Source organism: Scleromatobacter humisilvae, from assembly GCF_023231945.1.
GTDB lineage: Bacteria > Pseudomonadota > Gammaproteobacteria > Burkholderiales > Burkholderiaceae_C > Scleromatobacter > Scleromatobacter humisilvae.
This window is the reverse complement of sequence record NZ_JAJLJH010000003.1, coordinates 113,562-169,125: the sequence shown is the minus strand read 5'-3', so window position 1 is coordinate 169,125 and position 55,564 is coordinate 113,562. Positions and strand designations below refer to the sequence as shown.

53 protein-coding genes and 2 tRNA genes (1 of these 55 running past the window's edge) are annotated in these 55,564 nt (G+C 70.9%); 21 read left to right on the top strand and 34 right to left on the bottom strand.

Annotation, left to right across the window (positions count from 1 at the left end):
- The first annotated feature begins 151 nt into the window (after window positions 1-151).
- Window positions 152-928 carry a LuxR C-terminal-related transcriptional regulator gene (locus LPC04_RS13780; protein WP_275682820.1) on the top strand — a complete coding sequence of 259 codons (777 nt, stop codon included), beginning with the start codon at window positions 152-154 and terminating at the stop codon, window positions 926-928.
- A gap of 49 nt (window positions 929-977) precedes the next feature.
- Complete coding sequence (locus LPC04_RS13775) at window positions 978-3,224, top strand: sensor histidine kinase (RefSeq protein WP_275682819.1); 2,247 nt, start codon at window positions 978-980, stop codon at window positions 3,222-3,224.
- Here the strand turns inward: LPC04_RS13775 and LPC04_RS13770 are convergent.
- Window positions 3,148-4,725: a 3-hydroxyacyl-CoA dehydrogenase gene (locus LPC04_RS13770; protein WP_275682818.1), complete on the bottom strand. Its 1,578-nt coding sequence runs from the start codon at window positions 4,723-4,725 to the stop codon at window positions 3,148-3,150. The genes LPC04_RS13775 and LPC04_RS13770 overlap by 77 nt on opposite strands.
- 208 nt (window positions 4,726-4,933) lie before the next feature.
- On the opposite strand from LPC04_RS13770, the gene LPC04_RS13765 reads away from it, so the two are divergent.
- On the top strand, window positions 4,934-6,202 hold the full coding sequence (locus LPC04_RS13765; RefSeq protein ID WP_275682817.1) for a PGAP1-like alpha/beta domain-containing protein: 1,269 nt from the start codon (window positions 4,934-4,936) through the stop codon (window positions 6,200-6,202).
- On the opposite strand, the gene LPC04_RS13760 is transcribed toward LPC04_RS13765, so the two are convergent.
- Complete coding sequence (locus tag LPC04_RS13760; protein ID WP_275682816.1) at window positions 6,179-6,970, bottom strand: glutathione peroxidase; 792 nt, start codon at window positions 6,968-6,970, stop codon at window positions 6,179-6,181. The genes LPC04_RS13765 and LPC04_RS13760 overlap by 24 nt on opposite strands.
- Window positions 6,971-7,133: 163 nt before the next feature.
- Between LPC04_RS13760 and LPC04_RS13755 the strand changes: the two genes are divergently transcribed.
- Complete coding sequence (locus LPC04_RS13755; RefSeq protein WP_275682815.1) at window positions 7,134-8,372, top strand: MFS transporter; 1,239 nt, start codon at window positions 7,134-7,136, stop codon at window positions 8,370-8,372.
- Here LPC04_RS13755 and LPC04_RS13750 read toward each other — a convergent pair.
- The 3 genes from LPC04_RS13750 to LPC04_RS13740 are packed head-to-tail and all read right to left on the bottom strand — an operon-like array spanning window position 8,369 to window position 10,626.
- On the bottom strand, window positions 8,369-8,869 hold the full coding sequence (locus tag LPC04_RS13750; protein ID WP_275682814.1) for a hypothetical protein: 501 nt from the start codon (window positions 8,867-8,869) through the stop codon (window positions 8,369-8,371). The two genes, LPC04_RS13755 and LPC04_RS13750, sit on opposite strands and share 4 nt — an antisense overlap.
- Window positions 8,870-8,874: 5 nt before the next feature.
- The gene (locus tag LPC04_RS13745) at window positions 8,875-9,909 is read right to left on the bottom strand and encodes an SDR family oxidoreductase (protein ID WP_275682813.1); all 1,035 of its coding nucleotides are present in this window, start codon (window positions 9,907-9,909) and stop codon (window positions 8,875-8,877) included.
- 54 nt (window positions 9,910-9,963) lie between these two features.
- Window positions 9,964-10,626, bottom strand: a complete 663-nt coding sequence (locus tag LPC04_RS13740; RefSeq protein WP_275682812.1) for a CPBP family intramembrane glutamic endopeptidase — start codon at window positions 10,624-10,626, stop codon at window positions 9,964-9,966.
- A 208-nt stretch (window positions 10,627-10,834) separates the two neighbouring features.
- Between LPC04_RS13740 and LPC04_RS13735 the strand changes: the two genes are divergently transcribed.
- Complete coding sequence (locus LPC04_RS13735; protein ID WP_275682811.1) at window positions 10,835-13,618, top strand: polysaccharide deacetylase family protein; 2,784 nt, start codon at window positions 10,835-10,837, stop codon at window positions 13,616-13,618.
- A gap of 45 nt (window positions 13,619-13,663) precedes the next feature.
- Here LPC04_RS13735 and LPC04_RS13730 read toward each other — a convergent pair whose 3' ends face one another.
- The 8 genes from LPC04_RS13730 to phnF all read right to left on the bottom strand — a co-directional run bounded on the left by LPC04_RS13730 (window position 13,664) and on the right by phnF (window position 20,167).
- Window positions 13,664-14,155, bottom strand: coding sequence for an outer membrane beta-barrel protein (locus LPC04_RS13730; RefSeq protein WP_275682810.1), 492 nt, complete (start codon window positions 14,153-14,155; stop codon window positions 13,664-13,666).
- A gap of 129 nt (window positions 14,156-14,284) precedes the next feature.
- Window positions 14,285-14,674, bottom strand: coding sequence for a cytochrome o ubiquinol oxidase subunit IV (locus LPC04_RS13725; RefSeq protein ID WP_275682809.1), 390 nt, complete (start codon window positions 14,672-14,674; stop codon window positions 14,285-14,287).
- Complete coding sequence (locus LPC04_RS13720; protein WP_275682808.1) at window positions 14,674-15,291, bottom strand: cytochrome c oxidase subunit 3; 618 nt, start codon at window positions 15,289-15,291, stop codon at window positions 14,674-14,676. Before LPC04_RS13720 ends, LPC04_RS13725 begins: the two co-directional genes overlap by 1 nt.
- Window positions 15,288-17,243, bottom strand: a complete 1,956-nt coding sequence (gene cyoB / locus LPC04_RS13715) for a cytochrome o ubiquinol oxidase subunit I (protein ID WP_275682807.1) — start codon at window positions 17,241-17,243, stop codon at window positions 15,288-15,290. Before cyoB ends, LPC04_RS13720 begins: the two co-directional genes overlap by 4 nt.
- Before the next feature lies 1 nt (window position 17,244).
- A complete protein-coding gene (gene cyoA, locus LPC04_RS13710; protein ID WP_275682806.1) occupies window positions 17,245-18,060 on the bottom strand; it encodes a ubiquinol oxidase subunit II in 816 nt (271 codons plus the stop codon).
- Window positions 18,061-18,168: 108 nt separating this feature from the next.
- A complete protein-coding gene (locus tag LPC04_RS13705; protein WP_275682805.1) occupies window positions 18,169-18,735 on the bottom strand; it encodes a phosphonate metabolism protein/1,5-bisphosphokinase (PRPP-forming) PhnN in 567 nt (188 codons plus the stop codon).
- Window positions 18,732-19,409 (bottom strand): DUF1045 domain-containing protein, encoded by a 678-nt coding sequence (locus tag LPC04_RS13700; RefSeq protein WP_275682804.1) that lies wholly within the window; start codon window positions 19,407-19,409, stop codon window positions 18,732-18,734. Before LPC04_RS13700 ends, LPC04_RS13705 begins: the two co-directional genes overlap by 4 nt.
- Window positions 19,406-20,167 carry a phosphonate metabolism transcriptional regulator PhnF gene (gene phnF, locus LPC04_RS13695; protein ID WP_275682803.1) on the bottom strand — a complete coding sequence of 254 codons (762 nt, stop codon included), beginning with the start codon at window positions 20,165-20,167 and terminating at the stop codon, window positions 19,406-19,408. Before phnF ends, LPC04_RS13700 begins: the two co-directional genes overlap by 4 nt.
- A gap of 81 nt (window positions 20,168-20,248) precedes the next feature.
- On the opposite strand from phnF, the gene phnG reads away from it, so the two are divergent.
- From phnG to LPC04_RS13655, 8 genes are all read left to right on the top strand, one after another.
- Window positions 20,249-20,719, top strand: a complete 471-nt coding sequence (gene phnG, locus LPC04_RS13690; protein WP_275682802.1) for a phosphonate C-P lyase system protein PhnG — start codon at window positions 20,249-20,251, stop codon at window positions 20,717-20,719.
- The gene (phnH, locus tag LPC04_RS13685; protein WP_275682801.1) at window positions 20,716-21,360 is read left to right on the top strand and encodes a phosphonate C-P lyase system protein PhnH; all 645 of its coding nucleotides are present in this window, start codon (window positions 20,716-20,718) and stop codon (window positions 21,358-21,360) included. Before phnG ends, phnH begins: the two co-directional genes overlap by 4 nt.
- Window position 21,361: 1 nt before the next feature.
- Window positions 21,362-22,462, top strand: a complete 1,101-nt coding sequence (locus tag LPC04_RS13680) for a carbon-phosphorus lyase complex subunit (RefSeq protein WP_275682800.1) — start codon at window positions 21,362-21,364, stop codon at window positions 22,460-22,462.
- On the top strand, window positions 22,455-23,306 hold the full coding sequence (locus LPC04_RS13675) for an alpha-D-ribose 1-methylphosphonate 5-phosphate C-P-lyase PhnJ (RefSeq protein ID WP_275682799.1): 852 nt from the start codon (window positions 22,455-22,457) through the stop codon (window positions 23,304-23,306). The genes LPC04_RS13680 and LPC04_RS13675 overlap by 8 nt, the downstream gene beginning before the upstream one ends.
- Window positions 23,299-24,093, top strand: a complete 795-nt coding sequence (gene phnK / locus LPC04_RS13670; RefSeq protein ID WP_275682798.1) for a phosphonate C-P lyase system protein PhnK — start codon at window positions 23,299-23,301, stop codon at window positions 24,091-24,093. The genes LPC04_RS13675 and phnK overlap by 8 nt, the downstream gene beginning before the upstream one ends.
- On the top strand, window positions 24,090-24,824 hold the full coding sequence (gene phnL / locus LPC04_RS13665; protein WP_275682797.1) for a phosphonate C-P lyase system protein PhnL: 735 nt from the start codon (window positions 24,090-24,092) through the stop codon (window positions 24,822-24,824). Before phnK ends, phnL begins: the two co-directional genes overlap by 4 nt.
- Window positions 24,825-24,838: 14 nt before the next feature.
- Window positions 24,839-25,978: an alpha-D-ribose 1-methylphosphonate 5-triphosphate diphosphatase gene (locus tag LPC04_RS13660; protein WP_275682796.1), complete on the top strand. Its 1,140-nt coding sequence runs from the start codon at window positions 24,839-24,841 to the stop codon at window positions 25,976-25,978.
- An 81-nt stretch (window positions 25,979-26,059) separates the two neighbouring features.
- Entirely contained in the window at window positions 26,060-26,491 is a 432-nt protein-coding gene (locus LPC04_RS13655; RefSeq protein WP_275682795.1) for a hypothetical protein, read from the top strand.
- A gap of 12 nt (window positions 26,492-26,503) precedes the next feature.
- Here LPC04_RS13655 and LPC04_RS13650 read toward each other — a convergent pair whose 3' ends face one another.
- The 6 genes from LPC04_RS13650 to phnC form a co-directional block, all read right to left on the bottom strand.
- On the bottom strand, window positions 26,504-27,505 hold the full coding sequence (locus LPC04_RS13650; protein WP_275682794.1) for a GGDEF domain-containing response regulator: 1,002 nt from the start codon (window positions 27,503-27,505) through the stop codon (window positions 26,504-26,506).
- A gap of 147 nt (window positions 27,506-27,652) precedes the next feature.
- Complete coding sequence (locus LPC04_RS13645; protein WP_275682793.1) at window positions 27,653-28,090, bottom strand: RidA family protein; 438 nt, start codon at window positions 28,088-28,090, stop codon at window positions 27,653-27,655.
- 129 nt (window positions 28,091-28,219) lie between these two features.
- The gene (locus LPC04_RS13640) at window positions 28,220-28,798 is read right to left on the bottom strand and encodes an HD domain-containing protein (RefSeq protein WP_275682792.1); all 579 of its coding nucleotides are present in this window, start codon (window positions 28,796-28,798) and stop codon (window positions 28,220-28,222) included.
- Between the two features lie 7 nt (window positions 28,799-28,805).
- Window positions 28,806-29,534 carry a phosphonate ABC transporter, permease protein PhnE gene (phnE, locus tag LPC04_RS13635; RefSeq protein WP_275683198.1) on the bottom strand — a complete coding sequence of 243 codons (729 nt, stop codon included), beginning with the start codon at window positions 29,532-29,534 and terminating at the stop codon, window positions 28,806-28,808.
- An 86-nt stretch (window positions 29,535-29,620) separates the two neighbouring features.
- Window positions 29,621-30,595, bottom strand: a complete 975-nt coding sequence (phnD, locus tag LPC04_RS13630) for a phosphonate ABC transporter substrate-binding protein (RefSeq protein ID WP_275682791.1) — start codon at window positions 30,593-30,595, stop codon at window positions 29,621-29,623.
- Between the two features lie 34 nt (window positions 30,596-30,629).
- A complete protein-coding gene (phnC, locus tag LPC04_RS13625; RefSeq protein ID WP_275682790.1) occupies window positions 30,630-31,478 on the bottom strand; it encodes a phosphonate ABC transporter ATP-binding protein in 849 nt (282 codons plus the stop codon).
- 198 nt (window positions 31,479-31,676) lie between these two features.
- Here phnC and LPC04_RS13620 point away from each other — a divergent pair, with 198 nt between their 5' ends.
- The 3 genes from LPC04_RS13620 to LPC04_RS13610 all read left to right on the top strand — a co-directional run bounded on the left by LPC04_RS13620 (window position 31,677) and on the right by LPC04_RS13610 (window position 34,677).
- Window positions 31,677-32,153, top strand: coding sequence for a hypothetical protein (locus tag LPC04_RS13620; protein WP_275682789.1), 477 nt, complete (start codon window positions 31,677-31,679; stop codon window positions 32,151-32,153).
- 34 nt (window positions 32,154-32,187) lie between these two features.
- A complete protein-coding gene (locus LPC04_RS13615; protein WP_275682788.1) occupies window positions 32,188-33,537 on the top strand; it encodes a chloride channel protein in 1,350 nt (449 codons plus the stop codon).
- A gap of 228 nt (window positions 33,538-33,765) precedes the next feature.
- On the top strand, window positions 33,766-34,677 hold the full coding sequence (locus tag LPC04_RS13610; RefSeq protein ID WP_275682787.1) for a YXWGXW repeat-containing protein: 912 nt from the start codon (window positions 33,766-33,768) through the stop codon (window positions 34,675-34,677).
- A gap of 62 nt (window positions 34,678-34,739) precedes the next feature.
- Here LPC04_RS13610 and LPC04_RS13605 read toward each other — a convergent pair whose 3' ends face one another.
- Entirely contained in the window at window positions 34,740-35,981 is a 1,242-nt protein-coding gene (locus LPC04_RS13605; protein WP_275682786.1) for an acyl-CoA dehydrogenase family protein, read from the bottom strand.
- 221 nt (window positions 35,982-36,202) lie between these two features.
- Between LPC04_RS13605 and LPC04_RS13600 the strand changes: the two genes are divergently transcribed.
- Window positions 36,203-38,377, top strand: coding sequence for a WD40/YVTN/BNR-like repeat-containing protein (locus tag LPC04_RS13600; RefSeq protein ID WP_275682785.1), 2,175 nt, complete (start codon window positions 36,203-36,205; stop codon window positions 38,375-38,377).
- A gap of 53 nt (window positions 38,378-38,430) precedes the next feature.
- Here the strand turns inward: LPC04_RS13600 and LPC04_RS13595 are convergent, their stop codons facing one another.
- From LPC04_RS13595 to LPC04_RS13580, 4 genes are all read right to left on the bottom strand, one after another.
- Window positions 38,431-39,222, bottom strand: coding sequence for a LytR/AlgR family response regulator transcription factor (locus tag LPC04_RS13595; protein WP_275682784.1), 792 nt, complete (start codon window positions 39,220-39,222; stop codon window positions 38,431-38,433).
- Window positions 39,219-40,292: a sensor histidine kinase gene (locus LPC04_RS13590; RefSeq protein WP_275682783.1), complete on the bottom strand. Its 1,074-nt coding sequence runs from the start codon at window positions 40,290-40,292 to the stop codon at window positions 39,219-39,221. Before LPC04_RS13590 ends, LPC04_RS13595 begins: the two co-directional genes overlap by 4 nt.
- Before the next feature lie 19 nt (window positions 40,293-40,311).
- Window positions 40,312-41,166, bottom strand: coding sequence for a DUF2306 domain-containing protein (locus LPC04_RS13585; RefSeq protein ID WP_275682782.1), 855 nt, complete (start codon window positions 41,164-41,166; stop codon window positions 40,312-40,314).
- A 145-nt stretch (window positions 41,167-41,311) separates the two neighbouring features.
- Window positions 41,312-42,169: an oxidoreductase gene (locus tag LPC04_RS13580; protein ID WP_275682781.1), complete on the bottom strand. Its 858-nt coding sequence runs from the start codon at window positions 42,167-42,169 to the stop codon at window positions 41,312-41,314.
- A 142-nt stretch (window positions 42,170-42,311) separates the two neighbouring features.
- On the opposite strand from LPC04_RS13580, the gene LPC04_RS13575 reads away from it, so the two are divergent.
- Window positions 42,312-43,280, top strand: a complete 969-nt coding sequence (locus tag LPC04_RS13575; protein WP_275682780.1) for a LysR family transcriptional regulator — start codon at window positions 42,312-42,314, stop codon at window positions 43,278-43,280.
- Here LPC04_RS13575 and LPC04_RS13570 read toward each other — a convergent pair.
- Both LPC04_RS13570 and LPC04_RS13565 read right to left on the bottom strand, forming a co-directional pair.
- Window positions 43,277-45,277 carry a lipoxygenase family protein gene (locus LPC04_RS13570; RefSeq protein ID WP_275682779.1) on the bottom strand — a complete coding sequence of 667 codons (2,001 nt, stop codon included), beginning with the start codon at window positions 45,275-45,277 and terminating at the stop codon, window positions 43,277-43,279. The genes LPC04_RS13575 and LPC04_RS13570 overlap by 4 nt on opposite strands.
- A gap of 102 nt (window positions 45,278-45,379) precedes the next feature.
- Window positions 45,380-47,194, bottom strand: a complete 1,815-nt coding sequence (locus tag LPC04_RS13565) for a glycoside hydrolase family 15 protein (RefSeq protein WP_275682778.1) — start codon at window positions 47,192-47,194, stop codon at window positions 45,380-45,382.
- A 203-nt stretch (window positions 47,195-47,397) separates the two neighbouring features.
- On the opposite strand from LPC04_RS13565, the gene LPC04_RS13560 reads away from it, so the two are divergent.
- The 3 genes from LPC04_RS13560 to LPC04_RS13550 all read left to right on the top strand — a co-directional run bounded on the left by LPC04_RS13560 (window position 47,398) and on the right by LPC04_RS13550 (window position 49,929).
- On the top strand, window positions 47,398-48,330 hold the full coding sequence (locus LPC04_RS13560) for an alpha/beta hydrolase (protein ID WP_275682777.1): 933 nt from the start codon (window positions 47,398-47,400) through the stop codon (window positions 48,328-48,330).
- Between the two features lie 27 nt (window positions 48,331-48,357).
- Window positions 48,358-48,732, top strand: coding sequence for a DUF2946 domain-containing protein (locus LPC04_RS13555; RefSeq protein ID WP_275682776.1), 375 nt, complete (start codon window positions 48,358-48,360; stop codon window positions 48,730-48,732).
- Between the two features lie 141 nt (window positions 48,733-48,873).
- Window positions 48,874-49,929 (top strand): transporter, encoded by a 1,056-nt coding sequence (locus tag LPC04_RS13550; protein ID WP_275682775.1) that lies wholly within the window; start codon window positions 48,874-48,876, stop codon window positions 49,927-49,929.
- Here the strand turns inward: LPC04_RS13550 and LPC04_RS29075 are convergent.
- The 8 genes from LPC04_RS29075 to uvrC form a co-directional block, all read right to left on the bottom strand.
- Window positions 49,917-50,006 (bottom strand): PEP-CTERM sorting domain-containing protein, encoded by a 90-nt coding sequence (locus tag LPC04_RS29075; protein ID WP_420854728.1) that lies wholly within the window; start codon window positions 50,004-50,006, stop codon window positions 49,917-49,919. The genes LPC04_RS13550 and LPC04_RS29075 overlap by 13 nt on opposite strands.
- 142 nt (window positions 50,007-50,148) lie before the next feature.
- Window positions 50,149-50,224 (bottom strand) — tRNA-His (locus LPC04_RS13545).
- 30 nt (window positions 50,225-50,254) lie between these two features.
- The gene (locus tag LPC04_RS13540) at window positions 50,255-52,171 is read right to left on the bottom strand and encodes a SurA N-terminal domain-containing protein (RefSeq protein ID WP_275682774.1); all 1,917 of its coding nucleotides are present in this window, start codon (window positions 52,169-52,171) and stop codon (window positions 50,255-50,257) included.
- Between the two features lie 119 nt (window positions 52,172-52,290).
- Window positions 52,291-52,366: transfer RNA gene (locus LPC04_RS13535), tRNA-Val, on the bottom strand.
- A gap of 53 nt (window positions 52,367-52,419) precedes the next feature.
- A complete protein-coding gene (locus LPC04_RS13530) occupies window positions 52,420-52,692 on the bottom strand; it encodes an HU family DNA-binding protein (RefSeq protein WP_275682773.1) in 273 nt (90 codons plus the stop codon).
- Between the two features lie 316 nt (window positions 52,693-53,008).
- On the bottom strand, window positions 53,009-53,587 hold the full coding sequence (pgsA, locus tag LPC04_RS13525) for a CDP-diacylglycerol--glycerol-3-phosphate 3-phosphatidyltransferase (RefSeq protein ID WP_275682772.1): 579 nt from the start codon (window positions 53,585-53,587) through the stop codon (window positions 53,009-53,011).
- A 59-nt stretch (window positions 53,588-53,646) separates the two neighbouring features.
- Window positions 53,647-54,162 carry a hypothetical protein gene (locus tag LPC04_RS13520; protein WP_275682771.1) on the bottom strand — a complete coding sequence of 172 codons (516 nt, stop codon included), beginning with the start codon at window positions 54,160-54,162 and terminating at the stop codon, window positions 53,647-53,649.
- Window positions 54,149-55,564 carry the 3' portion of an excinuclease ABC subunit UvrC gene (uvrC, locus tag LPC04_RS13515; protein WP_420854727.1) on the bottom strand. The gene runs 612 nt beyond the window's last position, so 1,416 of the gene's 2,028 nt are visible here — the last part of the coding sequence; its start codon lies off the right edge, out of view; it ends in the stop codon at window positions 54,149-54,151. The genes LPC04_RS13520 and uvrC overlap by 14 nt, the downstream gene beginning before the upstream one ends.

The following is a 55,564-nucleotide window of genomic DNA, read 5'->3' as shown; positions in this document are numbered from 1 at the left end:
GTGCCCCAATAGGCAGTTCCCCCCATTCGGCTGCCCCGAAACGGGGGATGCGTCGAGCCCCTTGGCTCGTTAGCATTCCGGCATCGCATTTCCAAGGAGCGGAAGACCACTTCCGCCTGAAAGCGACCGAAGGCAGGCAAAGGGGAACGACATGGCAGTCAAGGTTTTGATCCTCGAGGACAACCCCGCAGCGCGGGAATTCCTCGGACGCGTGGTGCGCGAGAGCTTCAGCGACACCATCACCATCGTCGAGGCGGGCGATCTGGAGAGCGCGCGGCGCGCGGTGCGCATCGCGGGCGGTGCGCAGGGCTATCACGGCGTCGACCCGTTCAAGCTGGTCCTGGTCGATCTCGAACTGCCCGACGGCTCCGGCCTCGAGCTGCTCGAGGAGCTGCGCCAGTACCCGGCCACCAAGATCGTGACGACGCTGTATTCGGACGACGAGCACCTGTTCCCCGCGTTGCAGTGCGGCGCCGACGGCTACCTGCTGAAGGAGGACCGCTTCGAACTTCTGGTCGAGGAGCTGCAGAAGATCGTGCGCGGCGAGCCGCCGCTGTCGCCGGCCATCGCGCGCCGGCTGCTCGGACACTTCCGCACCAATACCCGTACCGGCATGAACCGGCGCATCGGCGACGAAGGCAACGGCGCCGCGATGCGCGCGCCCGCCGCGACGACGTTCACGCCGTCCGCGTTCGCGCCGCTCGCACCGGTGGAGATCGAGCCGCCGCTGGACCTGCCGGCGCTGACGCCGCGCGAGGTGGAGGTGCTCACCTTCCTCAGCAAGGGCTTCACGATCAAGGAGATCGCGGCGCTGATGTCGATCAAGTGGTTCACGGTCAACGACCACATCAAGTCGATCTACCGCAAGCTCAACGTGTCCAGCCGCGCCGAGGCCGCCGTGCTGGCGAGCAAGCAGGGGCTCGTGTAAGCGTGCGGCGTGCCGCTCGCCTGACACGCATTTCTCCCGGCGCCGCGCCGTGAGCCACGGGCGCGTCCGCCCGATGGGCTGGCGGCGGCTGCTGCTGCTGCCGATCGCGCTGCTGGCGTCGCTCGCCGTGGTGCTGCTCGCGCGCACGCTGGCGCAGACGCCCGACCTTGACGCCCGCTGGCGCCTCGACGCCACCGGCCACCTGCAGATGATCGCCACCGACCTGCCGTGGATGCGCCCGGCGCTCGGCCACTCGCTGGAGGTGATCGTCGCCCCGGGCATCGCGCCGCTGTTCGTCGATGGCCGCCGCGTCGTCAACTCCACGCGCTGGATCGCCAGCGACGAGGAGCGCGACGCCGCCAACCTGCAGCAGCGCCAGATGGCGCGCCTGCTGCAGCCGGGCGTGCCGGTCGTCCTCGGGTTCACCGATCGCATGAGCGCACGCGTCACGCCGCACGCGCGCGGGTACACGACGCTGGGCATCACGTTCTGGCTGCTGTGCGGCCTCGGCCTCGCGCTCGAGCTGGTCGGTGCCGTCGTGATCCTGGTGCGACAGGACGTGCGCACCTTCCTGTTCGCCGTGATGGCGCAATGCCAGGCGGCGCAACTGCTGCTGGCCGCCGTCGATGCGGTACCGGGTATCGGCAACGTCAGCCTGCTGGGCGGCCATGAGGCGGCGCTGCGCATGGCGCTCGACGTCATCACCTGCGCGGCGCTGCTGAACGCGACGCTGCTCTATCCGACGCCGCTGCCGCCGCGCCGGGCGCTCACGTGGCTGTCGTGGATGGCCGCGCTCGTCTTCAGCGGCGCCACGCTGATGTTCGACCTGCCGCAGGCGTGGTGGTGGTGCGAGGCGCTGGAGCTGAGCACCGGGTTGCTGGTGATGGGGTTGCTCGGCTGGTCCTATCGCATCACGCCTCACCCGTACGCCACCGTCGTGCGGCGGCTATCCATCGTCACGACGGGCAGCCTCGCGCTGGTCACCATCGTCGTCGCGCTGAACGACCGCATGCCCGGCGAGGTGCAGTCGCTGGTGAGCGCCGTGCCGGTGATCTGGACGGTGTTCTTCGCGTCGCTGCTGCTGATGTCGCCCTTCCTGGCGCGCTCGCAGCACATGATGCGCGAGTTCGCGATGCTCGCCGGCGTCAGCACGCTGGCGACCTCGGTCGACCTGCTGTTCGTCGCCGTCTTCTCGTTCAACCAGTTCGCGTCGATCACGACCTCGCTGTTCGTCGCCCTCGGCGTCTACGCGGCGTCGCGCCAGTGGCTGCTCGACCAGATGATCGGCGCCCGCGCGGTCACCACCGAGCGCCTGTTCGAGCACCTGCTGCGCATTGCGCGCAAGGTGGAGGAGCAGCCCGAGCGCGCGGCCGACTGGCAGCTGGAGCTGTTCCACGCGGTGTTCCAGCCGCTGGTCGCGCGCCACGAGCCGGGCTACACGAAGACGACGCGCTGGTACGAAGGCGGCGCCGGCCTGCTGGTGCCCCTGGCCGTCGAGCCGACGGTCGACCCCACGGCCTCGCAGTTCGACGACGGCGACCAGCCCGAGCCGCGCCTGATCGTGCTGCGCTTCGCCGAGCGCGGCAAGCGCCTGTTCACGGCCGAGGACGCGCGCCTGGCCGACCGCATCGTCGAACAGCTGCGCCGCGCCGTCGCGCACGACCGCGCGATCGAGCAGGGCCGCAGCGAGGAGCGCGGGCGCATCGCGCAGGACCTGCACGATGACATCGGCGCGCGCCTGCTGACGCTGATGTACAAGGCGCCCAACTCCGAGATGGAGGACTACGTCCGCCACACGCTGCAGGATCTGAAGACGCTCACGCGCGGCCTGGCCGCGACCACGCACTTCCTGTCGCACGCGTCCGGCGAATGGAAGGCCGACATCGCGCAGCGCCTCGCGCCCACCGGCTGCACGCTGGACTGGTCTTTCACGCAGGACGTCGACATCCAGTTGAACGTCGTGCAGTGGTCGGGCCTGACGCGCATCCTGCGCGAGCTGGTCAGCAACATCATCGCCCACGCCAAGGCCACGCACACGACGATCCACGCCGACCTGAAGGACGGGATGCTCAAGCTGACCGTCGCCGACAACGGCGTCGGCGGCACGCCCAAGGACTGGTCGACCGGCCTCGGCCTGGGCGGCATCCGCAAGCGCGTGCGCATGCTGGGCGGCACGATCGCCTGGCAGCAGAACACGCCCGACGGCGTGCGCTGCGATGTCAGCGTGCCGCTGGCGGTGCCGTCGACGCCGCCGTCGCAGACGTCGCAAACGTCGCCCGGCGCAGCCGCGGGCTGACGCGGTAGCGTTCGCCGCGATAGACCGCGTCGAGCGCGTCGAGCAGCGTGACGACCGTTGATTCGCCCCACAGCGCGAGCCACGCGAAGGGCCCGGCCGGGTAGTTGACGCCCAGCGTCATCGCCGCATCGGCGCCGGCCGCGTCGCACACGCCCTGCTCCACCGCGTCGCTGGCCTCGTTGACCAGCATCGCGATGGTGCGCGCGACGACGAGCCCCGGCACGTCCGCCAGGCGTTGCGGCAGCCAGCCGAGCGCGCGCAGCACCGCGGCGGCGCGCGTCGCGAATTCGGCCGAGGCTTGCGGCGCGAGGGCCCAGGCCAGCGCGACCACGGGCGTCGCCACCCCGGCCGCGGCCGGCCCCACCGGCCAGTCGAACAGCGCGAGGTCGTCGACGCCCGACGCGTGCGCGCGTTCGGCGGCGCAGCGGCCGTCGGTGAGCATCAGGCGGCCGTCGCCGATCTGCAGGCTGGTCTCGGCGCCGGCGCCTTCCGCCTCGCGTGTGAAGCCCAGTCCGGACGCGGACAGGCGTGCAGCGAGCAGGTCGGCGACCGGGCCCGCGCCGTGCAGCACCAACGGCACCGCGGGCAGCGGCGTCGCCTCGGCCTCGCCATCGTTCGTCTTGGCCGCGCCTTCGGGATAGCGGTAGAAGCCGCGCCCCGACTTGCGTCCCAGCAGCCCGCCGTCGACCATCTCGCGCTGCACCAGCGAGGGCTGGTAGCGCTTGTCGAAGAAATTGGCCTCGTAGACCGACTGCGTGACCGCGAAGTTGGTGTCGTGGCCGATCAGGTCCATCAGCTCGCACGGGCCCATGCGAAAGCCTGCCCCGCGCACGCAGGCGTCGAGCACCGCGGGCGTCGCGGCCTGCTCCTGCAGCAGCGCCAGCGTCTCGGCGTAGAACGGCCGCGCGATGCGATTGACGATGAAGCCCGGAGTCGACTTCGCGTGCACCGCCGTCTTGCCCCAGTCGGCCGCGAGCATGTGGATGGCGTCGGCCACGGCCGGCTCGGTGGCGAGGCCGGACACGACCTCCACCAGCCGCATCAGCGGCACCGGGTTGAAGAAGTGCATGCCCACGACGCGCCCCGGCACCTCGAGCCCGCGCGCGACGGCCGTGATCGACAGCGACGACGTGTTGGACGCCAGCACGCAGTCGTGCGTGACGATGGCCTCGAGGTCGCGCATCAGCGCCTGCTTGACGGCCAGGTTCTCGACGATCGCCTCGATCACCAGCGCGGCGTCGCGCAGCTCGTTCAGCGACGATGCGACATGCAGGCGCGCGCGCGCCGAGGCGACGTCCTCGGGCGTCAGCTTGCCCTTGTCGGCCAGCCTGGCCAGCGTCGCGGCCAGCTGCTCGGCGGCGGCCGCGGCCGCGCCTTCGCGCACGTCGAACAGGTGCACGGGGTGGCCGGCCAGCAGCGCCACCTGGACGATGCCGATGCCCATCACGCCGGCGCCGATGACGGCGACGGGACGGTTGCGGAAGAGGTTGATGTTCGTCATGGCGAGCATTCTGGCTTATGCCTCGCTTCAGGGTGGCGAAGGGGTGTCCCTCGACAATCCGGTGCGTCGCGGCGTTCGCCGCGGCACTTGCCGCCCGCGTGGCCGCGTTGCACGCGGTGTCGGGTCGAACCGGACGTTCAAGCCTCCCTGTGGGCGCCACGCCGATCCGACGGGCGGGCCTTCTTCGAACGGCTGGCACACTGTGCCCATGCCTCGTTCAACAAGCGCTCCACGTCCTCCCGACGACCAAGACGACGGCCCCAGCGCCGCCGAGGCCGCCTCGCACGCGCGCGCGCTGCGCGGCGCCGCGAAGCTCGCCACCGAGGCGACGACCGGCCTGACCGACCTCGTCGAGGCCGTGCACGCGCGCATCGCCAGCATGCCGGGCCTGCCGGGGCCCGCCGACGGGCGCACGCGCGGCATCACGGGGCTCGTCTACAAGACCGTGCGCGGCGTCACGCGCGCGGTGGGCGGCAGCGTCGACACGCTGCTGGGCGCGCTCACGCCGGTGCTCGGCGAGCGCACCACGCTGCCCTCGCCCGAACGCGAAGCCGTGCTCGCCGCGCTCAACGGCGTGCTGGGCGACCATCTCGCAAGGACGGCGAATCCGCTCGCGATCCGCATGGCGTTCCGCCGTGGCGGCCGCGCGCTGGCGCTGCAGCGCGACGCGCTCGCCGAGGCGCTGCCCGATGCCGGCGAGAAGCTGCTCGTGCTGATCCACGGACTGTGCATGAACGACCTGCAGTGGCGTCGATCGAACGGGCACGACCACGGCGAGGCGCTCGCCGCCGCGCTCGGCTTCACGCCGGTCTACCTGCACTACGACAGCGGCCTGCATGTGTCGACCAACGGCCGCGCGCTGGCCAATCAACTCGAACAGCTGCTCGAGCAATGGCCACGACCGATATCGCGCTTCGCGATCGTCGGGCACAGCATGGGCGGCCTCGTGGCGCGCAGCGCGCTGCACTACGGCCGAGGCGCGAAGCAGCACTGGCCCGATCGCCTCGACGACCTCGCCTGCCTGGGCACGCCGCACCACGGCGCGCCGCTGGAACGCGCGGGCCAGGGCGTCGACATGCTGCTCAGCGCGACGCCCTACGCCGGCCCGTTCGGCCGCCTGGCCAAGCTGCGCAGCGCCGGCATCACCGACCTGCGCCACGGCAACGTCGTCGACGAGGACTGGCTCGGCGGCGACCGCTTCGAAGGCGCGACCGACCGGCGCCTGGCCGTGCCGCTGCCGGCCGGCCCGCGCTGCTTCGCGATCGCGGGCACGTGGGCGAGCGAGGGCGACATCAAGGACAAGCTGCTGGGCGACGGCCTGGTGCCCGTGGCGAGCGCGCTGGGCAAGCACCGGCTCGCGAAGCGCACGCTGAAGTTCCTGCCCGGACGCCAGCGCGTGTTCGAGCAGACCAACCACATGCAGCTGCTGTCCAGCCCCGAGGTCTTCGAGCAGCTACGCGCCTGGCTGGCCGCGTGAGGCGAGCCACTTCAGCGTCGCCTCGGAATCGCCGACCAGCTTGCCGTTGACGAACACCTGCGGCGTCGTCTGCGCGCCCGTGATCGCGCGCAGCGCGCGGGCGCGTTGCAACGGCGGCAGCGAGATGTCGGTGTAGGCGACGCCGGCCTCCGCGAACGCGGACTTCACGCGGGCGCAGAACTCGCAGCCCTCGCGGCTCAGCATCGCGATCTCGTCCGGCCGCGGCGCCTTCGGGTCGAGCCAGCGCAGCATCGTGTCGGCGTCCGAGACCTCGAACGGATCGCCCGGCTTGTCCGGCTCGACGAAGAGCTTGTCGATGACGCCATCGCGCACCAGCATCGAGTAGCGCCACGAGCGCGCGCCGAAGTTGAGGTCGCTCTTGTCGACCAGCATGCCCATGCCGCGCGTGAACGCGGCGTTGCCGTCGGGCAGCAGGTGCACCTTGTCGGCCGATTCGTTGCGGCCCCATTCCTCCATCACGAACGGATCGTTGACGGCGACGCAGACGATCTCGTCGACGCCCAGCCTCTCGAACTGCGGGGCCAGCTCCTCGTAGCGCGGCAGGTGCATGGACGAGCACGTCGGCGTGAACGCGCCCGGCAGCGAGAACACGACCACCGTGCGGCCGCCGAAGATCTTCTCGGTGGACGTCTCGATCCATTCCGGACCGCGGCGCAGGCGGAACGTCACGTCGGGCACGCGGTCGCCCGCCTTGCGGGCATTCGGGCCGGGGGCCTTGCCCAGTTCGCAGCGGTCTTCAGCGGTCATTGCATGCTCCAGCAGGATTCGGTCGAACCAGTCGGCAAGCCACATGCCGCGCGGCATCGATCCACATGCTGAACCGTTCGCCAGGCGGCGAGAGACCCGCCGCCGGCACGGCTTGCTGCGCCGCAGCACAATGGATGGAACCGTTTCCGCACGCTCGCCGCCCATGACCTCCGCCACGTCCGTCCTGCCCGACGCGGTGTCGACTCCCGACGCCGCCTCCGATCGCGAGCGCCACTTCTGGCCGGCGGTGTGGGCGCTGGGCGTCGGCAGCTTCGCGATCGGCACCGGCGAGTTCGTGATCATGGGGCTGCTGCCCGAGGTCGCGCAGGATCTTGGCGTGACGATCCCGCAGGCCGGCCACGTCATCACGGCCTACGCGATGGGCGTCGTGATCGGCGCGCCGGTGCTGGCCGTGCTCGCCGCCGAGTGGCCGCGTCGCGCGCTACTCATCGCGCTGATGGCGCTGTTCGCCGCCGGCAACTTCGCCAGCGCCTGCGCGCCGGGCTACGTCACGATGAACCTGCTGCGGCTGATGACCGGCCTGCCGCACGGCACCTACTTCGGCGTCGCCGCGTTGATGGCGGCGTCGCTGGCGCCGCCGAACCGGCGCGCCAGCGCGGTCGGCCTCGTGATGTCGGGCCTGACGCTGGCGACGCTGGCGGGCGTGCCGCTGGCCGCGTGGCTGGGCCAGCACCTGGGCTGGCGCGCGGCGTTCGTGCTGGTCGGCGCCATCGCGGCACTGGCCTGCGCGCTGATCCGCCGCGGCGTGCCGGACGTTCCCGCCGCGCACGGCGCGAGCCCGCTGCGCGAACTCGGCGCGCTGGCGCGGCCGCAGGTCTGGCTCACTCTCGGCATCTCGGCGATCGGCTTCGGCGGCCTGTTCGCCGTCTTCAGCTACGTCAAGCCGCTGCTGACCGAGGTCACCGGCTTGTCCGTCGACAGCGTGCCGCTGGTGCTCGCGCTGTTCGGCCTGGGCATGGTGCTCGGCAACCTCGCCGGCGCGCGGCTGGCCGACAAGGCGCTGATGCCCACCATCGGCTGGCTGCTCGCGTGGAGCGTGCTGGTGCTGGCCGCGATCCCGTTCACCGCGCCGTACACGATCGCGATCTGCGTCAACGTGTTCCTGCTGGGCACCATCGTCGCGATCGGGCCGGCGTTGCAGATCCGCCTGATGGACACCGCTGGCGACGCGCAGACGCTGGCCGCGGCCCTGAATCACTCGGCCTTCAACACGGCCAACGCGCTCGGCGCCTGGCTGGGCGGCGTGGCGATCGCGACCGGCCACGGCTGGACGTCCACCGGCTGGGTCGGCGTGCTGCTCGCCTTCGGCGGCATCGCGGTGTTCGGGGCCTCGCTGTGGATGCAGCGGCGCATGCGCGCGCGCGGCGAAGCCCACGCCTAGGCCGGCACCTTGCGTCCGTCGCGGCGATTGCGCGCGGGCCGCGCCACCTCGACCTCGAGCCACGTGCGGAACTTCGCGACGTCCGCGTCGGTCGACTTCGCGAGCACCTGCGCCAGCCCTTCCGTCGTCATGCGCCATTGCACCGGGTCGCCCAGCTCGCGGCATTCCAGCGGCGCCATGCGCTTGAGGACGGCGTCGGCCGGCAGCGCCGCGACCTTGCGCGCGTCGGCGGTGGCGACCCAGCAGCGGGCATCGGCGTCGATGTGGATGTCCATCGCGCGGCCGCGGAACTCGTAGTAGCGGCCGGCGACCTTGCGCAGCGCCAGGCGCTGCGCGAAGCGCGGGAAGCCGGTGACGATCTCGACGATCGACTTGCCGAGGATCGCCAGCACCGGCATCGCGTAGACCAGCCCGAACACGCCGAACCAGTGCCAGAACGCATACAGCACGGCCGCGCACACGGCGACGCCGAACGCGATGTTGATGGCCAGCTTCATCGTCGTCAGCGCTTGAGCAGCCCGAGCCGCGCGAGGCTCTCGGCAGTGGCCACGAGCGCGTCCTCGGCCGAACGCGGCGACCAGCCGAGGGTGCGGCGCGCCTTCTCGCTGGTGGCGTTCTTTCGCTTGCCCAGTTCGGGCACGATCTGGCCGGCCGACTTGTCGACCAGCGCCACGGTGCGCACGAGCCAGTCCGGCAGCTCGCGCGTGGGCACGCGCCGCGCTGCGTCGCCCAGGCGGTTCTTCAGCACCATCGCGATGTCGTGCATCGACAGGAAGTCGCCGGCCACCGCGAGGAAGCGCTCGCCGGCGGCCTCGGGCGCCGTCATGGCCTTCAGGTGCAGGTCGGCGACGTCGCGCACGTCGACTACGCCGAACGTGATGCGCGGCAGCGCGGGCACCGCGCCGTCCATCAGGCGCTTGACGATCTCGATCGACGTGCTGAAGTCCGCGCCCAGCACCGGGCCGAACACGCCGACCGGATTGACGACGGCCAGCTCCATCGCGCCGCCCTCGCGCGCCATGAAGTCCCACGCGGCGCGCTCGGCCAGCGTCTTGGACTTCGCGTAGGCCGTCAGGCCGGGGCCGTCGACGTGGGTCCAGTCGTGCTCGTTGAACGGACGCGGCATCTGCGGATGGCCGTAGCCGACCGCCGCGAACGACGAGGTCTGCACCACGCGCTTCACGCCCGCGTCGCGCGCCGCGCGCAGCACGCGCAGCGCGCCCTCGCGCGCGGGGACGATCAACTCGTCCTCGTGCCTGGGCACGTTGATCGGGAACGGCGAGGCCACGTGCTGCACGAAGTCGCAGCCAGCCGCGGCCGCGGCCCAGCCGGCGTCGGCGGTGAGGTCGGCGGCGAAGAAGGCCAGCCGGTCGCCCGCATCGGCGCCCGCGGCCTTCAGCGTGGCGCGCACCTCGGGCTCGCGCTTGAGCGACCGCACCGTTGTGCGCACGCGGTGGCCGGCCGCGAGCAGCTGCAGGATGCAGTGCGTGGCGATGAAGCCCGAGCCGCCGGTGACGAGGACGAGTTCGCCGCTCACGGCAGGCTCCGGGCGATGGCAGACGAGGTCATGGGTTGGCTCCTTGGGAACGGATCAGCGCAGGAAGGGAACGATGTCCCACATCATGTGGGCGAGCACCGCCGGCCACAAGCGTCCGGTGCGCGCATAGAACAGCCCGAAGACCAGGCCGACGCCGAACACGTAGCAGGCGCCGAGCGGGCCCTGGTACAGGTGATAGGACACGCGCACCAGCATCATCGTGCCCAGCGCGATCGACAGTCCGCGCTCCTTCAGCCCGCGCATCAGGAATCCGAGCAGGAAGACCTCCTCGAACGTGCCGTTGACGACGGCCATCAGCAGCACCATCGGTGCCCCGATGGTCGAGCGCCGCATCATGTCCGCGATCGGCTGCTCCGGCTGGCCCGCGCTGAAGGCGGCCATCGCGAGCATGCCCGCCATTCCGGCGGCCAGCGCGAGAACCAGCCCGAGGCCGCTGTCGACCCATGTCGGCCGTGGCCGCAGGCTCGCGACGTCGTAGCCGCGCGAGCGCAGCAGGGTGACGGCCACCAGCGCGAAGGCGATCTCGTAGATCACGATGCTCAGCGCACCGAGGTCGTCGAAGCCGCCCTGGCGCACCGGGAAGCCGGCCATGACGGCCTGCACCGACAGCAGGATGGGCCATCCGAAGCACAACGCGACGACGGCGAGCGCCTCGCCGGGCGTCGTGGCGGTGCGAAGCGACGCGGCCCGCGTCACCGCGCCACCTCGCCGGCCAGCGAGCGCGTGGGCGCGGCCTTGGAAAGCCCCGCGCAGGGCAGCATCGTCATGTTCGAATCCTCTGCGGGATGCAGGCCTCCCGCCCGCGATGCCCGGCAGCGTATCACCTGCGAAGCGTGAATTCCTGCGGGCTTTCACGACACCCGCTCACGTATCATCGGCCCCGATTCCACCCAGGTCGTCACCGATGCGCGTTCGTCTCCTCGCCACCCTGCCGGCCCTCGCGGTCGTCGCCTGCCTGTCGCTGCAAGGCTGCGGCAAGCAGGCCGCCCCGGCGCCCGCGCCCGGCGCCGCCGCCAGCGCGCCGCTGCCCGCGGCCAGCGAGGTGGTCGGCGAGCTGAAGGAGGTGCTCGCCGCGCACCGCCAGATCATCGTGCTGTTCGCCGACGAGAAGAGGCAGACCGAGGCGCAGCGCGCCGCGGCCGACGAGGTGGGCCAGGCGATCTTCCACGACAACCGCGCACACGTCGACAGGATCGAGTCGCAGTTCGACGCGATGACCGCCGGCCGCGAGGATCCGACCGCCACTCTCGCGCCCGTGCTGGACTACATCGAGAGCGACACCTCGCTGTTCGACGCCGACCGCCTCGCCTTCCGCGACCTGCTCGCGAGCCTGCAGGCCGACGTCGCGCGCAACCAGACCCTCGGCGCGATCCGGCTGCACAAGCGCATCGGCGACGACATGGATGCGCTCGACGAGATCCAGAAGAACTACGACGAGGAGATCCGCGCGATCTTCTCGCGCTTCGAGCAGCGTGCCATCGTGCAGAAGCGCGAGAAGTGGGATGACTACGTCGCGCACCTGGGCACGTTCTACACGCGCGACGCCATCCTGAAGGCGCACGGCTACGCGGCGCCTGCAGTCGCCGCGGCCAGCGCTGCGGCGTCCGCCGAGACGGTCGCCGCGGCGTCGGCCTCGAAGCCGCTCAAGCCCGGCAAGCCCGAGACCGGCCCCGAGATCTTCGGCACCGGCCTGCCGCCCAAGGTCGTCGCGCTGACCTTCGACGACGGCCCGCACCCGATCTACACCGCCGAGATCACCGCCATCCTCAAGCAGTACGGCGCGCCCGGCACATTCTTCGAGGTCGGCAACAACCTCGGCAAGGTCGACGCCGACGGCAAGACCCACTTGGGCAAGAACGCGGAGATCAGCCGCGAGCTGCTTGCCGAGGGCTACATCGTCGGCAACCACAGCATGACGCACGCGCAGCTGTCGAAGGTGACCGGCGACGCGCTCAAGACCGAGATCCTCGACAACGACAAGCTGCTCAAGGCGATCGACCCCGACCGACCGCCGCTGTTCCGCTTCCCGTACGGCGCGCGCAACGCCGAGGGCAAGCAGATCCTGGCCAGCGAACACCTGACCTCGGTGATGTGGAACGTCGACTCGATGGACTGGGCCGACCCGATCCCGAACTCGATCGCCGACCGCGTGATGCGCGAGATCGACAAGAACGGCCGCGGCATCGTGCTGTTTCATGACATCCACGAACGCACCGTCAAGGCGCTGCCGCTGGTGATGAGCCGGCTGGTCGCCGAGGGCTACCAGTTCGCGGGCTGGGACGGCAAGTCGTTCACCGTGCAGAAGCCGGGCGACAAGCGCGGCTTCGTCGACGTCGCGGCCGACGCCGCGGCGCCGGCGTCGGCCGCGGCCTCGATGGCGGCCGTCTCCGACACCACCACCGAAGGTGATTCGTGGGCCGTCGTGATCGGCATCGACGACTACGCGCACTGGCCGAAGCTGAGCCACGCGGCGCGCGACGCCGAATCGGTCAAGGGCCTGCTCGTCTCCAGGCTGGGCTTCAAGCCGGCGCACGTGATCTCGCTGCAGAACACGTCGGCCACGCGATCCAACATCCTCGCCGCGTTCAACGAGCAGCTGCCCAAGTCGGGGCTGAAGAAGACCGACAACCTGTTCGTGTTCTTCGCCGGCCACGGCGCGACGCAGCACCTGACCTCGGGCCGCGACCTCGGCTACATCATCCCGGCCGAGGCGGCGACCGACCACGTCGCCGACGACGCGATCCCGATGACGGAGCTGCAGAACATCTCGGAGGCGCTGGTCGCGCGCCACGTGATCTTCGTGATGGACGCCTGCTACAGCGGCCTCGGGCTGGTGCGCGGCGGCGGCAGCATCGGCGCCGGCAACTTCCTGCGCGACAACGCCCACCGCGTCGGCCGCCAGATGCTGACGGCCGGCGGCGCCGACCAGATGGTGGCCGACGGCGGCCCCGGCGGCCACTCGATCTTCACGTGGACGCTGCTGCAAGGCCTCTCGGGCAAGGCCGACATGAACGGCGACAACATCATCACCGGCACCGAGCTGGCGGCCTACATCGCGCCGGCGGTGGCCTCGGTCTCCGCGCAGACGCCGGCCTTCGGCAGCCTGCCCGGCTCCGAAGGCGGCGAGTTCGTCTTCACGCTGGCGGCCAACGAGGAGTCGCTCAGCGATGCGACGCCGCAGCTGGCCGCCGACGCCATCGCGCTGAACACGAAGCTGGAGAAGACGACGGCGGTCGTCGCGGCCAGCGCGGCCACCGACGGCGTGGTCGTCAAGGACCTGCAGGGCAAGGACCAGAAGATCGCCGCCGCGCCGGCCGCGCCGGTCAGCGACAGGCAGCAGGCGCACCAGCTCAACGACCGCGGCATGCAGTTCTTCAAGGAGAAGAACTACGCCGCCGCGCGCGACCTGTTCGCGCAGTCGCTGAAACTGCAGCCCGACTTCGCGCTCGCGGCCAACAACCTCGGCTTCGTCTACTGGAAGATGAACGACGACGCCAACGCCGTGAAGTTCTTCGAGGCCGCGCTGAAGATCGACCCGTCGCGCCCGGTGGCCTACGTCAACCTCGGCGACGCGCTGCTGCGCGAGGGCAAGGCCGACGACGCGAAGAAGGCCTTCGAGACCTACCTGCAGCTGGCGCCCGCCGGCGGCCTGGCGCAGCACGCGAAGGACGCGATCGCGGCGCATTGAGCGCGCCCGCGTCCCCGCGCGTCACGCGCGCGGGGACGGGCATGCTCAGAAGTGGAACTCGCTGCGCAGGCCCGTGTTGAGAGTGTGCGACTGCGTGAACGAAGACACCTCGAGCCCCAGCGACCAGCGGCGGCCGAGGCGGTACATCAGGTCGCCGCTCACCAGCGCGCCGGTGCGGTCGCGGCCGTAGCCGTGGATGGTGAGGCCGCGCTCCTCGTGCACGGTGGCGACGCCCAGGCCGCCGTCGAGCGTCCAATGCTCGGACAGCGGCAGCGCGGCGCGCACGCGGGCGCCCCAGGCGCTGTCGAACTCGTAGGGCTGGGTCGGGTCGGTGCCCTCGCGGACGAAGTCCAGGTTGCCGGCGATCAGCGCCTCGACCGACCAGGTGGGGTCGAACGCGTAGCCGAAGCTGAGCTGGAAGATCGGATCGGTGCGGCCGTTGTCGTGCACGGCGCCCAGTTGCACGCCGAATCGCCAATGCGTGGGCGCGACGTCGGTGGATTGCGCCTGGGCGGCGAAGGCGGTGCCGGCCAGCAAGGCGGCGGCGAGGATTCGGATGTTGTTGATGATCGGCTCCCTGAAAGAGGGGGCGATTGTGTCCGCGCCTCGTCGCCGTTGCGTGAACGGATGAGCTGGGAGATACCCTGCCCCGCACCCGCGCCCGGATCAGCGCTGCATCTTCATGAGGCCGTCCAGGCCCGTCATGCCGGCGTCGAGGTTGGCCATGATGATCAGCGAGCCGAACACCACCAGCGCGACCACGAAGACGCCGAAGGCGAGCGCGAGGATGGTGTTGGTGCCCTCGGGCCCGCTGGACACGTGCAGGAAGAAGACGAGGTGCACGCCCATCTGGCCGATCGCCAGCGCCGCCAGCAGCACCGGCACGCCCGGGCCCCACACCAGCGGCGTGCCGGCGGCCCAGAACGAGGCCAGCGTCAGCACGATGGACGCGGCCAGGCCCATCAGCGCCTTGACGAGCCCGCTCCTCCAGCCGGGCGATTCGCCGGGCGTCTCGCTGTCGTCGGACTGCCGATTGCGGAGGTCGCGTTCGTCCATCAGTGCGCTCCCAGGTAGACGATGGTGAAGACGCCGATCCAGACGATGTCAAGCGCGTGCCAGAACAGGCTGAAGCAGGCGAGGCGGTCGATCACCATGGGCCGCCAGCCGAGCGTGAAGACCTGCGCCACCATCGAGACGAGCCAGCACAGGCCGATGGACACGTGCAGCCCGTGCATGCCCACCAGCGCGAAGAACGCCGACAGGAAGGCGCTGCGCGACGGGCCGGCGCCGTGGGCGATCATGCCGGCGAACTCGGTCAGCTCGAGCCCCAGGAAGGCGGCGCCGAGCGCGAAGGTCAGCACGGCGCCGAGCAGCATCAGCCCCGCGCGCCGCACCTCGACGGCCAGCGACATCATCGCGCAGGCGAAGCTCGAGAGCAGCAGGCAGCCGGTCTCGATCAGCACGCTGTCGCGATGGAACAGCTGCACGCCGCTCGGGCCGCCGTCCGTGCGCCCGGACAGCACCGCATACGCCGCGAACAGCGCCGAGAAGACGATGATGTCGCTGAGCAGGAACAGCCAGAAGCCGTAGCCGACGATCACGCGGCGCGACGACGGGCCGCGCTCCGGGAGCGGGATCTCGACTTCGGCGACGGTCGTCGTCGACGCGATCATGGGCGCACTCCCCCGATCTCGGCGAGCGTGACCTCGAACTCGTGCTCGGTCTGCCAGGCGCGCGCCAGTCCCGCCGCGATCACGCCGCCCAGGCCGACGAGCGCCAGCCACCAGATGTGCCACACCAGCGCGAAGCCGCCGACGAAGGCGAAGAAGGCGACGACGACGCCCAATGCGCTCGACTTCGGCATCTCGATCGGCTTGCCGCCCTCGCCCTGCGCGGTCACCAGCGTGCCGCCGTTGCAGCGCTTGGCCTCCCAGAACGCGTCGAGGCCGTCGACCTGCGGCAGCGCCGCGAAGTTCCAGGCCGGCGGCGGCGAGCGCGTCGCCCATTCCAGCGTGCGGCCGTCCCACGGATCGCCGCTCGCGTCGCGCAGGCGCTCGCGCGCGCGCACGCTCACGACCAGCTGCGCGATGGTCAGCACGATGCCCGCGAGGATCACCAGCGCGCCGATGAAGGCGACGATCATCAGCGGCTGCCACGAGGTGTCGGGATAGTGCTGCATGCGCCGCGTCGCGCCCGCCAAGCCCAGCACGTAGAGCGGCAGGAAGGCGAGCCAGAAGCCGACGAACCAGCACCAGAAGACGGCCTTGCCGAGGCCGTCGTGCAACCGGAAGCCGAAGGCCTTCGGGAACCAGTAGTTGTAGCCGGCAAACGCGCCGAAGACGACGCCGCCGATCACGACATTGTGGAAGTGCGCGACCAGGAACAGGCTGTTGTGCAGCTGGAAGTCGGCCGGCGGGATCGCCATCAGCACACCCGTCGCGCCGCCGATCACGAAGGTCACGATGAAGCCGATGGCCCACAGCAGCGGCGTCTCGAAGCGCAGCGTACCGCCGTACATCGTGAAGATCCAGTTGAAGATCTTCACGCCGGTGGGCACCGCGATGATCATCGTCGCGACGCCGAAGAAGCCGTTGACGTCGGCGCCCGCGCCCATCGTGAAGAAGTGGTGCAGCCAGACCATGAACGACAGCACGCAGATCGCCATCGTCGCGATCGCCATCGAGCGGTAGCCGAACAGCGGCTTGCCCGAGAACGTGGCGATCACCTCCGAGAACACGCCGAACGCCGGCAGGATCAGGATGTAGACCTCCGGGTGGCCCCAGGCCCACACGAGGTTGATGTACATCATCGCGTTGCCGCCGCCGTCGTTGGTGAAGAAATGGAAGCCGAGGTAGCGATCGAGCAGCAGCATGCCCAGCGTCGCGGTGAGGATGGGGAAGGCCGCGATGATCAGCAGGTTGGACGCCAGCGCCGTCCACGTGAAGATGGGCATGCGGCCGTAGCCCATGCCGGGCGTGCGCATCTTCAGGATGGTCGTCGTCAGGTTGATGCCCGACAGCAGCGTGCCCACGCCGGCGATCTGCAGCGACCACAGGTAATAGTCGACGCCCACGCCCGGCGAGTACGCGAGCTCGGACAGCGGCGGATACGCGAGCCAGCCCGTGCGCGCGAACTCGCCGAGCACCAGCGACACGTTGACCAGCAGCACGCCCGCGGCCGTCAGCCAGAAGCTGACGGAGTTCAGCACCGGGAAGGCGACGTCGCGCGCGCCGATCTGCAGCGGCACCGCGAAGTTCATCAGGCCGACCATGAAGGTCATCGCCACGAAGAAGATCATGATGGTGCCGTGGGCCGAGAAGATCTGGTCGTAGTGCTCCGGCGGCAGGTAGCCCTGGGCGTGTCCGGCGGCGAGCGCGAGCTGGCCGCGCATCATGATCGCGTCGGCGAAGCCGCGCACGAGCATCACGAGCGCGAGCAGCACGTACATCACGCCGATGCGCTTGTGGTCGACGCTGGTGATCCAGTCGCGCCACAGCACCGGCCACCAGCCCTTGGCGGTGACCAGCAGCAGCACGCCGGCAAGCACGAGCATCACGACGATGCCCGTGACGAGCGGGATCGGGTCGTGCAGCGGGATCGCGTCCCAGGTCAGCTTGCCCCACATGTCACTGCATCGCCAGGGTGGCGACCGGCGACTTCGTCGTGCCGGCCAGGATCGCGTCGAACAGGTTGGGCGCGACGTGGCCGAAGGTGGCGGCCGACGCGGCGACGCCTGGCTTCGCGAGCGCCGCGACGCTCGTCGCGTCGAGCGAGGCCGCGCCCGCGCGTGCGTCCGCGAGCCACTGCGCGAACTGCGCCGGCGTGGTGGCGACGACGTCGAAGCGCATGTCCGAGAAGCCGTCGCCGCTGAACTGCGCCGACAGCCCCGCATACGCGCCGGGGTTGTCGGCCTGCAGGTGCAGCGTGGTCGTCATGCCGGCCATCGTGTAGATCTGCGAGCCGAGCTGCGGCACGAAGAAGCTGTTCATCACGCTGGCCGACGTGAGCTGCAGCCGCAGCGGCGTGCCGGCGGGGACGACGAGGCGGTTGACGCTCGCCACGCCCAGCCTCGGGTAGATGAACAGCCACTTCCAGTCCAGCGAGACGACCTGCACTTCCAGCGGCGGCGCCTTGGACGCGACAGGGCGCGCAGGGTCGAGGTCGTGCGAGCCGATCCAGGCGATGCCGCCGAGGAACAGCACGACCAGCGCGGGGATCGCCCACACCGTGACCTCGATCGGCCCGGAATACGCCCACGCCGGATCGCGCCGCGCCCACTTGTTGCCGGCGCGGAACCACCACGCGAACGCCAGCGTCAGAACGATCACCGGCACGATCACGGCCAGCATGATCACCGTGGCGTTCAGCAGGATCGTGCGTTCGGCGGCGGCGATCGGCCCGTGCGGATCGAGCACGCCTTGCTGCCAGGCAGGGGTTTGCAACGCTGATGTCCTCGCGCGGTTGTCGACCGCGCGAAGGGGCAACCGGCGAGCCCGACCATTCGCGGGCGCGGCTTCAGCGATGCGCAAGCTCGCGCGCAGGACTTGCCGTCAGAGCGCTCGGATCGCAGCCCACCATTGCAGCAGCGCGTCGACGCCGTGCCGCAGGTCGCCGTCGTTGACCAGCACGAGATCCGCGCCGACGGGCGCCTGGATCGCGCGCACGAGCCGGCTCTCGCGGCCGGCCGCGTCCTCGCGCGCCCGCGCGTCCAGCCGCTGCGCGAGCACGCCGGCGGGCGCGGTCACCTCGACGACGCGCAGGCCCGGCGCCTGCGCGCGCAGGGTTGGCAGGTGCGCGCGCGAGCCGTTCAGCACGACCCAGCCGCCGCGCGCGAGCGGCTCGAGCTGCGACGCGCGAACGCCGTAGTCGAGGCCGTGCGCGTTCCACCAGGTCGCGAGCAGTCCGGCCGAGCGCATGCCGGCGAAGTCGCCGGGACTGACCGCCTCGTGGGCCTCGGTCGCATCGGGCGCCCGCGTGATGACGCGCTGCGCGAAATGCGGCGCGCCGTCCGCCGTGCGCCAGCCGCGCAGCAGGCTGTCCTTGCCGGCGCCCGACGGGCCGACCACGACGACCAGCCGGCGCGCGCCGTCGATCGCCGGCCGCGGCTCGTCGCTCATCGCGCGAACTCGAAGCGGCGCAGCAGCTGGAAGTCGGCGCCGGGCGCGTCCTCGACGAACAGCGCCACGCCCTCGCAGCGCAGCGGTTCGGCCAGCGCGTCGGCGAAGTGGCGCGCCGCGTCGGCGAGCAGTTCGGCGCGCAAGGCATCGTCGGCGAGGCTGTCGGTCAGGGTCATGTGGAAACGCCAGTGCTCGAACACGTGCGGATAGCCCCAGCGATCGACGTTCCCGCGCTGCCGTTCGTCCAGCCCGGCGGCGAGGCGCCGCGCGATCTCGGCCGGCGCAGGCGGCCGGCGGAAGTCGTCGAACAGGCGCACGCAGTCGTCGGCGAGCGTACGCAGCGGTTCGCTCGCGGCCGTTGCGTCGCGCTCCGCCGGACGCAGCGCCAGGAAGTGGCCGAGCGCGGCGACCGCCAGGCGAGGCATCGCGAACGGAGCGCGCTCGTCGACGAAGTGCGACAGCGCGGCCAGCAGCTGCGGGCGCGTCGTGCCGTCGCGCAGCGCGAACGGCGCCTTCAGCGTCGCATGGAAGCCGTAGCGGCACGGGTCGTCCCGATGCGGGCCCCTTGCGCCGTGCGCGCCCGATCCGGGATCGCGGCCGAGCCAGTCGCAGCCCGCGATCCAGAGCGGATGCGTCGCCGCCGGCGCGAAATACAGCGCGTATCGCGTCGTCATGTTGCGTCGGGCTCGACCACCAGCTGCACCGCGTCGGCCGCGAACAGCGTCGTCGCGGCCTCCACCGGCACGCCGTCGCGGTCGACGTTGACGTACTGCACGACCAGCACCGGCTGCGTCAGCGGACGCGCCAGTGCATCGGCCTCGGACTGCGTGGGCAGCCGCGTCGAGACGACGCTGCGGGCCCGCGTGTAGTCGACCACGCCCAGCTCGGCGAGCGACTTCGTGATGCTGCCGTGGCGCTCGACCAGCGCGGCGATGTTGGCGAAGCGCGGCATCGGGAACGCGCCCGTCGAGAGGCTCACCGGGCGACCGCGCACGGCGGCGCGCATCTCGAGCACGACGACCTTGCTGCGCGCCGCCACGCGCAGCGGCGTCGCCCATTCGCCGGCCGGCGCCACGTCGTGCGACAGCAGCTCGCGTCCGGCCGTCTCGCCCAGGCGCGCCAGGTTCTCGCTGAGCCGCGTGCGGCGCTGCAGCGCGTAGTCGAGCACCAGCTCGCGCACGAAGGTGCCGGCGCCCTGGCGCACGTTCAGGTGACCCTCCCGCACCAGCGCCTGCACCGCCTGGCGCAGCGTGTGGCGATGGACCGCGAAGCGCTCGGCCAGCACCTTCTCGTTGGGCAGTCGTTCGCCCGGCGCGACGCGGCCGGCGAGGATGTCCGCGCGCAGCTGCGCGGCGATCGCCTGCCAGCGCGCACCGCCCGGCTCGGCCGGGTCGGCGGCCGAAGGCGTGCGGGAGTTGTCGTCTTTGAGCATGATCGTCACCGGGAGGTCAAGAAACTGTCATCGGGCGCTGTCTATACTGCCCCCATCTTAGGTCGTCTAGATGACTTCGCCATGACAATGATCGATCAGGACATCGCCGCGCGCCAGCGCTGGCTCGCCGTGCTGGCGCACGCGCCGCGCGAGCTGCTCGAGCGCCACGCCGCCGCCCTGCCCGACGACGGCTTCGCCCGCCTGCGCGCGCCCGAGATCGGCCTGACGATGGTACGCGCCCGCATCGGCAACCGGGGTGACCGCTTCAACGTCGGCGACGCGACGGTGACGCGCTGCGTCGTGCGCCACCGCGGCCTCGACGGCCGCCTGGCCGCGGGTGTCGGCATCGTGCTGGGCCGCGACGAGGCGCGCGCCGAATGGGTCGCCCGCATCGACGCGCTGCTGCAGCAGCCCGAGCACCACGAGGCCCTGATGCGCGACGTGATCGCGCCACTGGCCGATGAAACCGCGAAGCGCCGCGCCGCGGCCGCCGCGTTGACCGCGAGCTCGCGCGTCTCGTTCGAAACGCTGGCCTCGGAGATCTCGGCATGAGCGCGGCCCTCGCCAACATGGGCGCCGGCTTCGCCGACCCGGTGCACGGCGCGCAGCAGACCTTTCGCGTGCTGCTGCGCGCGATGTCCGAGCCCGGCCGCCTGCATGCGCTGCACGATGCCGCGACCGACGGCCTCGCGCCCGACGATGCCGGGATGGGTCCGCCGACGGGCATCGCGATGGCCGCCACGTTGCTGACGCTGCTCGACGCCGACACGCCCGTCCATCTCGCCGGTGCGCTGGGCAACGACGATGCGCGCGCCTGGCTGCGCTTCCACACCGGCGCGCGCGCCGTGGCCACCGCGGCGGGCATGACCATCGCCCTGGCGCGCGATGTCGACGCAGCGTCGTGGAACGCGCTCGACCTCGGCAGCGACGAGGCGCCGCAAACGGGCGCGACACTGATCGTCGAGGTCGACGCACTGTCCGACCAGCCGATCGCCGGCGCCCTCGCATTGACGTTGCGCGGCGCGGGCATCGAGACCTCGCGCAATCTCGCGGTGGCCGGATTGTCCGCGGCGTTCTGGCAGTGGCGCATCGCGCTGCAGGCCGATCTGCCGCGCGGCGTCGACCTGGTCCTCGTGTGCGGCACGCAGCTCGCCGCGATCCCGCGCAGCACGCGCATCGAACGGGAGGCCTGACGTGTACATCGCAGTCAAGGGCGGCGAACGCGCCATCGAGGCCTCGCGCCAGCTGCTCGCGGCCGCGCGCCGCGGCGACACCGGCGTCCCGGCGCTGGAGGTCGCGCAGATCGAGCAGCAGCTGGGCATGCTGGTCGGCCGCGTGATGGCCGAGGCGTCGCTGTTCGACCCGCATCTCGCGGCGCTGGCGCTGCGCCAGGCCTGCGGCGACGCGATCGAGGCCGCGTTCCTGTTGCGCGCGTATCGCACGACGCTGCCGCGCTTCGCCTACAGCGAGCCGGTCGACACCGACCGCATGCGCGTCGACCGCCGCATTTCGGCGATCTTCAAGGACCTGCCGGGCGGCCAGTTGCTGGGCCCGACCTTCGACTACACGCAGCGGCTGCTGGAGTTCGGCGCGCTGGCCGCCGGCGCGCCGGTCGCCGACGCGAGCGCGACGCCCGAGGACGTCCCCAACGCGCTGGCGCAGCTCGCGCGCGAGGGCCTCGTCGAGCCCTGCCTGCCGTCGGCGGGCGATCCCGAGCCGCCGGACATCACGCGCGACCCGCCGGCCTATCCGCTGCCGCGCAGCGGCTGGCTGCAGATGCTGGCGCGCGCCGACGAAGGCTGGGTGCTGGGCATGGGCTACTCGACGCAGCGCGGCTACGCCCACACCCATCCGTTCGCGGGCGACCTGCGCTCGGGCAAGGTGGCCGTCGAACTGATCCCCGACGAGCTCGACTTCCCGATCGAGATCGGCGAGATCGAGCTGACGGAGTGCCAGATGATCAACCAGTTCGTCGGCAGCGCCGAGGTCGCGCCCGTCTTCACGCGCGGCCACGGCCTCGTGTTCGGGCGCGGCGAGCGCAAGGCGATCGCGATGTCGCTGGTCGACCGCGCGCTGCGCGGCGCCGAGTTCGGCGAGGACACGTCCAGCCCCGCGCAGCAGCAGGAGTTCGCGCTGCCGCAGGGCGACAGCGTCGAGGCCTCGGGCTTCGTGCAGCACCTGAAGCTGCCGCACTACGTGACGTTCGAGTCGGAGCTGCAGTTGATCCGCAAGCTGCGCGATGACGTGCATGCGCGGGCCGCGGGTGCGGCGCGCGAGGAGACTTCGAATGACTGAGATCGCGGAAGGCTACAACTTCGCTTATCTCGACGAGCGCACGAAGAAGATGATCCGCCGCGCCTTGCTCAAGGCCGTCGCGATCCCCGGCCACCAGGTGCCGTTCGGCTCGCGCGAGATGCCGCTCGCCTACGGCTGGGGCACCGGCGGCATCCAGGTGACGGCCGCGGTGATCGGCCGCGACGACGTGCTCAAGGTGATCGACCAGGGCAGCGACGACACCACCAACGCCGTCAACATCCGCCAGTTCTTCGCGCGCACGACGGGCGTGCGCACGACCACGCGCACGCGCGAGGCGACGCTGATCCAGACGCGCCACCGCATCCCCGAGACGCCGCTCGCCGCCGGCCAGGTGATCGTCTACCAGGTGCCGCAGCCCGAGCCGCTGTACAAGCTCGAGCCGCGGCGCTCGGAGACGGCCAAGCTGCACGCGTCCGAGGAATACGGGCTGATGAACGTCAAGCTGTACGAGGATCTCGCGCAATGGGGCCGCGTCGAGACGAGCTACGACTACCCGGTGAAGGTGGACGGCCGCTACGTGATGGCGCCCTCGCCCATCCCCGCGTTCGACAACCCGAAGATGCACCGCATGCCCGCGCTGCAGCTGTTCGGCGCGGGGCGCGAGAAGCGGCTCTACGCGATCCCGCCGTACACCGACGTGCAGAGCCTGGACTTCGAGGACCACCCGTTCCGCATCGAGCCGCACGGCCACGCCTGCGAGCGCTGCGGCGACACCGCCAGCTTCCTCGACGAGATCGCCGACGCCGAGGGCCGCGTGCACTGGACCTGCTCGGACACCGACTGGTGCGCCGACCGCGTCGACCAGGGACATCGCCATGACTGAGACCACTCAACCCTTGCTGCGCGTGCGCGGCCTCTCGCATCGCTTCCCTTCCGCGCGCGACGAGCGCTATGCCGTGCAGGACGCCGACCTCGACCTGTTCCCGGGCGAGGTCGTGGCGATCGTCGGCGAGTCGGGCTCGGGCAAGTCGACGCTGCTGAACTGCATCGCCGGCCGCATCGCCCCGACGCGCGGCGCGGTGCACTACCGCGACGCCGACGAGCGCTGGCTCGACGTGCACGCCCTCACCGAACGCCAGCAGCGCGTGCTGGCGCGCACCGAGTGGGGCTTCGTCGAGCAGAACGCGAGCGACGGGCTGCGGCTGGACGTCAGCGCCGGCGCCAACATCGGCGAGCGCCTGATGGGCCAGGGCGAGCGCCACTACGGCCGGCTGCGCGCGAGCGCCGAGCGCTGGATGGCGCGCGTGGAGCTGGACACCAGCCGCATCGACGACTCGCCGCGCGCGTTCTCCGGCGGCATGCGCCAGCGCCTGCAGATCGCGCGCAACCTCGTCACGCGGCCGCGCCTGGTGCTGCTGGACGAGCCGACCTCCGGCCTCGACGTCTCGGTGCAGGCGAGGCTGCTGGACCTGATGCGCCAGCTCACGACGCGCATGAACCTGTGCGCGCTGATCGTCACGCACGATCTCGGCGTCGCGCGCCTGCTCGCGCAGCGCACGCTGGTGATGCGCCACGGCCGCGTCGTCGAGCAGGGGCTCACCGACCGCGTGCTCGACGACCCGCAACATCCCTACACGCAACTGCTGGTCTCCTCGGTGGTGATGCCATGAACCTGGATACCTCACCCCGTTTGTCCGTGCGCGGCCTCGCCAAGCACTTCACGCTGCACCTGCGCGGCGGCGCGCGCCTCCAGGTGCTCGAGGACACGTCGCTGGACATCGGCGCCGGCGAATGCGTCGCGCTGGTCGGGGCCTCGGGCCGCGGCAAGTCGACGCTGATGAAGTGCCTGTTCGGCAGCTACGGCGCCGACGCCGGCGCGCTGCGCTTCGAGTCATCCGCGGGGCCGGTCGACCTCGCCACGGCCAGCCCGCAACGCATGATCGAGCTGCGCCGCCGCGACATCGCCTACGTCAGCCAGTTCCTGCGCGCCGTGCCGCGCGTGCCGGCGCTCGACGTCGTCGCGCAGCGCCTGGTCGATGCGGAACCGGTGCCTGCCGCGGACGACCTCGACGACGCCGGCCACGAGGAGCGCCTGGAAGCCGCCCGCGACGCCGCGCGCGCACTGCTCGCGCGCCTCAACCTGCCGCCGGCCTTGTGGGACCTGCCGCCCGCCACCTTTTCGGGCGGCGAGCAGCAACGTGTCAACATCGCGCGTGGCTTCGTCCAGGCGTCGCGCCTGCTGCTGCTGGACGAGCCGACCGCCTCGCTGGACGCCGCCAACCGCCGCGTGGTCGTCGAGCTGATCCACGAGGCCAAGGCGCGCGGCGCGGCGGTCGTGGGCATCTTCCATGACGAGGAGGTGCGCGACGCGGTCGCGGACCGCTGCGTCGAACTCGGCTGAACAACGGGAACTCCATGAACGACATCGTCCTCAGCAACGCCCGCCTGGTGCTGGCCAACGAGATCGTCGTCGGCCACGTGCTGGTGCGCGAGGGCCGCATCGCCGCGGTCGGCAGCGGCGGCACGAGCGTGCCCGGCGCGCAGGATCTCGAGGGCGACTTCCTGCTGCCGGGGCTCGTTGAGGTGCACACCGACAACCTCGAGCGCCACGTGATGCCGCGGCCGCGGGTGACGTTCCCGATGCAGGCCGCGGTGCAGGCGCACGACGGGGAGATCGCCGCGGCCGGCATCACCACGGTGCTGGACGCGATCGGCGTCGGCGATCCGTACGACGAGGGCTTCCGCTCGCGCGACCAGAGCGAACTGCTGCGCGTGCTCGACAAGCTGGAAGCCGCCGGCTCGCTGCGCGCCGACCACCACATCCACGTGCGCGCCGAGCTGCCGGCGCCGAACACGCTGGAACTGTTCGAGCCGTTCCAGCGGCATCGCCGGCTGCGCCTGATCTCGCTGATGGACCATACGCCCGGCCAGCGCCAATGGACGGACATCGAGCATGCGCGCGTCTACTACACCGGCAAGAAAGGCTGGAGCAACGACAAGTTCGCCGCGGAGATGCGCATCGCGCCGGAGCGCCAGGCGAAATACGTGGCGCCGCATCGCCAGTGGTTCGCCGACTTCGCGCGCACGCACGGCGTGGCGCTGGCCACGCACGACGACACCACCGTCGAGCACGTCGACCAGGCGATCGCGATCGGCGCGGTGATGAGCGAGTTCCCGACCAGCCTCGCGGCCGCGCGTCACGCGCGCGCGGGCGGGCTCGCGACGATCGCCGGCGCGCCCAACGTCGTGCGCGGCGGTTCGCACTCGGGCAACGTCTCGGCGCTGGAGCTCGCGCGCGAAGGCGTGCTGGATGCGCTGTCGTCCGACTACGTGCCGGCCAGCCTGCTGCTCGCCGCCTGGATCCTCCAGCGCGACGCGGGCTTCTCGCTGAGCGAGGCCATCGGCGTCGTCAGCCACGCCCCGGCGCGTGCCTGCGGCTTCGACGACCGCGGCGAGATCGCCAACGGCCTGCGCGCCGACCTGGTGCGCGTGCGCGAGGTCGACGGCCACCCCGTGGTGCGCGAGGTGTGGTCGCTGGGGCGGCGCGTCGCCTGAACGGCCGGGCATCCCGATTGCCCGCTGTCGACATCGCCGGCCGGCTCCTGAGCCTGGCCGGTAATGGCTACCGGGTGCACGATGGCTCCGACCTATTCCTGGATTTGTCAGCGTTGCCACGCCGCCAATGCGGCCGGCGCCGACGTCTGCGTCGCCTGCATGTTCCCGGCGGTGATCGGCGCGCGGCGCCTCGGCGACGGCAATCCGATGACGGCGCTCGTGTCGCCCGCCGCGCCCGACGAGGCGCACTGGATCTGGCAGGAGTCCTCGCTGCTGCTGCCCGAGATGCTGCTCGCGGGGCTGATCGCGCTCGCGAGCCCGCTGTGGTTCGTCTTCCTGCTGCGGCACGGCCACTACGGCGCCGCCACCGCGCTCGCCATCGGCATCGCGCCGGCCATCGCGATGGCGCGCACCGCGTTCAAGGAGAAGATGGCCGGCGGCCTGTACCTGGCGTCGTGGGTGATCTTCGTGACCGCGGTCATCACGGGCCTGATCTCGGCGTTCCCCCACTGAGAACGCGCCGCGTCACTCGATCTCGCGCGCCCGCTGCTCCACCGAATCCAGCTGCATCTCGAAGCTGAAGAAGCGGTTGCGCCCCTTCTCCTTGGCCACGTAGAGCGCCTGGTCGGCGCGCGTCAGCATGCCGTCGGCGCTGGTCGAATCGTCGGGCACGCAGGTGGTGATGCCGCCCGACAACGTGACGTGCGGCGCCGTCGGCGAGGCCGGATGCGGCAGCGCCGTCGTCTCGAACACGCGGCGTACCGCGCGCGCCAGCGTCATCGCGCCGGACTTGGGCGTCGACGGCAGGATCAGCGCGAATTCCTCGCCGCCATAACGCGCCGCGTGCGCGCCCGGCCGGTGGCACATCGTGCGAACGAGTCCGGCCACCGACTTCAGGCACGCGTCGCCCACCGGATGCCCGAGCGCGTCGTTGTAGGCCTTGAAGTGGTCGAGATCGCACAGCATCAGCGTGAGCGCCGACTGCTCTTCGCGCGCAATGCGGATCGCCTCGCCCAGCCGGCGGTCGAAGCCGCGCCGGTTCAGCAGGCCGGTGAGCTCGTCGTGCTCGCTCAGGTGCTGCAGGTGGTCGTTGGCGGCGGCCAGCTGCGTGGACAGGTCGAGCAGCCGCGCCTGCATCGTCAGCAGCCGCTGCATCGCGCGCAGCTTGGCGCTGAGCACGACGGCGGAGATCGGCTTGAACAGGTAGTCGTCGCCGCCGGACTCGATGCCGTTCTCGAGGTCGCCGTCCGTCGCGCGCGCCGACACGAAGATGATCGGCGTCCACCTGCCCGATTCGCGCTCGCGCAGACGGCGCGCGAGCCAGAAGCCGTCGTGCACCGGCATGTTGACGTCCAGCAGCGCGACATCGGGCTGGTGCTTGTCGAACAGCTGCAACGCCCACTCGGCGTCGTGCGCCTCGATCACGCGATGGCCGTGCGCATCGAGGATCGCGGCGATCTGCACGCGCGCGGCGTTGTCGTCGTCGACGACGAGCACGGTCAGCGGTTGGCGGATGTTGAAGGACATGGGGAGTTCGCGCGTCGCGGCTTCGGCCCGACCATTCTGCGACGGATTCCACCCGCGCCGGAAAGCGGGATCCCGCGACCAGGGACATCGCGTCCGCGTTCCGGATCCAGGCCCCCGGCCAAGGCGGGCGCGAGGCGAACGTTTTGACTACCGAGCCGCGATGCAGTCCAACTCGACTTTCGCGCCGAACGCCAGGCCGTTCGCTCCGAAGGCGCTGCGAGCCGGATATGGCGGCGTGAACGCGGACTTGTAGACCTCGTTGAACGCGGCCCATTCACTCATGTCGGCCAGCATCACCGTGCACTTGACCACGTCGCGAAGCGCGTAGCCGTTCGCTTCCAGGATGCTCTTGATGTTCTGGATGCTCTGTTTCGCTTCCGCAGCCATTCCGCCGCTGACCAGCGTCGTCGTGCCGGGCGTGGTACCGATCTGGCCCGTCACGTAGACCTGTCCACCGACCCTCACCGCCGGCGAGAACGGCAGCCCCTTCGCCATCAAGCCAGGCGGATTGAGAAATTCGACTGTTTCGGCCTGGGCGCCGACGCTGAGCACGGACGCAACGACGAGCAGCACGTACTTGTTCATGGCGAACCTCTTCCTCGGTATGTGGATGGGCAGCCTGCGAGTATGAACTTGCCGGATGGCTCGCATGGAGTGCAAACCCGATCTCGACGACCGGCACGGCTCGAAAGCCGCCGCGGGCGACCTCGCCCGCTAGCGCCCCGCCAACGGCCTCGCCGGCAACCTGAGCTCGTCCGCCAGCGCCAGGTAGTAGCCCAGCCCCGGCGTCTCCCGATCCGGCTCCTTCGCCAGGTCATCCCACCGCCGCAGCCGCACCGCGTCCTGCGCGAACGGCAGCGCCTCGAAGCGCGCGATCTCCGCGCCGCGGAACGGGCCGCCCTGTTGGGCGAGCGAGTGCACCGAGGCCGGCGACAGGCCGCGCAGGTAGGTCGGCTCGATGGCCGTCAGGTAGCGCTTGGCGGCCACGTGCAGGCGGATCGGCTCGATCACCGCGGGCGGGAAGTCGCGCACCAGCACGGCGACGCCGCGCAGTTCGTGGACGTCGTCGATGTCGTCCTTGTCGCCGATGTCGTCGATCGCCACGAAGTGGCCGACGTCGTGCAGCAGCGCGGCGACGACCAGCGGCGCGTCGGCGCGGGCGTCCTCGGCGAGCTGCGCGCATTGCAGCGCGTGGTTGAGCGCGCTGACCGACTCGCGCCGGTTTCCTTCGTAGGAGGTGGCGCCGTGCAGCGCGAACAGGTGCGAGAGGCGTTCGAGGATGTCGGAGGGCATGTGCAGTTCAGAGGAGGCGCTTGCGCACCTGGGCCGAGGCCATGTCGATCAGCGTGACGGACACCACGAGCAGGATCAGCACGAAGGCCGTCTGGCCGTATTCGAAGCCGCGCACGACGTCCCACAGCACCATGCCGATGCCGCCGGCGCCCACCATGCCCACGACCGAGGCCGAGCGCACGTTGGACTCGAAACGGTACAGGGTATAGGACACCCACAGCGGCACGACCTGCGGGATCACGCCGTACAGGATCACGGCCAGCGGATGCGCGCCGGTCGCGCGGATGCCGTCGACCGGGCGCGGGTCGATGGCCTCCACGGCTTCCGAGAACAGCTTGGCGAGCACGCCGGTCGTGTGCACCCACAGCGCAAGCACGCCGGAGAACGGTCCCAGCCCGACGGCCGACACGAACAGCAGCGCGAACACCATCTCGTTGATCGCGCGGAAGGCGTCGAGCACGCGGCGCACCGGCTGGTGCACCCACCATGGCGTCAGGTTGGCCGACGCGAGCAGCGCCAGCGGCACCGAGCAGATCACCGCGAGGGCCGTGCCCCACAACGCGATCTCCACCGTCACCAGCAGCTCCGACAGGTCGTTGCGCCAGTCGCTGAACTGCGGCGGGAAGAACCCGTGCACGTATTGCGCGATGTTGGCGCTGGACTGGATCAGCTCGAGCGGGCGCATGTCCGCGCCCTTCCAGCTGGCCGCCAGCATCGCCAGCAGCGCGCCCCACATCAGCAGGCTCTGCAACGAGGCCTTCGGCGGCGGTGGAACCGCGGTGGCAGACGGTGCGCTCACGTTCGCGGCGTCGAAACGCGGGGTCACTTCGCGCTGGCGACCTGGCGGCCCAGGTCGGCGAGCTTCGCGTCGATGTCGGCCAGCTTCCTGGCCTTGTCGGCCTCGCTCAGCGTGGTGTCGGCCTCGACGGCCGCGCGCGCGCGGGCGAGCTCGATCTGGCGCACCGGGATCAGCTGCGCGTCGCTCGACGCGCGGAAGCCGCTGTACTCGATGTTGGCGAGGATGGCCTTCTCGCGCGCGTCCTTGCCGTACGACAGCATGAAGTCGCGGATCGCCTTCTTGGTGCCCGGATCGAGATCCTTGCGCCAGACGATCGGGTCGCTCGCGATCAGCGGCGAGCGCCAGATCTCGCGCACCTGCCTCGCCTGCTCCGGATGCGTCTGCTCGAAGCGCTGCATGTTCTCGGTGTTGTTGGTGGCGACGTCGACCTGCTTGTTGACGATGGCCAGCAGGTTGGTCTCGTGGCTCGCGCGCACGGTGCGCTTGAAGTCCTTGAGCGGGTCGACGTGCGCCGGGCCGAACGCGTAGAACGACGGCACCGCGGTGCCGCTGGTGGAGTTCGGGTCGCCGAAGCCCAGCGTCAGGCCGGCGTGGTTCTTCCACACGTCGTCCAGCGTCTTGTTCTGGCTGTCCTTGTTGACGATGATCAGGCCGTAGTAGCCCTCGCTGCCGTCCTTGGCGACGATCTTGGCGAAGATCTCGCCGTTGGAGCGATCCACCGCCTCCATCGCCGACTTGTTGCCCATCCACGCGACCTGCACCTTGTTGAAGCGCATCGCCTCGATGACGCCGGCGTAGTCGGTCGCGAAGAAGGCGTTGATCTTCAGGCCCGTTGCCTTCTGCATGTCCTCGAGCACCGGCTGCCAGGCGCTCTTGAGGTTGGACGACGACTCGGTGGAGATGAAGCCGAAGTTGACCTCCCTTGTCTGCGCCTGCGCGCCGGAGAACCACAGGGCGGACGTGGCGGCCAGGACGGCCAGGGCGTTGCGACGGATCATGCGGATGCTCCTCGAGTTGTTCAGGAAAAAGGGATCAGGCGACGCGCAGGGCGACGTCGGCGAAGGCGGACTCCGGCGCGGTCGATGGCTCGGTCGTCGCCCGCGTGGGCAGCAGCTCGTCGATCTGCGCGCCGTACAGCTCGCGCAGGCGCGCGGGCGTCAGGGCGCGCGTGGGGCCGTCGAAGACGACGCGGCCCTCGTGCAGCGCGATCGTGCGCGGGCAGAACGCGAAGGCGAAGTCGACCTGGTGCAGCGAGACCAGCACCGTCACGCCGAGGTCGCGGTTGACGTCGGCCAGCGACTGCATCACCTTGCGGCTGGCCTCGGGGTCGAGCGAGGCGATGGGCTCGTCGGCCAGGATGATCTCGGCGCCCTGCACCAGCGCGCGCGAGATCGCGGCACGCTGCTGCTGGCCGCCCGACAGCGTCGACGCCCGCTGCCACGCCAGCCGCGCGATGCCCACGCGCGTCATCGCCTCGTGCGCCCGCGCCATCTCGGCCGCGGGAAAGCGCCGCAGCAGGCCGCGCCACAGCGGCAGCCGGTGCAGCGCGCCGGCCAGCACGTTGACCACCACCGGCAACCGCTCGACGAGGTTGAACTGCTGGAAGACGACGGCGACGCGCGAGCGCGTGGCGCGGATGTCGCGCGCGATGCGGCCGCCCTGCTGCACGGAACGCCCGAGCACCTGGATACCCGACTCCGTACCCGCATCGGCCTGGTGCAGCCCGTTCAGGTGCCGCAGCAGCGTCGACTTGCCCGAGCCCGACGCGCCCAGCAGCGCCACCATCTCGCCGCGGCGCACGCGCAGCGACACGTCGCGCAACGCAGGCGCGGTGCCGAAGGTCTTGTGCAGTCCGCGCACGTCGATGGCGATGTCGTCCATGGAGTCTCCAAGCGCGCAGGGCCGCGCGCCGGAGGCAATCATCTAGACGAGGTGTGACCGATCCGTGAACGGGGCGTGACACCGCGATTTCACGGGCCTGAACGACGCGCGCCTTTTACATTGACATACGCAACGACGCGGAACCGCCGCTGCCTGGGGCACTCCATCGTTGCAGAGAACAAGGCGGAGCAAGCAGTGATGAACAACGACATCGACACGGCCCTGGAGGCCGAGGTCACGCGTCGCGCGACGGCGCTCGGCATCGAGACGCGGCAGCCCGGCGAGCATTCGCGCGCCGCGCGACTCGCCTCGCGCCTGTATGCCGGCGCCGGCGCGGTGCAGCGTTCCCGCATCGTGGTGATGCTCGCGAAGCCGCTGGGGCCGCTCGCGCTGGTCGCGGTCGCGTCGGGTGCGTTCGCGGGCCTGCTGGACCGCGTCAACGCGCTCGGCGCCACGCTGCCGATCGACGGGCTGGCCGACTTCTCGCGCGAGCAGGTGTTCGAGCTGGCGCGCTTCGTCGAGCAGGTGAGCCCCGATGCGCTGCAGCAGGTGGCCGGCGCCATCGCCGAGAATCCGTTCGGCGTGTCGGCCTTCGGCGCCGCCGCGGCCGTGCTGCTGGCCACGGCCGTGCAGGTGCCCGACAACGCGGTCGAGCCGCAACAGCCGGCCGTCTGACGAGCTGGCCGGCGGACTGCCCCGACAATGGGGCATGTCCGCCGTCGACGACGACACGCCCTCCCCCCTCGCGCCGCCCGCGCGCGTGCGGCGTCACGTCGCGCTGCTGTCCTCGACCGCGGCGACGCTGCGGCTGTGGCTGTGGGCGGCGGCCGCCGGCGCCATCGCGGCCGGCTCCACGCTCGCGTTCCGCTGGCTGACGGTGCAGATCGAGTGGGTGTTCACGCGGCAGGACAGCGGGCTGGTGGAGGCCGCGCGCGCCATCGCCGCGTGGCAGCGGCCCATCGTCTGCGCGATCGGCGGCCTGCTGGCAGGCCTCGTCCTGCAATACGGCGCGCGCTGGGTGGCGCGCGGCAAGCAGGGCGACCACTACCTCGACTATATCGATGCCGCCCGGCAAGGCCGGGTCGACCTCAACGACCGCGCAAACCTGATGCGCACCGTGTCGGCCGCGCTGTCGATCGGCACCGGCGCGTCGATCGGCCGCGAGGGCCCGATGGTGCAGCTCGCGGCCTGGGGCTCGGCCTGGCTCGCACGCATCGCGCCGATCCGCCCCGAGCAGCGCTCGGCCATCATGGTGTGCGGCATCGCGGCGGGCATCGCGGCCGCGTATCACGCGCCAGTGGCGGGCGTCGTCTTCGTGCTGGAGCTCGCGCTCGGCTTCTTCGCGCGGCACACGGTCGCACCGGTGCTGATCGCGTCGGGCACGGCCAGCGCGCTGGTGTACGTGATGGTCGACCCGAAGCCCCTGTACGCGACCACGCCGATGGCCATGGTGCCTTCGAGCATCGTGTTCACGCTGATCGCCAGCATCGCGTTCGGCGGCTTCGGCTGGGGCTTCCTCAAGCTGGTGGAGCGCAGCCGCCTGCTGTTCTGCCGCATCGCGTCGCCCGCGCTGCGGCTGGGCCTGGGCGGGCTGCTGGTGGGCGGGCTGTCGGCGTTCACGCCGGAGGTCTGGGGCAACGGCTACAGCGTCGTCTCGCGCGCGCTGGCGGGCACCGATCCGTGGCAATGGCTCGCGCTGGTGCTCGTCACCAAGGTCATCGCGACGTCTTGGAGCTCGGGCAGCGGCGCGATCGGCGGCATGTTCACGCCGTCGCTGTTCGTCGGCGCCGCGGCGGGGGGCGTGATGGCGCAGGTCGCCGCGCTCTGGTTGCCCACCGCCTGGGTCGGCGATCCGCGTTCGCTGGTCGTCATCGGCATGGCGGCCGTGCTCACGGCCGCGACGCACGCCCCCCTGATGGCCATCACGATGGTGCTGGAGATGACCAACGAATTCCAGCTGACGGTGCCGGTGATGCTGGCCTGCGCGGTCTCGTACGCGATCAGCACGCAGTTCGGCGCCAGGCCGCTGTACGGCAACCCGATCGAGGCGGTGCGCTGAGAGGTCGCGATCCGCACGTGCACGTGGGCGGACGACGCGGCCCGGCAGACGCCGCGTTGCCAGATGGCCCCGCGGCATGACGCGCCGGGCAAGGCGTGGCCAGCCACGCGATGCATCGCGCCCCCGGCTTACGCGGGGTGCCACCTGCCGGTCGGGCCTGCGGATTGCCGCATGGACTGCCGAGCAACGCGTCCGTCGCGTCGCCGCCTCTTCAAAGAAGGTAGTCCGATGACAAGCACCGCATTCAAGCGCACGACACTCGCCCTCGGGATCGCGCTGATGGCCCCGCTGGCCGCCTGGTCGCAGATCTCGATCTCCGTGGGCATCGCCCCGCCGCCGCTGCCTTACTACGAGCAGCCGCCCATCCCCGGCGACGGCTACATCTGGACGCCGGGCTACTGGGCCTGGGACGCCGCCAGCAACGACTACGTCTGGGTGCCGGGCACCTGGGTGCTGCCGCCCGCCGTCGGCCTGCTGTGGACGCCCGGCTACTGGGGCTTCATCAACGGTTCCTACGGCTGGCATCGCGGCTACTGGGGCCCGCACGTGGGCTACTACGGCGGCATCAACTACGGCTACGGCTACGTCGGCAACGGCTACGCCGGCGGACGCTGGGACGGCGGTCATTTCCGCTACAACAGCGCGGTCAACAACATCCCGTCGGGCCGCGTGCACAACGTCTACCGCCAGGCAGTGCCGCAGCGCGAGAGCCACGCCGAGAGCTTCAACGGCGGCGAGTCGCACTACCGCTCGGCGCCCACGGCCAGCGAACGCCGCTTCGAAGGCGGCCAGCATCCGAACTGGACGCAGGAGCAGACCGCGCACGAGCACCAGGCGATCGGGATGCCCGAGCAGCGCATGGGCAACAACCACGGCCAGCCGCCGACCGCGGCCACGCCGCGTCCGGGCGGCTTCGGGGACCCGCAGGTCGAGCACGTGCGCCAGGCGCCCGAGATGCACATCCAGCCCGTGCGCAACATCCCGGGCAACCAGCGGCCCGAAGGCAACCCGGGTGGCGGCCGACCCGAGGGCGGTCGACCCGAAGGCGGTCGACCCGAGGGCGGCCATTCGCCAGGCCAGCCCGGCGGACATCCCGCCGGTGGCGAACGGGGCGGCGGCCACGAGGGCGACCACCACTGATGTTCAGGCGGCCGTCTTCGGCCGCTTCAGCGCCTCCTGAAAGGCGATGCGGCTTGCTCTGATCAAACGACTCGTGGTGCCCGCAACGCCGCGCGCTTCGCGATCTCGATCTTCGCGATCGCGTTGCGGTGCACCTCGTCGGGCCCGTCGACGATGCGCACCGTGCGTTGCTGTGCGTAGGCATCGGCGAGCCAGAAGTCGGCGCTGACGCCCGCGGCGCCATGCGCCTGGATCGCCCAGTCGACGACCTTGCACGACATGTTGGGCGCGACCACCTTGATCATCGCGATCTCGGAGCGCGCTTCCTTGTTGCCGACCGTGTCCATCCGGTGCGCGGCGTCGAGCGTGAGCAGGCGCGCCTGGTCGATCATGCAGCGCGACTCGGCGATGCGCTCGTGCCAGATGGACTGCTCCGACAGCGCCTTGCCGAACGCGACGCGATCGGCCAGCCGGTCGATCATCGATTCGAGCGCACGCTCGGCCGCGCCGATCGAGCGCATGCAGTGGTGGATGCGGCCCGGCCCGAGGCGGCCCTGCGCGATCTCGAAGCCGCGCCCTTCGCCCAGCAGGATGTTGTCGACGGGCACGCGCACGTTCTCGAGCGTGACCTCCATGTGCCCGTGCGGCGCGTCGTCGTAGCCGAACACCGTGAGCGGACGCACCACCGTGACCCCGGGCGTGTCGCGCGGCACCAGCACCATCGACTGCTGCGCGTGGCGCGGCGCCTCGGTGTCGGTCTTGCCCATCACGATGAAGATCGCGCAGCGCGGATTGCCCGCGCCGGAGCTGAACCACTTGCGGCCGTTGATGACGTACTCGTCGCCCTCGCGGCGGATGGTGCACTGGATGTTGGTGGCGTCCGACGAGGCCACCGCGGGCTCCGTCATCAGGAACGCGGAGCGGATCTCGCCGGCCAGCAGCGGCTTGAGCCAGCGCTGCTTCTGCGCGTCGGTGGCGTAGCGCTCCAGCGTCTCCATGTTGCCGGTGTCGGGCGCCGAGCAGTTGAACACCTCGCCCGACCACATCACGCGGCCCATCAGCTCGCACAGCGGCGCGTAGTCGAGGTTGGAGATGCCGCCCTGCCCTTCGTACGGATGCGGCAGGAACAGGTTCCACATGCCCTCGCGCTGCGCGATGGGCTTCAACTCGTCGATGACCTTGGACGGGATCCACGCGTTGCCGGCGCGGCGGTTCGCGTCGACCTCGCGCAGGTAGCGCTCCTCGTTCGGATAGATGTGCTGGTCGAAGAAGGCGGTCAGGCGCTGCAGCAGGTCGCGGGTCTTGGTCGAGTAGTCGGCGGTCATCGGGGTCTCCATCGGATCGGATCGTGCGTATTCAAACACCGCGAGCGGCTGCACGTCCGTCCCGCACGGGACACCCGCCTCGAATGCCATCCTTCACGCGCACCCCCCCACGATTGCGTCCGGGTTTGGCCTGCTTCCGCGCGCCAGGGCGCTCCGGATAATCCGGCCGACAAAAGCACGGCCCGACGACATGCACCGGGCTTCCAGGGGAGGGTTGCACGATGACATCCAGGACTTCGACCGCGGGTTCGCGCGGCGTCAAGGCGCTTGCGCGCGCGTCGGTGTTGATGGCCACGGTGGCGCTGAGCGCCTGCGGCGGCGGCGGAGGCGGCGGATCCGCACCGCCGCCACCGCCACCGCCTCCACCCCCTGCACCCGCACCCGCCCCCGCACCTGCGCCCACCTTGACGCTGAATGCCGACGCCAGCAGCGCGGATGCGGGCGGCCAGGCCATCGCGCTGCACGCGACGTTGACGGGCTCGGCAGCGCCGGTCACCTGGACGCTCGCCGGCCCCGGCGCGCTTTCCGCCAGTACGGGCGCGGACGTCCTGTACACGCCGCCGGACACCGAGAGTCTCGACGACGCACAGAAGGCGACGATCTCCGCGGCCTCGGCCGGCGCGGCGACGACGTCCGTCGACATCGCGCTGGCCCCGGTCGACAAGCCGGGGCTGCACTGGACGCTGGTGCGCTCCTCGGCGCCGACCTTCATCGATGTCGCGCAGGGCAACGGCATGTTCGTCGCGACTGCCATGGGCGGCACCGCGCACAGCGTCGACGGCCTGACCTGGAGCGCCGTCACGACGGGCCCGTCCCCGCAGATGATCGTCTGGGGCGAGGCCGGCTGGGTCGGCATCGACAACCAGGGCGGCGCGTTCACCAGCAGCGACGGGATCAGCTGGACCTCGTCTCCGAGCGCGGTTCCCCAGGAGGCCGAGGGCATCCTCTTCGGCAACCACACCTATCTCGCGTACGGCCAGGGGCAATCGGCCGTGTCCACCGACGGCGTGCACTGGACGACGGTCAACCTGCTCCTGTCGGCCGCCGCGTTCGGGAACGGCCAGTTCATGGCCTTGCGACAGACTCCGGGCACGCTGTTCCACGACGTCCATCCGTGGGCCAGCGCGGATGGCATCCACTGGAATGCCGTCACCGACGTGGCCAACCCGACCTCGCTGGCCTTCGCGAATGGCCAGTTTGAGATGGACCTGCCGTCGTTCGTGGAGGTCTCGGGCGACGGCTCCACGTGGATCGGCAGCAATCCGGGGCCCAACATGCAGGACGGGCTTCTGCAGTCGGCAGGCAACGCACTGTTCGACCTGAACTTCCACGACATGGGCGTGCAGCTGCCCGGCGCGGCCTGGCAGCGCACCGGCACGGGCAGCTTCCTGTCGATGCCGGCCAGCATTGCCGCGAACGGGCAGCGCTACGTCGGCGTGTCGCACAACGGCTGGATCGAGACCAGCACCGACGCACTGAGCTGGTCCACGCAGGTCGAAGGCTCGTATGGCGCGCTGACGGCGATCGACTTCGTCGACGGCCGGTTCGTCGCCCTGTCGACCCTCGATCGCGTGATGCGCAGCACGGACGGCGTCAACTGGACGACAGCCACGATGCTGGGGAGCACGTATTCGCCGATCCTGTACCCGCAAGGGATCGCGCACGACGGCTCGACGGTCGTCGCCGTCGGATCGGCCGGCGACATCGCCGGCGCCGGCGGCCCGAACGGCTTGTGGCTGCGCAGCACGGACGGCGGCGCGACCTGGGCGATCGCCGGCACCACCGCGCCTTCGGAAAGCCTCGGCGGCGTGACGTACGACGGCCATCGCTTCGTGGCGATCTCGGTCTCAGGCAAGGTCTACGCGAGCCCGGACGGCGACGCCTGGGGCCAGGTCGGCGCCGCGCCCGCATCGAGCCGATACAACAGCATCTCCTTCGGTGCAGGCGTCTATCTCGCGAACGCGAGCGGCGTCACCGCCACGAGCCCCGACGGCGTGACCTGGACCACCATCGCCCCGCTCCCCGCCGCCGCGCCCGCGAACACCACCGCCCAGGTCACTTCGGCGACCTGGGACGGCACGCAGTTCGTCGTGGTCGGCTACGCGGCCAACATCAGCGGTTCGTCGATCGGCATGCTCTCGGCGACCAGCGCCGACGGCAGCCACTGGACCGCGAGGATCTCCGACACCGTGGTCGGCATCCCCGGCGTCCTCGCGCGTTGCGGCGGCGAGCTGGTCGCCGTGGGCACCGGGGTGCTGGCGTCGAGCACCGACGGCCTCGCGTGGCATGCGCGCGGCCAGGTCGCCGGCGCCACGCAGCTGAGCGCCGTCGCCTGCGGCAACGACCGCTTCGTGGGGGCGGGCCCGGCCAGCGCGATCGTGACGTCCACGCGCTGAGAAGTCGGACGACGCACCGGCGGTCGAGCCAGGCGCCCGTCGGCGCGCCCGCGCTACATCTGCTTGAACAGGTGCAGGTAGGAGCGGCTCACCGGAAGGACGTCCTTGCGTCCCTTGATGTGCACCTGCGCGGTCTCGTTGGGCGCGCGCGTGACGTGGCTGACGGCGCTCCAGTTGACCACGTGCGAGCGGTGGACCTGCGCGAACTGCAGCGGGTCGAGCTGGGGGAGCAGCTGCTTCAGCGGCGTGGCGATCAGCGCCTCCGCGGCCTTGCCGTCGTCATCCCGCCATGCGATCACGGTGTACTTGTCGTCGGCGCTGATGAAGTCGACATCCTCCACGGGAATGAGGCGGAGCGCGTGGCCGACCGTCGCGCGGATCCAGCGCAGCGGTGGCACGGCGTCCGCGTCGCGCCGCTTCAGGTCGTCGGCAAGCTGGGCGAGCAACGCCTCCGTCGCGAGCGCGGGCAGCGTGCCCTGGACCCGTTCGCGCAGGCGCGCGACCGTCTGCGCGAGACGCCTCGGCTCGACCGGCTTGACGAGGTAGTCCAGCACGCCGTGATCGAAGGCCGAGAGTGCGTACTGGTCGAACGCCGTCACGAACACGAGATGCGCGCCGGGCCCGATCTGGCGCGCCGCCTCGATGCCGGAGACGCCCGGCATCTGCACGTCGAGGAAGCAGATGTCCGGACGCAGCTCGGCGTGGCGTTCGACGGCCTCGCGCCCGTTGCGCGCATGGGCGACGACCTCGAGCTCGGGCCATGCGTCGGCCAGCAGCGCCGCGAGCTCGTCGCGCAGCAGCGGCTCGTCGTCGGCGATCAGCGCGGTGGGACGTCGCCGGTTCATGCCGCGCCTCGCCGTGCGGGGAACTCCACCTCCGCGGACAACCCGTGCGGCACGAGGCCGGTCAGGCTCAGGCGCGCATCGCCGCCGAACGCGAGCTTCAGCCGTTCGCGCAGCGTCGCCAGGCCCGTGCCGAGGCCGTCCACCGCATGCTTCAGCCCGACGCCGGTGTCGACGACGCGGGCGATGCAGCGGCCGTCATGCACGCTCGCGCTGACCTCGATGCGGCCGCCCTCCTCGCTCGGGTCGATGCCGTGGCGCACGGCGTTCTCCACCAGCGTCAGCAACGTCAGCGGCGGGCAGCTCATCGCGCCGACGGCGGCGTCGGCGTGCAGCGCGTATTGCAGGCGGTCGGGCATGCGCATGTGCATCAACTCCAGGTAGGCGCGCACGAGTTCCAGTTCCTGCGCCAGCGTCGTGAATGGCGATTCGAGATGCGGCACCGACGCCCGCAGGTAGGCGATCAGGCTGTCGAGCACGGCGCCCGCCTGCGGCGACCCCGAGCGCACCAGCGCGCGCACGTTGGCCAGCGTGTTGAACAGGAAGTGCGGCTGCACCTGCGCCTGCAGCAGCCGCAGCCGCGCGTCGCTCGCGCGGCGTTCGAGTTCGCTGCGTTCCAGCTGGAAGCCGAGCGCCAGGTCGCGCGCGAAGGCCTCCCGCTGGCGCAGCAGCGCCCCGAGCGCGATCCACGGAACGAACAGCATGCCGACGAAGCACAGCTCGCCGTAGCCGATCAGGCGCAGCCGGTCGTGCAGCAGGTCCGGATCGCCGCCCGTCGTGAGCCAGTAGGCGAGGTAGCTCGCGAACGGCATCGACAGCCACACGCCCAGCACCTGCAGCACCCAGCGTGCGAGCCAGCGCGGCGGCCGCGGCGGCCAGCGCTCGAGCACCCCGAAGGCGAGCAGCGCGCAGCCGCCGAGGACGAGCGTGCGCTCGATCCACATGAGCGCTCCCGTTCTCGAACCCGCGCTGAGCAGCAACCCGAAAAGCAACGCCACGGCCAGCATGAAGCGCACGCGCGGCCACGCGAAGATCCGGGCGATGCCGGGCACTGGCGTGGCGTTGGCTGTCATGGCGCGATTGTGACGCCGCTCACATGCGCGGCAGCCACATCGCGGCCGTCGCGCAGGCGATGCCGAACGCCGTCAGCAGCGTGCCGAGCGCGAGCACCCCGGCCATCGCGAGCCGCGCACGCGGACTGCCATGGGCCCGGACACGCAGATAAGGCTCGAGCACGAGCAGCGGCAGCGCCCACTGCGCGATCGCCAGCGTCGTGATCGCCGGACCGGCGAAGGTCTTCGGGTCGAAGCCGGCGGGGCCGCGGTTCGCGATGATCCAGGCCATCAGCCCGATGCGGAAGAACCAGACGCCCGAGACGACCAGGTAAAGCCGAAGCGCCCAGCGCCGGTGCCGCTCGAGGCGTCGCGCGAGCGCGTCGCGCCAGGCGAGGCCGGCGAAGGCGAGGATCAGCGCCGCGTTCACGACGATCGGCCACTGCGAGCCGCGGTCGCCGATGGGCGGCAGCACGATCATCAGGTAGATGCCGCTGACGGCCATCGTCATCGCGGCGACGACGAAGACGCGTCCGCTCCAACGGTGAACGGCCGGCGCGTGCCGCCGCAGCGCGGGCACGAGCTGCAGCGCGCCCAGCAGCATCACGACGACGGCCAGCAGCAGATGCCCCGCGGCCGCCGCGTTGCCGACGGGATCGCCGGGAACCCACGCGTGAGGCATCGTCCTGTTCCACAGCTCCGGCCGGCCCGCGACCAGCGCGCGGCCATAGACCCGCAGGACGTAGGCCGCGAACATGAGCTGGCCCGCGACGGCCACCGCGCACCACGCGGCCGCCGCCCGCTCCAGCGGCCGCTCGAAGCTGCGTGCCGTGATGGCGCGCCGAGGCGGCGGGTAGACGTGCGAGGCCAGGGCATCGGTGGCGGGCGGGGACATGGCGGGACTCCTGCGAAGGGCGGACGAGCGCAGTCTGGCCATCCCACCGGCCCCCGCAAGCACGGCCAGACGAGTCACGGGCGCGGCCGGACGAGGCACGGCCGGCGGCGACGAATCGCGGAAGGCCGGCGTCGCGCCCGGAGATTCACTCGCCCAGGGGGAAGTCCGTCGACGCGCTCAGCGCGCGCCATGCGTCGGTTTCCGCGGCGACGTAGGCGTTCTTGTCCGCGATCGCCCCCAGCGTGTCGGTGCCCAGCGGAAGGCGCAACGGCGGCGTGGGGCTGGCGACCAGCGCGAGCATCGCCTGCGCCAGGCGCTTCGGGTCGCCCAGCTGCTTCTGGCTGATCTGCGCGGCGCGCTCGCGCACCTGGCCGGCCGTCCCCGCGTAGTCGGCGATGACGCGCGGCGACACGCTCAGCGAGCGCTGGTCGAGGAACTCGGTGCGGAAGTAGCCCGGCTCGACCACCGTCACGCGCACGCCAAGCGGCGCGAGCTCGCCGTGCAGCGCCTCGCTGATGCCTTCCACCGCGAACTTGGTGGAGCAGTAGACGCCGAAGCCGGGGCCGGAGCGATAGCCGCCCACCGACGAGATGTTGATGACGTGCCCGCCGCGGCGCTCGCGCATGGACGGCAGCACCGCGCGCGTGACGTTGAGCAGGCCGAACACGTTGGTCTCGTAGAGACGGCGCACCTCGTCGGCGCTGGCCTCCTCGACCGCGCCCAGCAGGCCGAAGCCGGCGTTGTTGACGAGCACGTCGATGCGACCGAAGCGGCCCAGCGCCGCGGCGACTCCGGCCGCGGCCTGGGCCTCGTCGGTGACGTCCAGCGACACCGCCAGCAGCGATGCATTGCCGGCGAAGCGCTCGCGCAGCGAGCCGGCATCGCGCGAGGTGGCGACGACGGCGTCGCCCTGGGCCAGCGCGGCCTCGACGATGCGCAGGCCGATGCCGCGCGCGGCGCCGGTGATGAACCAGACGCGGGGATCTTGGGTGGCGGAGGTCATGGCGAGTCCTTTCGAATCGGGTTGCAGGCGCCGCTTCCTCGCTGCGCCATGGGGTCAATGTAGGTTCGCGATTGATGCGAAACTAGCCAGCAATCGCTTCCTTGATAGGCAAGCAGATCTTGATAATCGATCGGAGCGACCCATGGCCTTCAACGAACTCCGCGCCATTGCCACCTTCGTCAAGGCCGCCGAGCTGGGCAGCCTGCGCCAGGCCGCGCTCGCGCAGGCGATCACGCCGCAGGCGGCGAGCCAGGCGCTGACGCAGCTCGAGTCGCACCTGGGCATCCGGCTGTTCCACCGCACGACGCGGCGCCTGAGCCTGACCGAGGAGGGCACGCAGTTCCTGCACGAGGCCCAGCCCGGGCTCGCGACGTTGCAACGCGCGCTGCACGGCGCGCGCCGCGGCCGCGAGGAGATTGCCGGCCCGCTGCGCATCGTCGGCCCGCGCGCGACGATGCTGCAGCTGCTGTGGCCGGTGCTGGACGAATACGCCAGGCGGTATCCACGCGTGACGCCCGACGTGCAGCTGGAGGACCGCATCGGCAACTGGGTGGAAGACCGGGTGGACGTCGGCTTCCGCGCCGGCGGGCCGCCCGACGCCGGGGTCATCGCGCGCCGGCTCGTTCCACTGCAGCTGGTGGTCTGCGCGACGCCCGGCTACGTCGCCAGGCATGGCGCGCCGGCCAGCATCGACGACCTCGCGCGCCATCGCTGCAGCGGCTTCCGCGCGGCCAACACCGGCAAGGTGGTGCCGTGGGAGTTCCGCGTCGGCGCGGACATCGTCTCGCGCCAGGTCGTCGCCGATTTCGCGACCAATGACATCGAGCTCGAGGCCCGCGCCGTGCTCTCCGGCGAGTTCGTCGGCCAGCTGATCGGCGTGACCGCCGCGCCGCTGGTGCGCAGCGGGCAACTGGTTCCGCTGCTGACCGAGCACGTCGCCGATCACCTCGCGCTGTACGTGTACTACGGCAGCCGCGTGGCGCAGCCCGCACGCGTGCGGGCCTTCATCGACCTGGCGATCGAGCAGCTCGCCGACAACCCGGCGCTGTTCCTGCAGCCGCACGAGCTCGCGCCCGCGCGCGCACGCTCGCGCCGGCGCGGCGCCGCCTAGATGTTCGTGCTCGACGGAATGCGGCTGGGCAGCAGGTAGCCGTAAGGCCGCGTGCGGGCCGCGTTGCGCTGCTGGATGGTGGCCTCGATGGCGGCCAGCGCGGCGCGGAAGCGATCCAGCGGTCCGCCGGGGCCCGCGATCGCCGGGTCGAGCAGCACGGGCAGGTAGGGGAAGGCGTTGTCGAGGTAGGTGCCGAGCGGCCGGTAGACCACGCCGCCGAGGATGTGGAACAGGAGGATCTGCTCCCGTGCCGCGAGCGTGGAGGGCAGCATCTGCGGCCAGCTGGCCTGGGACTGCCCCGCCGTCGTCGTGGGCGCCGCCGTGCCGCCCGTGCCCGCGCTGAACGGGGCGTAGGTCATGATGTCGGACTGCGGGAAATTGACGGCCGCGTGCTGCGCGCTCGCATTGAAGATGATCGCCGTGACCACGCTGACCAGCTGCGAACGGGTGGTGATGGCGGTGAAGCCCTTGACCTTGCCGCTCGCGCTCAATTCGGCGGCCCAGGCCTTGAGCTCGTAGTCGCCGACGACGTCCGCATCGCCCGCATAGTAGACGGCGACGTAGTCCGATACCCACTGCTGTATCGCGTTCCAGACCAGCAGCGCGTCGTCGCGGTATGGGTAGTCGGGCAGCTGGTCGGTGTTGTCCACGCCGCGCGCCTTGAGGTCGTTGGGCAGCATGCTGGCGTGGAAGTCGTAGGCGAGGCGGTCGCGCCCGCATTCGCCCTGCAGCGTCTCGATCGGCGCCGCGAGGATCACGTCGCCCGTCGTCAGCGGCGCCATGATGATCAGCGCGGCCGCCTCGTTGATGAACATCGCGCCTTCGAGATGCGGCGACAGCAGCCGGTTGAGCGGATGCGCCGTCGCGAGCTGGCGCTGCGTCGCCATCGCGAAGGCCTCGGACATCAGGTGCGTGCGGCCCAGGTGCACGAACATCTCGTGATAGTTGAAGTCGGCCACCTGCACCGCGGTCTTGGCCGATTGCCAGGCCCAGTACGCCTCGGCATTGCTCGAGTCACCGACGCGCAGGAAGATCGGATTGGCCGACGGATCCTGGCCGCACTGGATCGCGACCGGCACCAGCGAGCGGCCGCTTTTCGGGCGCGCGAACGCCGCGATCGGCGCACAGCAATAGCCGACGCCCGTCAGCGGCTTGCTCACCGGGCCGGCCGGCGCGATGGCTCCGAGGCCTTCATAGTCGAGCAGGTAGAGCCGGCCGCCGGCGGCGGCGTCGACCAGGCTGTCGTCGGCGCCCATCACCTGGCGGTACTGCGCGTCGCTCAACGGAAACTTGGCAGGCAGCGTGGACGCCTTCGCGATCAGCATCGGATTGGGTCCACTTAAGCGCATGGCCGCGAAGGCAGCGTCGTCGTGCAGCGACTGCGCAATCGCGGGCCTGGGAAGCGTCACGAACAGCGCGTCGTATTGCGCCACCGTCCTGGTCGAGCTGCCTTGCGCGGCCTGGACCAGAGTCGCGTGGATCTGCTTGAGCTGCGTGGCGATGTCGCTCGCGGTGCTTGTCAAGGTGCCCAGCAGCGCCTGGACGGTCGCGGGCAGGTTGAGCACGCCCGCGTTCTGCGCCGCCAGGCTCGCGAAGCTGGCCTGCGTCGCCGCCAGCCGGCTGCGCAGCGCGTCCAGCGACTGCAGGCTGCTCGTCGCGACAGGACTGGCGCCGAGCGAGGCGGCGAGATTCGTGACTGCCTCGACGGCCACCTGCGAGGTCTTCAGCTGGTGCTCGAGCGTGGGCAGCTCGCCGGGCGGCACCGCCACGCCCATGGGCACGCCGGCCAGGTCGACGTGGGCGTCGGTCCAGACGTAGACCGCCTGCTGCGCGATCAGCTGCAGGCGCCGCGCCGCGGCATCGACCAGGTCGGTCTTCTGCGGCAGGCTCGGCCTGGCGACCGGCACCGCGGCCGTCGCCGTGGAAGGCGTGCCTGCCAGCACGCCCAGGCCGGCACCCGCCGAAGCGGACCATTTGAGGATGTCTCTGCGTTTCATCGTGTTCCGATCATCGTGCACCAGGGAGTCCACGACCCGAGGCAGGTCTTGCCTTCGGCTCGATGCTCGAGCGGAGCAAGGACAAGGCCCGGACCTCGACGCTCAGCCCTTCGTCTCGCTGCTCCCCGCCGCGCGCTGATGCGCCGTCCCCGCGCGCCCGGCGGCCAGGCCGGTGGCGGTGTTGATCAACGCCAGGTGCGAGAAGGCCTGCGGAAAGTTGCCCAGCTGCCGCTTCGCGACCGGGTCGTATTCCTCGGCCAGCAGGCCCACGTCGTTGCGGTAGGCGAGCAGCCGGTCGAACACGGCCTGGGCCTCGTCGACGCGATCCTGCAGCAGGTAGTTGTCGGCTAACCAGAACGTGCAGGCGAGAAACGCGCCCTCGCCGGGCGGCAGGCCGTCCTTGGAGTCGCCGGTGTCGTAGCGCAGCACGAGGCCGTCGCGCAGCAGGCCCTTCTCGATGGCGGCCAGCGTGCCGCGGATGCGCGGATCCTCGGGCGGCAGGAAGCCGACGACGGCGATCAGCAGCAGGCTGGCGTCGAGCGCGCTCGATCCGTACGACTGCACGAACGAGTCCTGCGCCGCGTCGAAGCCGCGCTCGCAGACCTGGTCATGGATCGCGTCGCGCACGTGCTTCCAGTGTTCGACCGGGCCTTCGAGGCCGAACTCGGTGGCCGAGCGCACGGCGCGGTCGAACGCGACCCAGGCCATCACCTTCGAATGCACGAAGTGCCGGCGGCCGCCGCGCACCTCCCAGATGCCGTCATCGGGCTCGTTCCAGATCGACTCGAGATGGCGCACCATCGCGCACTCGACCGACCAGCTGCGCTCGTCGTACGCGAGCCCGGCCTTGCGCGCGACGTAGAGCGCGTCCAGCACCTCGCCGTAGACGTCGAGCTGCACCTGGCCCGCGGCGGCGTTGCCTACGCGCACGGGCGCGGAGTTCTCGTAGCCGGGCAGCCACGGCACCTCGTACTCGTCGAGCCGCCGCTCGCCGGCCACGCCGTACATGATCTGCAGGTCGTCCGGACTGCCCGCCACCGCGCGCACCAGCCACGCGCGCCACGCCTCGGCCTCGTCGACGAAGCCCAGTCCGAGCAGCGCGTAGAGCGTGAAGGTGGCGTCGCGCAGCCAGCAGAAGCGGTAGTCCCAGTTGCGCGTGCCGCCGATCTTCTCGGGCAGCGAGGTCGTCGCCGCCGCGATGATGCCGCCCGTCTCCCAGTGCGCCAGCGCCTTGAGCGTGACCAGCGAGCGCCGCACGGCCTCCGACACCTGGTCGCCCTCGGGCAGCCTGGCCGACCACGCGTCCCACTGCGCCTCGACCTGCGTCAACGCCTGCGCCACGTCCGGCGCGGGCTGGTCGTCGCGCCACGACGGCTGCCATGTCAACGCGAACGTCAGCTCGTCGCCCGCGCCGAGCTCGAAATCGCCGACGGTGCGCAGGTCCTCGCCGCGCAGCTCCAGCGGCGTCGCGAGCGTGAGACGATCGGGACCGGCCGTGAAGTGCAGCCGACCGTCCTGCTGGCGCGAGACCCACGGCACGACCACGCCGTAGTCGAAGCGCACGACCAGTTCCGTGCGCATCGCGACGCGCCCGCGCACTCCGCGCACGATGCGCATCAGGTCGGATGCGCCGTCGCGCCGCGCCATGAAGTCGATGACGCTGACCTCGCCGCCGGCGGTCGCGAAGCGCGTCTCGAGCACGGTCGAGCCGTCGCGGTAGGCGCGCGTGACCGTGGCCGCGGCGTCGACCGGCGCGATCAGCCAGCGGCCGTGCTCGGGCGCGCCGAGCAGCGCCGCGAAACAGGCCGGGCTGTCGAAGCGCGGCATGCCCATCCAGTCGATCGAGCCGTCGCGGCCGACCAGGGCGACGGTCTCCTGGTTGCCGATCAGGGCGTAGTCTTCGATGGGACTGGGCATGCGGAATCCGGGGGTCGTGAAGGGCGACTCGGCCGTGGCAAGGGATGGGCCGACCCCAATCCTGTCCGACAGGTTTCGACGTTCCTGCGTCCACCTGACAGCGCTTCCAGAGGAAGAGGCTGGCCGATTCTCGTTTAACCTGTTTGACAGGTCGAGCCCAGCTGTCATAGTCGGTCACCACCTTCGACCGAGACAAGCTCGCCATGCCGCTGCACCCCCAAGCCCAGGCCTTCGTCGACACGATCAACGCGCTCGACCGGCCGCCGCTCTCGGAGATGACGGTCGAGATGGCGCGCGCCGGCCTGCGGGGATTGCTGCCGCCATCGGACGAAAAGGTCGGTGCGATCGCCGATTTCGAACTTCCCGGCGCCGACGGCCAACCCGTGCGCGCCCGCGCCTACACGCCCCGCGACGCGCGACCCGGGCCGCTGCCGCTGGTCATGTTCCTGCACGGCGGCGGCTGGATCGGCGGCGACCTCGAGAGCCACGACGCCACCTGCCGCGCGCTGGCCAACGCGTCTGGCTGCAAGGTCGTCGCGATCGACTACCGCCTCGCGCCGGAGCACAAGTTCCCGGCCGGACTGAACGACTGCTACGCCGCGCTGCAATGGCTCGCCGTGCACGCGTCCGCGCTGGGCGCCGACCCGGGCCGGATCGCGGTGTGCGGCGACAGCGCCGGCGGCAACCTCGCCGCGTCCGTCGCAATCATGGCCCGCGACCGCGGCGGCCCGGCGCTGGCGTTCCAGGTGCTGGTCTATCCGGTCACGCATCACGCGTTCGACACGCCGTCGTATCGTGAATACGGCCAAGGGTATCTGCTGACGCTCGAGGGCATGCAGTGGAACTGGAACCACTACCTGCCCGACCCCGCCGCGGGCCGCGACCCGCTCGCCTCGCCGCTGCTCGCGCCCGACCTGCGCAGCCTGCCGCCGGCGCTGGTGATCGTCGCCGAGTGCGATCCGCTGTGCGACGAAGGCGAGGCGTACGCGAGGCGCCTGGCCGAAGCCGGCGTGGCCGTCGAATGCCGGCGCTACGACGGCATGCTGCACGCGTTCTTCACGCTGGGACAGGTGTTCGACGACGGCCGCGCGTCCGTCGCGCATGCCGGTGCCGCGTTGCGGCGCGCACTGGCCTGATTCCGGGCAAGGCCTAGAATCGCGGCCATGTCCACGCAACGCGGCCGCCGCACCGTCTCGAGCTGGATCGCCCTGTTCGCGATCCTGCTGGTGAGCTTCGTGCCGACCGTGACGGGCGCGTTCTCCACCGCGAGCGGCCTGCCCTGGGACAGGATCTGCTCGGCCGCGAACGTCGCGTCCGACAAGCGCGCCACGCCGGATTCGCCCGCGTCGCCTCACGCCTTCGAGCACTGCCCGTATTGCGCGCTGCACGCCGACCTGGCGCCGCCGCCCGACCCGCGCATCGCCGACGCCGGCATCGCGCTCGCCTTCCGCGCGTTGCCCCTCGCGTTCACGCGCGCGCCGCGCGGCAACGCGGTCTGGGCCTCCGCCCAACCCCGCGCCCCTCCCCGCTTCGTCTGAGCTTCGCCCCGGGGCGCCGACAAGCGTCGACACCCGCCGTGGCGTGATTCCGTCCGCGCCCGCGGGCGGCCATGATCCGAGGCTTGGTGCGCTGATTGCCTCAGCGCTCGCACACCGGCCTCACGACCCGCACAGACACTCATGACGAAGATCCCCACTCACAGCGCCTTCGCGGCCGCGCTGCTGTCGCTCGCCGCCGGCTCCGCGTCGGCCTGCGCCACCTGCGGCTGCTCGCTGTCCACCGACGCGGCCACCGGCTACCCGACGCGGCCCGGCTGGTCGGTCAGCCTGCAGTTCGACGACATCGACCAGAGCCAGCTGCGCCACGGCAGCAGGGCGGTCTCGACCTCGGCCGTCGCCGCGATCAACGACGCCGGCGGCGACCAGGAGGTCGAGCACGACACCGTCAATCGCTACACGACGCTGGGCATCGCCTACGCGCCCAACGACGACTGGGGCCTGCGCGTGCTCGTGCCCTGGGTCGATCGCGGCCACTCCACCTACGCGTCGGCGACCAACCCCGTCACGCAGGATCAGCTGAGCACGGCCAAGATCAAGGGGCTCGGCGACCTGCGCCTCATGGCCACGTACCAGGGCCTGCTGGAGGAGCGCAACCTCGGCCTGCAGCTGGGCATCAAGCTGCCGACCGGCCACTACGGCGGCGCCAATGCCGACGGCACCGGCGTCGTCGGCCGCCATCCGGCCACGTTCCGGGGCGGCCCGCTGTCGACCAACGACTCGCCCGACAACCTCGTCGACACCAGCCTGCAGCCCGGCACGGGCACGACGGACGTCATCGTCGGCGCCTATTTCCACCAGGCCGTCGCGACCAACATCGACGCCTTCGTCAATGCCCAATACCAGTCGGCGTTCGCCCAGCGCCTGCACGGCGCGGGCCAGGACTTCCGCGTCGGCAACACCACCTTCGCGAGCTTCGGCGCGCGCTACGAGGCGAATCCGGAGGTCGTCCCGCAACTGCAGGTCAACGTCTCGCACAAGAGCGCCGACCAGGGCGCGCTCGCCGACAACCCGGACAGCGCCGGCACCGTCGTCTACCTCAGCCCCGGCGTGACGGGCGTGCTCGGCGATCACGTGCAGGCGTTCGCGTTCGTGCAGCTGCCGGTGGCGAGCCACCTGGTGGGCTACCAGCTCGCACCGCGCTGGACGGGATCCGCGGGCGTGAGCTACTCGTTCTGAGCCCGAAGGGCGCGGGCGCACAGCAACAGCGCCGCCGCGCCCAGCAGCAGCAAGGCCGGCGTCGCGGGTTCGGGGATCGACGACGCCGTGACAAGCGGATGCAGTCCAGCGCCTGGCGATTCCCGAGCGTTCGGGATGACGCGACCGGCGTGCTCAGGGAAGCCCGGGCGAAAAAAAAAGCTCCTGAGGTCGTCAGGAGCTTTTTCTCGAGGGTTCAGGTGGGGTGGCTAATGGGACTCGAACCCACGACAACCAGAATCACAATCTGGGACTCTACCAACTGAGCTATAGCCACCACCGGAGCCAAAGATTATAGCGTGTTTTTTCAGTTGGCGGCCGAAGCGGCTTGCGACGTGAACTTCGCGATGCGGTCGTCGTGGTACTTGACCTTGTAGCGCGCCTTCAGCGAGTCGTACACGGCCTCGCCTTCGGCCTGCTCGAAGGCCTGCGTGAACACGGTCTTGAACTGCGCGGACTCGTTGGCGTCGGGCACGTGCGGCGTCGACTTCAGCACGCGGATGGCCGCGTAGCTGCCGTCCGGCAGCGCGAGTCCGACGGCCGTCGGGCCCTTGGACAGGTCGGCCTTCAGCGCGGCGTCGACGATGGGGCGCGGCACGGCGCCGGTGCGGTCGAGGCGGCTCACGGTGACGGCCTGCGGCAGCGCCAGCGCGGGGTCCTTCTTCGCCTCGGCCACGCGGGCCTCGCCGTCCTTCTGGGCGGCGGCGACGGCCTGGGCGTTGCGCACGGCCGCGACGACCATCTCGCGCACCTCGGCCAGCGGACGCGTGTGCTGCGGCATGTACTCGACGACGTGCGCGGCCGCGAGCTGGTTCGTGCCGGTCTCGACGGCCTCGGTGTTGTGCTTGTTCTTCACCGCATCGGTGGCGAACACGGCCGCGAGCAGCTTGGGCGACGCGAGCGGGCCGGGCGCGCCGGCGGCGGGCACGCGGGTGACGGTGGCCGTCTGCTTGGTCAGCTGGAAGGCCTTGGCCGCCGCGTCGAGGCTGTCGGCCTGCTCGTAGACGGTGTCCTTGAACTTCTCCGCGTCGGCCGAGAACAGCTTCTGCGCCTCCTGCGTCTTCAGCTGGTCCTCGATCTGCGGCTTGACCTCGTCGAAGGACTTGACCGCGCCGCCGCGCACGCCGGTGAGCTTGACGATCTGGAAGCCGCCGTCGATGCGGATGACGTCGCTGATCTGGTCGGGCTTCATCGAGAACAGCGCGTCGTCGAGCGCCGGCACGCCGAGCGCGCCCTTGCGCATGAAGTCGAGGTCGCCGCCTTCGAGCGGGCCGCCGTCCTGCGGGATCTTCCTGGCGGTGTCGGAGAACGCGGCCGGGTTCTTGCGAACCAGGGCGAGCTCGCTGTCGGCCAGCGCCTTGGCCTTGGCCACGTCGGCGGCCGACGCGTTGGGCGCGACCTTGGCGAGGATGTAGCTGGCGCTGCGTTCCTCGGGCGTCGTGAAGCGGCTCTTGTTGGCGTCGTAGTAGCCCTGCACCAGCGTGGGGTCGGCCTTGACCTGCGCCTGCAGCGCGGCCGGCTCGAGCACCAGGTAGTCGATCTTCGCCTGCTCGGGCGCGACGAAGTCGGCGGCGTGAGCCTTGTAGTACGCCTCGACCTCGGCGTCGGTCGGCTGGATCTTCGCGGCGTATTCCTTGACGTCGAAGCGCTGCCACTGGATGTCGCGCTGGTCGAACCAGGCGTCGGTGCCGGCCTTGAACGACGCCGCGGGCAGGAAGCCGCTGATCGCCACGCCCTGCTGCGCCTGCTCGCGCGCCAGCGTCCGGCCGATGTTCTCGAGCAGCCCGTTCCCGCTCAGGCCCTGCTGCGCCAGGACGGCGTCGCGCGTCGCCTTGGGCATCGCGCGCAGCTGTTCGAACTCCGGGTTGGTCTGGTACTCGTGGACGATGCGCTCCTCGCTCACCGCCAGGTTCTCGTGGTTGACGGCAGCCAGCAGCACGCGGTCGCGAACCAGCTTGTCGAGCGACAGGCGCTGCGCCTCCGGCGTGTCGAGCTGCTTGAGGTCGATCTGCGGATTGCGCGCGCGGATCAGGTCGACGTCCTGGCGGCGCTGCGTGTCCCACTCGGCGTGCGAGATGTCGTGGCCGTCCACCGAGGCCACGGGAACGGCCGACTCGTTGGGCTGCAGGTAGCTCTGGAGGCCGACGAAACCGAACACCGGGATGATCACGATGCCCAGCATCACCTGCAGGACACGGTTGTGCGACCGGACGAAATCAAACATGGAAAGCCTCTTGGGACACTGGGGCGAGGCGGGCAGGCCGCCATGGCCAAAACGACAAAGGCGAACTCGGTTGCGGGAGTTCGCCTGGTTAGCCCGGACTGGGGGAAACGATCGGGATGTGGTGGGTGCTGACGGGCTCGAACCGCCGACCTACGCCGTGTAAGGGCGCTGCTCTACCAACTGAGCTAAGCACCCGCTGGAACCTTGCGGCGCGACTGTCCGGATGCGGACGCCGCGCCGGCCGGCCTTCAGTTGACCGCGTCCTTCAGGCCCTTGCCCGGACGGAACTTCGGCACCTTGGCCGACTTGATCTTGATGGGTTCGTTGGTGCGCGGATTGCGGCCGACACGCGCGGCGCGCTTGGTCACGGCAAAGGTGCCGAACCCGACGATCGACACGCTGCCACCCTTTTTCAAGGTGGTCTTCACGCCGCCGATGACCGCCTCCAGCGCGCGGGTTGCCGCGGCCTTGGAGATGTCGGCCTGGCGGGCGATGTGTTCGATCAATTCAGACTTGTTCACGAAGGAACCCCCTCTCGGAAATACGCTGGCGATTGTTTGATGGAAGCGGCCCTGACCGACCGCGGCGAGCCGCCGGAAAGCCGGCGCACGCCGAAAAAAACGTTGGCCTCGACGGCCATGGATGATTACAGACCTTGTGCCCTGACAGTGTCAAGGGAGAGGCGGATTGTATTGGCTTTCGTTACACAGGCTTGCTTGCAGAACCGCGGCACCGTCAGCGCAAACCCTGATTACGGAGAGTCGGGAAGCGAGGCTCGCAGCCGAGCCAAACCGAGCTCCCCCTCGGGGGGCAGCGACGGGAGGAGCGAGGGGGCAGTCACTTCGCCTTTGCACGGATTTCGGGGATGGCCTTCTGCAGGTAATAGACCATCGACCAGATGGTCAGCACGGCCGCAATGACGAGCAGGCCCGTGCCCCACAGGTGGGTGTCGATCAGGCCGAACAGGCGATGCTCGCCGACGCCGTCGTACAGCAGGAACGGGATCGCGACCATCTGCATCGTGGTCTTCCACTTGCCGAGCATGTGCACGGCCACGCTCTTGGACGCGCCGATCTGGGCCATCCATTCGCGCAGCGACGAGATCGCGATCTCGCGGCCGATGATCACCAGCGCGAGCAGCGCGTTGCAGCGATCCAGGTGCACCAGCACCAGCAGCGACGCGCAGACGAGGAACTTGTCGGCCACCGGATCGAGGAAGGCGCCGAAGGCCGAGGTCTGGTCGAGCTTGCGCGCGAGATAGCCATCGAGCCAGTCGGTCAACGCGGTCACCACGAACAGCACCGTCGCGATCAGGTTGCGCATCGGATCCGTGATCGGCAGGTAGAACACGCCGACGATCAACGGGATCGCGACGATGCGCGCCCAGGTCAGCAGAGTGGGGATCGTGAAGAACATCGAGCCATTCTGCCTTGCAATGCGTGACGCCAGGATGTGGGTGTCCGCATCGGCCGGACTCAGTCAAGCACCCGCGGCTTGAAATGGCGGTCGTCGTTGAACAGGAACACCTCGGTGAACTTCCACGGCCCGGGCACGCGCGACGCGTCCCCGAACGGCGCGGCGCGCCTGAGCGCATCGGTCGCGATCTGGATCGTGTCGGTGGCCTGGGTCGGCGTGCGGATGACGCCGATGTGGCGGATGCTGCCGTCGGCGTTGACCTCGAGCTCGAGGACGGGGATCGCCAGCAGGATGTCGGGCGCGCGCGAGGTGTAGGTGATCTTCGGGTTGGCCGCGAGCAGGCGCGCGGCGATCTGCAGCTGGTACTCCTTGACCGACTGCGCGGGCCGCATGTACGGCGCCGGTGCGGGCGCGGGGGCGGGCGTCACGCGCGGCGCGGGCGCGGGGGCCGGCGCGCGCACGGGCTGCGGCGCGGGCGACTGGCAGGCCGAGACGGCGCACAGGCCCAGCCAGGCCGCCGCGCGGCGCAGGCGTCCGGGCGCGCGCGACGCCGTGTCGTTTTCAATGCAGGGCACGGTAGATCTCCTCGGCCAGGGTTCGCGAAATGCCGTCGACGGCCATCAATTCCTCAACGCTCGCGGCCCCCACGCCGCGGACACCGCCAAAACGCTGTAACAACTTCGCGCGTTTCTTTGCACCGATGCCCGGGATCTCCTCGAGCTTGCTGCTGCCGCTGCCGGTGCGCACGCTGGCCCGCTTCGCGCGCATGCCCGTGATCGCGAAGCGGTGCGCCTCGTCGCGGATCTGCGCCACCAGCATCAGCGCGGCGGAGTCGGCCGGCAGCGTCAGCTTCTCGCGGCCGTCGGCGAACACGAGTTCCTCCAGGCCGACCTTGCGGCCCTCGCCCTTCTCGACGCCCACGATGCGCGAGATGTCCAGCCCGAGCGACCGGAAGACCTCGCGCGCCATCGACACCTGGCCGCGCCCGCCGTCCACCAGCACCAGGTCGGGCAGGCGCGCGCTCGACGACCGCTTCGCCGCCGGCGCCTCCGGTTCGCTGTCCGCTGCAACGGCCGGTTCGTCCAGCGCGGCGTCGACCAGCGGCTCCTCGCTGCCCGTGCTTTCGGCAGCGAGCGGCGCGCCGGTCAGCGGGTCGGACTGCGCATCGGCCGCCACGTCCTGCGAGACCTCCTGCGCGACCACCGGCGCCACGCCGAAGCGCGAGTAGCGCCGCGTCAGCACCTGGCGCATCGCGGCGTAGTCGTCGCCGCCGATGATGCCGGTGATGTTGAAGCGCCGGTACTGCGCGCTCTGCATCTTGTGGCCTTCGTAGACCACGCAGGACGCCTGCGTCGCCTCGCCCGCGGTGTGCGAGATGTCGAAGCATTCGATGCGCAGCGTGTCGAGATCGTCTGGCACCAGGTCGATCGCGTCGGCCAGTGCGCGGGTGCGCTCGCGCTGCGAGCCTTCCTCGGCCAGCAGGCGGCCGAGCGCGAGGTCGGCGCCCTTCTCGCACATCTCGAGCCAGATGCGGCGCTGCTCGCGCGGGTTGGACTGCACGGCGATCTTCATGCCCGTCTGCTGCGACAAGGCCTCGACCAGCGACCTGGACACGGCATGACTCGTCACCCACTGCGGCGGCGGCGCGCTGCCGATGTAGTGCTGCGCGATGAAGGCCTCGAGCACCTGCACCGCGGGCTCGACGGGCTCGGCGACCGCGTCGTCGTCGACCTCCAGCCCGCCGACTATGGCCGTGGCGTCCTCGACGTGGGTCGGGAAGTACGCGCGGTCGCCCAGGTGGCGGCCGCCGCGCACCATCGCGAGGTTGACGCAGGCGCGTCCGCCCTGCAGCTTGACGGCGAGGATGTCGACGTCCTTGTCGCGCGCCGACAGGCTCGACTCGTCCATCGCCTGCTGGTGCAGCACGCGCGACAGCGCCGAGATGCGGTTGCGGTATTCGGCCGCGCGCTCGAACTC

Bases quoted from the DNA above. Each gene is read 5' to 3' on its own strand.
- LPC04_RS13780 (WP_275682820.1), top strand. From the start codon at position 152: ATGGCAGTCAAGGTTTTGATCCTCGAGGACAACCCCGCAGCGCGGGAA.
- LPC04_RS13770 (WP_275682818.1), bottom strand. From the start codon at position 4,725: ATGACGAACATCAACCTCTTCCGCAACCGTCCCGTCGCCGTCATCGGC.
- LPC04_RS13765 (WP_275682817.1), top strand. From the start codon at position 4,934: ATGCCTCGTTCAACAAGCGCTCCACGTCCTCCCGACGACCAAGACGAC.
- LPC04_RS13760 (WP_275682816.1), bottom strand. From the start codon at position 6,970: ATGACCGCTGAAGACCGCTGCGAACTGGGCAAGGCCCCCGGCCCGAAT.
- LPC04_RS13755 (WP_275682815.1), top strand. From the start codon at position 7,134: ATGACCTCCGCCACGTCCGTCCTGCCCGACGCGGTGTCGACTCCCGAC.
- LPC04_RS13750 (WP_275682814.1), bottom strand. From the start codon at position 8,869: ATGAAGCTGGCCATCAACATCGCGTTCGGCGTCGCCGTGTGCGCGGCC.
- LPC04_RS13735 (WP_275682811.1), top strand. From the start codon at position 10,835: ATGCGCGTTCGTCTCCTCGCCACCCTGCCGGCCCTCGCGGTCGTCGCC.
- LPC04_RS13725 (WP_275682809.1), bottom strand. From the start codon at position 14,674: ATGGACGAACGCGACCTCCGCAATCGGCAGTCCGACGACAGCGAGACG.
- LPC04_RS13720 (WP_275682808.1), bottom strand. From the start codon at position 15,291: ATGATCGCGTCGACGACGACCGTCGCCGAAGTCGAGATCCCGCTCCCG.
- cyoB (WP_275682807.1), bottom strand. From the start codon at position 17,243: ATGTGGGGCAAGCTGACCTGGGACGCGATCCCGCTGCACGACCCGATC.
- LPC04_RS13705 (WP_275682805.1), bottom strand. From the start codon at position 18,735: ATGAGCGACGAGCCGCGGCCGGCGATCGACGGCGCGCGCCGGCTGGTC.
- LPC04_RS13700 (WP_275682804.1), bottom strand. From the start codon at position 19,409: ATGACGACGCGATACGCGCTGTATTTCGCGCCGGCGGCGACGCATCCG.
- phnF (WP_275682803.1), bottom strand. From the start codon at position 20,167: ATGCTCAAAGACGACAACTCCCGCACGCCTTCGGCCGCCGACCCGGCC.
- phnG (WP_275682802.1), top strand. From the start codon at position 20,249: ATGACAATGATCGATCAGGACATCGCCGCGCGCCAGCGCTGGCTCGCC.
- phnH (WP_275682801.1), top strand. From the start codon at position 20,716: ATGAGCGCGGCCCTCGCCAACATGGGCGCCGGCTTCGCCGACCCGGTG.
- LPC04_RS13675 (WP_275682799.1), top strand. From the start codon at position 22,455: ATGACTGAGATCGCGGAAGGCTACAACTTCGCTTATCTCGACGAGCGC.
- phnK (WP_275682798.1), top strand. From the start codon at position 23,299: ATGACTGAGACCACTCAACCCTTGCTGCGCGTGCGCGGCCTCTCGCAT.
- phnL (WP_275682797.1), top strand. From the start codon at position 24,090: ATGAACCTGGATACCTCACCCCGTTTGTCCGTGCGCGGCCTCGCCAAG.
- LPC04_RS13660 (WP_275682796.1), top strand. From the start codon at position 24,839: ATGAACGACATCGTCCTCAGCAACGCCCGCCTGGTGCTGGCCAACGAG.
- LPC04_RS13655 (WP_275682795.1), top strand. From the start codon at position 26,060: ATGGCTCCGACCTATTCCTGGATTTGTCAGCGTTGCCACGCCGCCAAT.
- LPC04_RS13650 (WP_275682794.1), bottom strand. From the start codon at position 27,505: ATGTCCTTCAACATCCGCCAACCGCTGACCGTGCTCGTCGTCGACGAC.
- LPC04_RS13645 (WP_275682793.1), bottom strand. From the start codon at position 28,090: ATGAACAAGTACGTGCTGCTCGTCGTTGCGTCCGTGCTCAGCGTCGGC.
- LPC04_RS13640 (WP_275682792.1), bottom strand. From the start codon at position 28,798: ATGCCCTCCGACATCCTCGAACGCCTCTCGCACCTGTTCGCGCTGCAC.
- phnE (WP_275683198.1), bottom strand. From the start codon at position 29,534: ATGTGGGGCGCGCTGCTGGCGATGCTGGCGGCCAGCTGGAAGGGCGCG.
- phnD (WP_275682791.1), bottom strand. From the start codon at position 30,595: ATGATCCGTCGCAACGCCCTGGCCGTCCTGGCCGCCACGTCCGCCCTG.
- phnC (WP_275682790.1), bottom strand. From the start codon at position 31,478: ATGGACGACATCGCCATCGACGTGCGCGGACTGCACAAGACCTTCGGC.
- LPC04_RS13620 (WP_275682789.1), top strand. From the start codon at position 31,677: ATGAACAACGACATCGACACGGCCCTGGAGGCCGAGGTCACGCGTCGC.
- LPC04_RS13615 (WP_275682788.1), top strand. From the start codon at position 32,188: ATGTCCGCCGTCGACGACGACACGCCCTCCCCCCTCGCGCCGCCCGCG.
- LPC04_RS13610 (WP_275682787.1), top strand. From the start codon at position 33,766: ATGACAAGCACCGCATTCAAGCGCACGACACTCGCCCTCGGGATCGCG.
- LPC04_RS13605 (WP_275682786.1), bottom strand. From the start codon at position 35,981: ATGACCGCCGACTACTCGACCAAGACCCGCGACCTGCTGCAGCGCCTG.
- LPC04_RS13600 (WP_275682785.1), top strand. From the start codon at position 36,203: ATGACATCCAGGACTTCGACCGCGGGTTCGCGCGGCGTCAAGGCGCTT.
- LPC04_RS13595 (WP_275682784.1), bottom strand. From the start codon at position 39,222: ATGAACCGGCGACGTCCCACCGCGCTGATCGCCGACGACGAGCCGCTG.
- LPC04_RS13590 (WP_275682783.1), bottom strand. From the start codon at position 40,292: ATGACAGCCAACGCCACGCCAGTGCCCGGCATCGCCCGGATCTTCGCG.
- LPC04_RS13585 (WP_275682782.1), bottom strand. From the start codon at position 41,166: ATGTCCCCGCCCGCCACCGATGCCCTGGCCTCGCACGTCTACCCGCCG.
- LPC04_RS13580 (WP_275682781.1), bottom strand. From the start codon at position 42,169: ATGACCTCCGCCACCCAAGATCCCCGCGTCTGGTTCATCACCGGCGCC.
- LPC04_RS13575 (WP_275682780.1), top strand. From the start codon at position 42,312: ATGGCCTTCAACGAACTCCGCGCCATTGCCACCTTCGTCAAGGCCGCC.
- LPC04_RS13570 (WP_275682779.1), bottom strand. From the start codon at position 45,277: ATGAAACGCAGAGACATCCTCAAATGGTCCGCTTCGGCGGGTGCCGGC.
- LPC04_RS13565 (WP_275682778.1), bottom strand. From the start codon at position 47,194: ATGCCCAGTCCCATCGAAGACTACGCCCTGATCGGCAACCAGGAGACC.
- LPC04_RS13560 (WP_275682777.1), top strand. From the start codon at position 47,398: ATGCCGCTGCACCCCCAAGCCCAGGCCTTCGTCGACACGATCAACGCG.
- LPC04_RS13555 (WP_275682776.1), top strand. From the start codon at position 48,358: ATGTCCACGCAACGCGGCCGCCGCACCGTCTCGAGCTGGATCGCCCTG.
- LPC04_RS13550 (WP_275682775.1), top strand. From the start codon at position 48,874: ATGACGAAGATCCCCACTCACAGCGCCTTCGCGGCCGCGCTGCTGTCG.
- LPC04_RS13540 (WP_275682774.1), bottom strand. From the start codon at position 52,171: ATGTTTGATTTCGTCCGGTCGCACAACCGTGTCCTGCAGGTGATGCTG.
- pgsA (WP_275682772.1), bottom strand. From the start codon at position 53,587: ATGTTCTTCACGATCCCCACTCTGCTGACCTGGGCGCGCATCGTCGCG.